General features: G+C 39.3%; 58 protein-coding genes and 2 pseudogenes (1 of these 60 running past the window's edge). 24 read left to right on the forward strand and 36 right to left on the reverse strand.

Features of this window, described 5'->3' with window-relative positions:
* Nucleotides 1-170: 170 nt before the first annotated feature.
* Entirely contained in the window at nucleotides 171-980 is an 810-nt protein-coding gene (locus I6F41_RS10280; protein ID WP_197108322.1) for a hypothetical protein, read from the reverse strand.
* Nucleotides 981-1,179: 199 nt separating this feature from the next.
* On the reverse strand, nucleotides 1,180-1,653 hold the full coding sequence (locus I6F41_RS10285; protein ID WP_197108324.1) for a hypothetical protein: 474 nt from the start codon (nucleotides 1,651-1,653) through the stop codon (nucleotides 1,180-1,182).
* Nucleotides 1,654-1,913: 260 nt separating this feature from the next.
* On the opposite strand from I6F41_RS10285, the gene nirK reads away from it, so the two are divergent.
* The 3 genes from nirK to I6F41_RS10300 are packed head-to-tail and all read left to right on the forward strand — an operon-like array spanning nucleotide 1,914 to nucleotide 4,668.
* The gene (gene nirK / locus I6F41_RS10290) at nucleotides 1,914-3,317 is read left to right on the forward strand and encodes a copper-containing nitrite reductase (RefSeq protein WP_197108326.1); all 1,404 of its coding nucleotides are present in this window, start codon (nucleotides 1,914-1,916) and stop codon (nucleotides 3,315-3,317) included.
* Nucleotide 3,318: 1 nt separating this feature from the next.
* Complete coding sequence (locus I6F41_RS10295) at nucleotides 3,319-4,077, forward strand: formylglycine-generating enzyme family protein (RefSeq protein ID WP_182683332.1); 759 nt, start codon at nucleotides 3,319-3,321, stop codon at nucleotides 4,075-4,077.
* A gap of 3 nt (nucleotides 4,078-4,080) precedes the next feature.
* The gene (locus I6F41_RS10300; RefSeq protein WP_011328155.1) at nucleotides 4,081-4,668 is read left to right on the forward strand and encodes an SCO family protein; all 588 of its coding nucleotides are present in this window, start codon (nucleotides 4,081-4,083) and stop codon (nucleotides 4,666-4,668) included.
* Nucleotides 4,669-5,082: 414 nt separating this feature from the next.
* On the opposite strand, the gene I6F41_RS10305 is transcribed toward I6F41_RS10300, so the two are convergent.
* From I6F41_RS10305 to I6F41_RS10315, 3 genes are all read right to left on the reverse strand, one after another.
* Nucleotides 5,083-6,081: a transposase gene (locus tag I6F41_RS10305; protein WP_197108328.1), complete on the reverse strand. Its 999-nt coding sequence runs from the start codon at nucleotides 6,079-6,081 to the stop codon at nucleotides 5,083-5,085.
* A gap of 145 nt (nucleotides 6,082-6,226) precedes the next feature.
* Entirely contained in the window at nucleotides 6,227-6,577 is a 351-nt protein-coding gene (locus I6F41_RS10310) for a hypothetical protein (RefSeq protein ID WP_011328153.1), read from the reverse strand.
* 337 nt (nucleotides 6,578-6,914) lie between these two features.
* Complete coding sequence (locus I6F41_RS10315; protein WP_182676717.1) at nucleotides 6,915-7,229, reverse strand: DUF6693 family protein; 315 nt, start codon at nucleotides 7,227-7,229, stop codon at nucleotides 6,915-6,917.
* A 520-nt stretch (nucleotides 7,230-7,749) separates the two neighbouring features.
* Here I6F41_RS10315 and I6F41_RS10320 point away from each other — a divergent pair.
* Complete coding sequence (locus tag I6F41_RS10320) at nucleotides 7,750-8,724, forward strand: DUF1852 domain-containing protein (protein WP_011328151.1); 975 nt, start codon at nucleotides 7,750-7,752, stop codon at nucleotides 8,722-8,724.
* Between the two features lie 70 nt (nucleotides 8,725-8,794).
* Nucleotides 8,795-9,844, forward strand: coding sequence for a methionine synthase (locus tag I6F41_RS10325; protein ID WP_011328150.1), 1,050 nt, complete (start codon nucleotides 8,795-8,797; stop codon nucleotides 9,842-9,844).
* 127 nt (nucleotides 9,845-9,971) lie between these two features.
* On the opposite strand, the gene I6F41_RS10330 is transcribed toward I6F41_RS10325, so the two are convergent.
* Nucleotides 9,972-10,802, reverse strand: coding sequence for a sulfite exporter TauE/SafE family protein (locus tag I6F41_RS10330; protein WP_197108330.1), 831 nt, complete (start codon nucleotides 10,800-10,802; stop codon nucleotides 9,972-9,974).
* A gap of 271 nt (nucleotides 10,803-11,073) precedes the next feature.
* Between I6F41_RS10330 and I6F41_RS10335 the strand changes: the two genes are divergently transcribed.
* Nucleotides 11,074-11,958: a LysR family transcriptional regulator gene (locus I6F41_RS10335; RefSeq protein ID WP_182676721.1), complete on the forward strand. Its 885-nt coding sequence runs from the start codon at nucleotides 11,074-11,076 to the stop codon at nucleotides 11,956-11,958.
* 271 nt (nucleotides 11,959-12,229) lie between these two features.
* Here I6F41_RS10335 and I6F41_RS10340 read toward each other — a convergent pair whose 3' ends face one another.
* The 3 genes from I6F41_RS10340 to I6F41_RS10350 all read right to left on the reverse strand — a co-directional run bounded on the left by I6F41_RS10340 (nucleotide 12,230) and on the right by I6F41_RS10350 (nucleotide 14,276).
* Nucleotides 12,230-13,363, reverse strand: a complete 1,134-nt coding sequence (locus I6F41_RS10340; protein ID WP_197108332.1) for a GGDEF domain-containing protein — start codon at nucleotides 13,361-13,363, stop codon at nucleotides 12,230-12,232.
* A gap of 150 nt (nucleotides 13,364-13,513) precedes the next feature.
* On the reverse strand, nucleotides 13,514-13,777 hold the full coding sequence (locus tag I6F41_RS10345; RefSeq protein WP_197108334.1) for a hypothetical protein: 264 nt from the start codon (nucleotides 13,775-13,777) through the stop codon (nucleotides 13,514-13,516).
* A 112-nt stretch (nucleotides 13,778-13,889) separates the two neighbouring features.
* On the reverse strand, nucleotides 13,890-14,276 hold the full coding sequence (locus I6F41_RS10350; RefSeq protein ID WP_197108336.1) for a hypothetical protein: 387 nt from the start codon (nucleotides 14,274-14,276) through the stop codon (nucleotides 13,890-13,892).
* A gap of 168 nt (nucleotides 14,277-14,444) precedes the next feature.
* Here I6F41_RS10350 and I6F41_RS18190 point away from each other — a divergent pair.
* Nucleotides 14,445-14,600, forward strand: a pseudogene (locus tag I6F41_RS18190) (IS110 family transposase); the annotation flags it as partial.
* Between the two features lie 32 nt (nucleotides 14,601-14,632).
* Here the strand turns inward: I6F41_RS18190 and I6F41_RS10355 are convergent.
* The 6 genes from I6F41_RS10355 to I6F41_RS10375 form a co-directional block, all read right to left on the reverse strand.
* The gene (locus I6F41_RS10355) at nucleotides 14,633-15,271 is read right to left on the reverse strand and encodes a DUF4145 domain-containing protein (RefSeq protein WP_231613499.1); all 639 of its coding nucleotides are present in this window, start codon (nucleotides 15,269-15,271) and stop codon (nucleotides 14,633-14,635) included.
* 94 nt (nucleotides 15,272-15,365) lie between these two features.
* The gene (locus I6F41_RS10360) at nucleotides 15,366-16,082 is read right to left on the reverse strand and encodes a hypothetical protein (protein WP_197108338.1); all 717 of its coding nucleotides are present in this window, start codon (nucleotides 16,080-16,082) and stop codon (nucleotides 15,366-15,368) included.
* 129 nt (nucleotides 16,083-16,211) lie between these two features.
* Nucleotides 16,212-16,634, reverse strand: coding sequence for a hypothetical protein (locus I6F41_RS18035; protein ID WP_231613501.1), 423 nt, complete (start codon nucleotides 16,632-16,634; stop codon nucleotides 16,212-16,214).
* Between the two features lie 115 nt (nucleotides 16,635-16,749).
* Nucleotides 16,750-16,971 (reverse strand): hypothetical protein, encoded by a 222-nt coding sequence (locus I6F41_RS10365; RefSeq protein ID WP_011328142.1) that lies wholly within the window; start codon nucleotides 16,969-16,971, stop codon nucleotides 16,750-16,752.
* A 139-nt stretch (nucleotides 16,972-17,110) separates the two neighbouring features.
* Entirely contained in the window at nucleotides 17,111-17,392 is a 282-nt protein-coding gene (locus I6F41_RS10370; protein ID WP_182683325.1) for a hypothetical protein, read from the reverse strand.
* Nucleotides 17,393-17,512: 120 nt separating this feature from the next.
* Nucleotides 17,513-18,313, reverse strand: coding sequence for a hypothetical protein (locus I6F41_RS10375; RefSeq protein ID WP_197108339.1), 801 nt, complete (start codon nucleotides 18,311-18,313; stop codon nucleotides 17,513-17,515).
* Between the two features lie 250 nt (nucleotides 18,314-18,563).
* Between I6F41_RS10375 and I6F41_RS10380 the strand changes: the two are divergent.
* A pseudogene (locus I6F41_RS10380) lies at nucleotides 18,564-19,527 on the forward strand (integron integrase).
* A gap of 74 nt (nucleotides 19,528-19,601) precedes the next feature.
* Here the strand turns inward: I6F41_RS10380 and I6F41_RS10385 are convergent.
* The 7 genes from I6F41_RS10385 to I6F41_RS10415 form a co-directional block, all read right to left on the reverse strand.
* Complete coding sequence (locus tag I6F41_RS10385; protein ID WP_086996146.1) at nucleotides 19,602-20,372, reverse strand: SDR family oxidoreductase; 771 nt, start codon at nucleotides 20,370-20,372, stop codon at nucleotides 19,602-19,604.
* A gap of 9 nt (nucleotides 20,373-20,381) precedes the next feature.
* A complete protein-coding gene (gene mmsB, locus I6F41_RS10390) occupies nucleotides 20,382-21,272 on the reverse strand; it encodes a 3-hydroxyisobutyrate dehydrogenase (protein ID WP_197108340.1) in 891 nt (296 codons plus the stop codon).
* A gap of 4 nt (nucleotides 21,273-21,276) precedes the next feature.
* The gene (locus I6F41_RS10395; protein ID WP_197108341.1) at nucleotides 21,277-22,419 is read right to left on the reverse strand and encodes an enoyl-CoA hydratase/isomerase family protein; all 1,143 of its coding nucleotides are present in this window, start codon (nucleotides 22,417-22,419) and stop codon (nucleotides 21,277-21,279) included.
* Complete coding sequence (locus tag I6F41_RS10400; protein WP_011328137.1) at nucleotides 22,419-23,216, reverse strand: enoyl-CoA hydratase; 798 nt, start codon at nucleotides 23,214-23,216, stop codon at nucleotides 22,419-22,421. The genes I6F41_RS10395 and I6F41_RS10400 overlap by 1 nt, the downstream gene beginning before the upstream one ends.
* Before the next feature lie 10 nt (nucleotides 23,217-23,226).
* On the reverse strand, nucleotides 23,227-24,384 hold the full coding sequence (locus I6F41_RS10405; RefSeq protein ID WP_011328136.1) for an acyl-CoA dehydrogenase family protein: 1,158 nt from the start codon (nucleotides 24,382-24,384) through the stop codon (nucleotides 23,227-23,229).
* Between the two features lie 127 nt (nucleotides 24,385-24,511).
* The gene (locus I6F41_RS10410; protein WP_197108342.1) at nucleotides 24,512-26,002 is read right to left on the reverse strand and encodes a CoA-acylating methylmalonate-semialdehyde dehydrogenase; all 1,491 of its coding nucleotides are present in this window, start codon (nucleotides 26,000-26,002) and stop codon (nucleotides 24,512-24,514) included.
* An 84-nt stretch (nucleotides 26,003-26,086) separates the two neighbouring features.
* Nucleotides 26,087-27,268 (reverse strand): thiolase family protein, encoded by a 1,182-nt coding sequence (locus tag I6F41_RS10415; RefSeq protein ID WP_182677689.1) that lies wholly within the window; start codon nucleotides 27,266-27,268, stop codon nucleotides 26,087-26,089.
* 330 nt (nucleotides 27,269-27,598) lie between these two features.
* Between I6F41_RS10415 and I6F41_RS10420 the strand changes: the two genes are divergently transcribed.
* From I6F41_RS10420 to I6F41_RS10465, 10 genes are all read left to right on the forward strand, one after another.
* Entirely contained in the window at nucleotides 27,599-28,033 is a 435-nt protein-coding gene (locus I6F41_RS10420) for a MerR family transcriptional regulator (protein ID WP_182677687.1), read from the forward strand.
* 39 nt (nucleotides 28,034-28,072) lie between these two features.
* Nucleotides 28,073-29,248 (forward strand): isovaleryl-CoA dehydrogenase, encoded by a 1,176-nt coding sequence (locus tag I6F41_RS10425; RefSeq protein WP_011328132.1) that lies wholly within the window; start codon nucleotides 28,073-28,075, stop codon nucleotides 29,246-29,248.
* 10 nt (nucleotides 29,249-29,258) lie between these two features.
* Nucleotides 29,259-30,866, forward strand: coding sequence for a carboxyl transferase domain-containing protein (locus tag I6F41_RS10430; RefSeq protein WP_182677685.1), 1,608 nt, complete (start codon nucleotides 29,259-29,261; stop codon nucleotides 30,864-30,866).
* 12 nt (nucleotides 30,867-30,878) lie between these two features.
* Complete coding sequence (locus I6F41_RS10435; RefSeq protein WP_011328130.1) at nucleotides 30,879-31,649, forward strand: enoyl-CoA hydratase/isomerase family protein; 771 nt, start codon at nucleotides 30,879-30,881, stop codon at nucleotides 31,647-31,649.
* An 8-nt stretch (nucleotides 31,650-31,657) separates the two neighbouring features.
* On the forward strand, nucleotides 31,658-33,661 hold the full coding sequence (locus I6F41_RS10440; RefSeq protein WP_197108343.1) for an acetyl/propionyl/methylcrotonyl-CoA carboxylase subunit alpha: 2,004 nt from the start codon (nucleotides 31,658-31,660) through the stop codon (nucleotides 33,659-33,661).
* On the forward strand, nucleotides 33,661-34,557 hold the full coding sequence (locus tag I6F41_RS10445) for a hydroxymethylglutaryl-CoA lyase (RefSeq protein ID WP_197108344.1): 897 nt from the start codon (nucleotides 33,661-33,663) through the stop codon (nucleotides 34,555-34,557). The genes I6F41_RS10440 and I6F41_RS10445 overlap by 1 nt, the downstream gene beginning before the upstream one ends.
* 88 nt (nucleotides 34,558-34,645) lie before the next feature.
* Complete coding sequence (locus tag I6F41_RS10450) at nucleotides 34,646-35,344, forward strand: CoA transferase subunit A (protein ID WP_011328127.1); 699 nt, start codon at nucleotides 34,646-34,648, stop codon at nucleotides 35,342-35,344.
* Nucleotides 35,345-35,361: 17 nt separating this feature from the next.
* On the forward strand, nucleotides 35,362-36,018 hold the full coding sequence (locus I6F41_RS10455; protein WP_197108346.1) for a 3-oxoacid CoA-transferase subunit B: 657 nt from the start codon (nucleotides 35,362-35,364) through the stop codon (nucleotides 36,016-36,018).
* Between the two features lie 325 nt (nucleotides 36,019-36,343).
* A complete protein-coding gene (locus tag I6F41_RS10460) occupies nucleotides 36,344-37,930 on the forward strand; it encodes a hypothetical protein (RefSeq protein WP_197108348.1) in 1,587 nt (528 codons plus the stop codon).
* Nucleotides 37,931-38,489: 559 nt separating this feature from the next.
* A complete protein-coding gene (locus I6F41_RS10465) occupies nucleotides 38,490-38,918 on the forward strand; it encodes a hypothetical protein (RefSeq protein WP_197108349.1) in 429 nt (142 codons plus the stop codon).
* A gap of 1,608 nt (nucleotides 38,919-40,526) precedes the next feature.
* Here the strand turns inward: I6F41_RS10465 and I6F41_RS10470 are convergent.
* The 13 genes from I6F41_RS10470 to I6F41_RS10530 form a co-directional block, all read right to left on the reverse strand.
* Nucleotides 40,527-41,102, reverse strand: a complete 576-nt coding sequence (locus I6F41_RS10470) for a recombinase family protein (RefSeq protein ID WP_197108350.1) — start codon at nucleotides 41,100-41,102, stop codon at nucleotides 40,527-40,529.
* Nucleotides 41,103-41,829: 727 nt separating this feature from the next.
* Nucleotides 41,830-43,941, reverse strand: coding sequence for a hypothetical protein (locus I6F41_RS10475; RefSeq protein WP_197108351.1), 2,112 nt, complete (start codon nucleotides 43,939-43,941; stop codon nucleotides 41,830-41,832).
* 160 nt (nucleotides 43,942-44,101) lie between these two features.
* On the reverse strand, nucleotides 44,102-44,554 hold the full coding sequence (locus tag I6F41_RS10480; RefSeq protein WP_197108352.1) for a hypothetical protein: 453 nt from the start codon (nucleotides 44,552-44,554) through the stop codon (nucleotides 44,102-44,104).
* 581 nt (nucleotides 44,555-45,135) lie between these two features.
* Complete coding sequence (locus I6F41_RS10485) at nucleotides 45,136-45,879, reverse strand: hypothetical protein (protein ID WP_197108353.1); 744 nt, start codon at nucleotides 45,877-45,879, stop codon at nucleotides 45,136-45,138.
* A 28-nt stretch (nucleotides 45,880-45,907) separates the two neighbouring features.
* Entirely contained in the window at nucleotides 45,908-46,531 is a 624-nt protein-coding gene (locus I6F41_RS10490; RefSeq protein WP_197108354.1) for a hypothetical protein, read from the reverse strand.
* The gene (locus I6F41_RS10495) at nucleotides 46,528-46,791 is read right to left on the reverse strand and encodes a hypothetical protein (protein WP_197108355.1); all 264 of its coding nucleotides are present in this window, start codon (nucleotides 46,789-46,791) and stop codon (nucleotides 46,528-46,530) included. The genes I6F41_RS10490 and I6F41_RS10495 overlap by 4 nt, the downstream gene beginning before the upstream one ends.
* Nucleotides 46,792-46,839: 48 nt before the next feature.
* The gene (locus I6F41_RS10500) at nucleotides 46,840-47,043 is read right to left on the reverse strand and encodes a hypothetical protein (RefSeq protein WP_197108356.1); all 204 of its coding nucleotides are present in this window, start codon (nucleotides 47,041-47,043) and stop codon (nucleotides 46,840-46,842) included.
* A 355-nt stretch (nucleotides 47,044-47,398) separates the two neighbouring features.
* Nucleotides 47,399-48,127 carry a Rha family transcriptional regulator gene (locus I6F41_RS10505; protein WP_197108358.1) on the reverse strand — a complete coding sequence of 243 codons (729 nt, stop codon included), beginning with the start codon at nucleotides 48,125-48,127 and terminating at the stop codon, nucleotides 47,399-47,401.
* A gap of 132 nt (nucleotides 48,128-48,259) precedes the next feature.
* On the reverse strand, nucleotides 48,260-49,753 hold the full coding sequence (locus I6F41_RS10510; RefSeq protein ID WP_197108359.1) for a hypothetical protein: 1,494 nt from the start codon (nucleotides 49,751-49,753) through the stop codon (nucleotides 48,260-48,262).
* Nucleotides 49,722-49,880 carry a hypothetical protein gene (locus tag I6F41_RS10515; RefSeq protein WP_197108360.1) on the reverse strand — a complete coding sequence of 53 codons (159 nt, stop codon included), beginning with the start codon at nucleotides 49,878-49,880 and terminating at the stop codon, nucleotides 49,722-49,724. Before I6F41_RS10515 ends, I6F41_RS10510 begins: the two co-directional genes overlap by 32 nt.
* A 64-nt stretch (nucleotides 49,881-49,944) precedes the next feature.
* The gene (locus I6F41_RS10520; RefSeq protein ID WP_197108361.1) at nucleotides 49,945-50,202 is read right to left on the reverse strand and encodes a hypothetical protein; all 258 of its coding nucleotides are present in this window, start codon (nucleotides 50,200-50,202) and stop codon (nucleotides 49,945-49,947) included.
* Nucleotides 50,203-50,218: 16 nt separating this feature from the next.
* Nucleotides 50,219-50,425, reverse strand: a complete 207-nt coding sequence (locus I6F41_RS10525; RefSeq protein ID WP_197108362.1) for a hypothetical protein — start codon at nucleotides 50,423-50,425, stop codon at nucleotides 50,219-50,221.
* Between the two features lie 878 nt (nucleotides 50,426-51,303).
* A complete protein-coding gene (locus I6F41_RS10530; protein WP_197108363.1) occupies nucleotides 51,304-51,831 on the reverse strand; it encodes a zinc-ribbon domain-containing protein in 528 nt (175 codons plus the stop codon).
* Between the two features lie 354 nt (nucleotides 51,832-52,185).
* Between I6F41_RS10530 and I6F41_RS10535 the strand changes: the two genes are divergently transcribed.
* Nucleotides 52,186-53,079 (forward strand): LysR substrate-binding domain-containing protein, encoded by an 894-nt coding sequence (locus I6F41_RS10535; RefSeq protein WP_011328125.1) that lies wholly within the window; start codon nucleotides 52,186-52,188, stop codon nucleotides 53,077-53,079.
* Nucleotides 53,080-53,406: 327 nt separating this feature from the next.
* Here I6F41_RS10535 and msrA read toward each other — a convergent pair whose 3' ends face one another.
* Nucleotides 53,407-54,690, reverse strand: a complete 1,284-nt coding sequence (msrA, locus tag I6F41_RS10540; RefSeq protein ID WP_197108364.1) for a peptide-methionine (S)-S-oxide reductase MsrA — start codon at nucleotides 54,688-54,690, stop codon at nucleotides 53,407-53,409.
* 251 nt (nucleotides 54,691-54,941) lie between these two features.
* On the opposite strand from msrA, the gene pxpB reads away from it, so the two are divergent.
* From pxpB to asnB, 5 genes are all read left to right on the forward strand, one after another.
* A complete protein-coding gene (gene pxpB, locus I6F41_RS10545) occupies nucleotides 54,942-55,604 on the forward strand; it encodes a 5-oxoprolinase subunit PxpB (protein WP_011328123.1) in 663 nt (220 codons plus the stop codon).
* A complete protein-coding gene (locus tag I6F41_RS10550; RefSeq protein ID WP_182683315.1) occupies nucleotides 55,601-56,539 on the forward strand; it encodes a biotin-dependent carboxyltransferase family protein in 939 nt (312 codons plus the stop codon). The genes pxpB and I6F41_RS10550 overlap by 4 nt, the downstream gene beginning before the upstream one ends.
* Before the next feature lie 42 nt (nucleotides 56,540-56,581).
* Nucleotides 56,582-56,662, forward strand: a complete 81-nt coding sequence (locus tag I6F41_RS18115; protein WP_303394021.1) for a hypothetical protein — start codon at nucleotides 56,582-56,584, stop codon at nucleotides 56,660-56,662.
* A complete protein-coding gene (pcp, locus tag I6F41_RS10555) occupies nucleotides 56,655-57,323 on the forward strand; it encodes a pyroglutamyl-peptidase I (protein ID WP_011328121.1) in 669 nt (222 codons plus the stop codon). The genes I6F41_RS18115 and pcp overlap by 8 nt, the downstream gene beginning before the upstream one ends.
* Nucleotides 57,324-57,480: 157 nt before the next feature.
* Nucleotides 57,481-57,671, forward strand: partial view of an asparagine synthase B gene (gene asnB / locus I6F41_RS10560; RefSeq protein ID WP_086996100.1) — the 5' portion only. The gene runs 1,483 nt beyond the window's last position; only the first 191 of its 1,674 coding nucleotides appear in the window; it begins with the start codon at nucleotides 57,481-57,483; its stop codon lies beyond the right edge, outside the window.

Here is a 57,671-nt window from a genome sequence, read left to right on the forward strand (position 1 = left end):
TATTGCAAGTAAATTCAACGCAGTTAGCGCTGAAAACAGCTGCTTGAGATAAGTTTATTATCCGGAGCTCAGGTTACTTAAGAAGTTTAGCGCGTTTAAAACTTTTACAGTGTTTAAAGTAAGCTTTTAATGATCTAGCACAATGACTATTTAACTTATATTTATCGGCGCTATCTGTATTGATAACTTAAACCAAGACCCGCCCAAAATACATCTTGTAATAATTCATCGTCGGCATAGCGGTTTGAATCTTTATTAATAGCAAAACTATAGTTGCTATATGCGTATAACTGCATGTTTTTTATTACTGAGTAAGATAAATTGGTACTAAATTGCACATGATTAGCACCATTATGCCCATCGGCCACATACCCTGTATTAAAGCCAACACTGGTTTTAAAATCAAGCTGTAATACGGGCGTTAATTGATAATGTTTATTTAGCGCAACATCTAAAAAAGCACCTTGTGCATCAAATGAATAATATAAACTACTTATAAGCTGAACCTGCTGTGCAAAAGAGTAAATAAGCTCAAGGCTAACCTCATTATCGTAAGCGTTACTGCTTTCTTCGCGCGAGGCAATTGCACTATACCCACTTAATAGCTCAAGGTTTTTTGATAATACCGTTGCGTATATTATATTTAAATTCACTTCTGAATAATCGGTATTAATGCCTTTAGCAAACCAAGGAATAATTATGAAATTTTCATAATTTAGCTCTGTAGATACTGAGGTAATCCCTTTATTTGCTAAGTTATCACGCCCTTCAGTAACATAGCGGTTTTCCCAGTAGGAATGAATGTGCCAGTCGTAGCTGTTATTAGGTTCAATGTTAGTTAACGTCTCAACTTTTATATGACCCGCCGCATCTGCTGAAACATTTTGCACAGCACTATACTCTTGCGTAGTTTGCGCTAAAGCAAGGGAACTAAAACAGGCACTAAACGCAAATAAAAAACCGACAATACATAACTTCATTAATAACCTAAATTTTCATAGTAGTATTTAGCTCAGTTACTGAGCTAAAAAGGTCGGCTATACTACTACTCGAATAGGTAAATGAGCAATAAATTTTGTTAACTTTATTAGTTAAATAAAATCACTGCAACTAAGGCTCGCTGCAGTGTTAAAAATACGGGATATAAGGTAGGTAATTTAAAGTTTTATGAAGGCGTTACTAAACCTCTTCGCATTCCCAGCTTGGCTTTTCAAATTTAAACACTGCTAATCCTAAAACCGCTATCATTATTGCAAAAGCTAACCAAGATGATAAAAACTGTGCTGCAAAAAACCAACCCACTGCAGCGGCAATAACACTAATAACAAGCTGAGCCATAAGCGGAACTTTACCTTTGGTACCGTAAGTAAGTTTATAAGCTTTAACTAATTCATCAGCCACAAAAAACTCACAAAGTGTCACGTTTTTAGTTAAACCGTGGGCTTTTAGCCTAATTTTGGCCGGGTTGCCATTTATTTCAAACTGATGAGTAGAGCTAAACTTAAAGTTTTGTGCTTCGCTAACTATCTCACCGTTAACTTTTACAACTTCTTTTCCCGATACGGGCGAGCAGTAATAAGTAACTTCTACGTCATCACTGTAAAACTTAAAATGCATTCCACTTTTGGCCGAAACCTCTACTTTATTTGTCATCATCATCATCCTTATTGATATAAATTTAATTATATAGTTTCCAAAAAAAGTTAACAGCATGCTTACAACAATAAATCGTAAACTCACTCATAAAAAGCTATACCTCAATAAAAACAAACAATAGATTTAAAATCAAACTCGTTAACATTGCTGATCAGTACTAAACTTTTGCTCATCGGCAGTTAATTGATCTGTATCAAGTCATTTTTGCACTTAAGCGCAATACTAAGTTAATCGTCATTTATAATGGAAAATATAAAATGAAAATACAACCTAATAAGCACACCCTATGGCTCCCTCTAATAGCTATTTTATTTAGTGGTAACCTACTTGCTGCCAGTAATTTAAAAACTGAACAAGCAATACTAACCCCCCCTCCTATGGTGCCGCCCGCCATTAATAGAGATCACAGTGCAAAAGTAGTTATCAACCTAGAAACAAGAGAACAAGTAGGGCGAATTGCCGATGGCGTTGAATATGTATTTTGGTCATTTGGTGAAACCGTACCAGGGAGTTTTATTCGAGTTAGAGAAGGTGATGAAATTGAGTTTAACCTCTCAAATCACCCTAGCTCAAAAATGCCGCACAATATTGACTTACATGCGGTAACAGGCCCAGGTGGTGGCGCGGAATCGTCATTTACGGCCCCAGGACACACTTCAACATTTAATTTTAAAGCACTTAATCCTGGGCTTTATATTTATCATTGCGCCACGGCTCCTGTTGGTATGCACATAGCCAATGGCATGTATGGCTTAATTTTAGTTGAACCAAAAGAAGGCCTTGCGCCCGTAGACCGAGAGTATTATTTAGTACAAGGGGATTTTTATACTAAAGGTGAATTTGGTGAAGCTGGCTTGCAACCTTTTGATATGGCAAAAGCAATAGATGAAGACGCCGACTACGTAGTATTTAATGGCTCAGTAGGCAGTACCACAGATGAAAACTCTTTAACCGCTAAAGTAGGTGAAACAGTTCGATTATATATTGGTAATGGTGGCCCTAACTTGGTTTCTTCTTTTCATGTAATAGGCGAAATTTTTGATACCGTTTATGTAGAAGGCGGCAGTTTAAAAAATCACAACGTACAAACCACATTGATCCCCGCTGGCGGCGCTGCCATTGTGGAATTTAAACTAGAAGTACCGGGCACCTTTATTTTGGTCGATCATTCTATTTTTAGAGCATTTAACAAAGGTGCACTCGCAATGCTAAAAGTAGAAGGTCCTGACGACCATTCTATTTTTACAGGCAAAACAGCTGAAAACGTATATTTACCAGAAGGTTCAGCAATACAGTCGTTAGACAATACTTTTACTAAAATAACAGCCAACAATAAAGATGAACAAATACGTTTCGGCCAACGTGTTTATGAAGCTAACTGTATGGCTTGCCATCAAGCTAATGGCGAAGGTATTCCCGGAGCATTCCCGCCTTTAGCAAAGTCTGATTATTTGAACAACAACCCACTTTTAGGTGTTAATGCGATTATTAAAGGCTTATCGGGTCCGATTAAAGTTAATAACGTTAACTACAACGGCGTAATGCCAGCAATGAACCTAAATGACGAAGATATTGCCAATGTTATTACCTTTGTACTAAATAACTGGGATAACGCCGGCGGAAAAGTCTCTGCTGAACAAGTTGCTAAGCAGCGCAAGTAACATGATTTTTTCTTTATTAACGATGACACTGACACTGGCAGAGCCTCCTAAAATGGTAGCGCTGCCCGCGGGTAACTACAGGCCGCTTTATATGAATAAAAACAGCCCACAAACATTTGTGGGCGCTTTTAGCATAGATGTTACGCCTGTGACTAACGCGCAATATTTAACGTTTGTAATAAATAACCCTCGTTGGCAGTCACAGCAAATACCTAGCATATTTGCGGAGGCTCAATATTTACAACATTGGCAACAAAATCTAACTCCAAAGCAGCCGTCTCAAGGGCAATTAAACAGCCCTGTAGTTAACGTCTCGTGGTTTGCAGCCCAAGCTTATTGCCATTCACTTAATAAAAGCTTACCCACCGTTGCTCAGTGGGAACGTGTTGCCAGTGCCAGTGCAACCCAGCCCAATGGCAGCCTAGAGAAAAGCTATAACCAACGTATTTTACAATGGTATAGCCGCCCTAGTAGCAAACAGCTCCCCGAGGTTGGTACTAACCCAGCAAACTATTGGGGAGCACAAGACTTACACGGCTTAATTTGGGAATGGACAGAGGATTTTAACTCCGCTTTGGTCAGCGGCGAGTCCCGTGGTGATAGTGATATAAATCAAAAATTATTTTGCGCCGCAGGAGCACAAGGCGCTGCTGATCCCAGTGATTATGCCGCATTTATGCGCTTTGGCTTTCGATCTAGTTTGCAGGCCAAATATACTTTACCCAATTTAGGGTTTCGCTGTGCGAAATCAAAGGAATAAAAAATGATAAAATATAACCCAGCTATTATTTCTAATAATATAACACTCAAAATATTAGGGCTGATATGCATGCTTGCCAGCTCATACGCTTACTCGCAAAATATACCACAAAACTCTGTTTATCAGCTTAACAGTACATGGTTAGATCAAGACGCTAATAAACGTACTTTAAGTAGCTTTAGCGGTAAAAAACAAGTCATAAGCCTTATTTATACACACTGCTTACATACCTGCCCTACTATTGTTTCTACCATGCAAGCCATTGAAAATAAGCTGAGTGAGACTGAAAAACAAGACGTAGGTTTTATTTTAGTCTCGTTAACGCCCGACACAGATACACCTGCAGTACTAAAAGAATTTGCACAAAGCCGAAAATTAAATTTACAAAACTGGAGTTTATTAACCGGCACACCACAAGACGTTCGTAGTTTAGCCATGGTATTAAATATAAAGTTTCAAAACATAGACAACAATGAAGTTAATCACTCCAACTTAATGACAGGTTTAGACGAGCAAGGACGTATTAAGTTTCAAGAACTTGGAGTAATAAATAACGCAGCAATAGCCGCTGAAAAGCTAGCAAATTTTTAAAGCACGCTACCCTTAACTAAGCTATACAATGAATAAACACTCGCACAAAAGCAGAGTGTTTATTTAATTTCAAAAATTTTATATGGGACAGGCATTTAATTTTTATTAAAAAGCAAATGCGCAGTTTATTTATTATTTACTCCAGTGTATGGCTTTCATTGAATTACAACAGTTAAAGTTTATTCGATTTTAGGGAGATTTTAACGAGAGTTAGAGGCTTACACTTCATATGATGGATATTTGCTAACTTAAGCTGACACAGAGCTATGAACGACCTCAAATCATTGTTGTTTTATTGTTTTAATTAATCACACCAACTGCTTACTTCCGCCAAAACAATAAGAGTAAATTTTACTGGTTAGAACAAAAAAACAGCGGATGCTCGTATTTATTTTGCATAAAATAACTTACAGATTAACCAACACCTTTGTACCACTTAGCTTGGTTCTGCGCAGCTAAATTCATTAACCTTACTTTACTCCCTGCAAAGTTTGCATATTGCCTACGAAAATGCTGAATTGCGTTTAGCCACTCACCCTCTTCTATATTTAATTTGGCTAATATATTGGGTACATTTTTACTTACTTCCCGTTGTTTATTGCAAGTAAAATAACGACTACTCCAACTTACTAACTCTAAATAGTCTATTAATCTAAATGGGATCGTGTCTGGTTCTGCATTACTACCCAATTTAAGTAATTGCATTGGCTGGCTTTTGTGCTCAAAAAGCTCTGATTTTTGTGCAGGTTGTTTACTATTTTTTGGCGTGTTTTTATATTTATGTTTACGCTCTTGAATTGATGTGAAATCACTGTTTTCAAGTTCTGTAGCTATTTTCGCTCTAATTGGATTCAAATCAACATACGCCATGCAACTTAAAATGGCCTTATCATCTAATAGTGCTTGGGATTTATAACGCCCTTCCCAGTATTTTCCTGTGCAGTTATCTTCTTTATTTGCTTGCCTGGCAATATATTCATTAAGATTTTTCATATACCAGCTAATATCATAAAGTCGTGCTCGCCATGTTGCTATAATTTCACTAAAAATATATAAGCTAGCCTCATTTAATTTCTCGCCATTTAAAAAGCGTTCAACCAAAGAGTCTCCTTGTTTATATAACTTATACCAACGCCTTATAACCTCTTCAACAGACCAATCAAGCGCTTTGTTTTTATTTACTTTAACCACAACATGATAATGATTACTCATAATAGCGTAAGCAGCTATATCAATGGCAAATACATCGCTCAGTAATTTCATCCGCTTAACAAGCCACTCCCTACGGTGGTCAAAGTTTTTGCCTGAGTATTTATCATCGCCACACAAAAAAGCACGGCGAACACAACGCGCAATTAGGTGGTAATAAGGTGTTGCTGATAAATCTATGAGTGATTTTCTGGCACGGGTCATGTTTAGCACTCTGTTTTTACATGTATATATAAACAGTAGTTCAAAGCGAGGGAATTACCATTTTTTATGCCTGTCCACTATTATATTTAAAGTTTAAATGATTTTTATGCCTGTCCCTTATTCGAAGAGGAGATAGTAATAAGCCTTATGTTTCTGCCAAAATATCGCCATCAACAAGGTGAACATTGGTGGTGTAATAAGCTTGGCTGTATTCTATATTTAACGAAAAATACACGCTTTGTTTAAGGTGTTTTTTTATAGATGCCTCTAGCTCAGTACTTAATGCTAATGTAAATTCTTTATTTCGGTGAGGCTTAGTTAATAACGATATTGTAATGAGAATATGCGAGTACTTATATTCTAAGCATGGGTAAGCTCTTGACTTACATACCCCAGCACTGGCGTCTTTGTTATTTATAATCTGCTCTATAACATCAAAAACTTCTTTTGTGTTTATTTTTAAGTTATCTGAATATTTTATTTCTACGTGTGGCATAAATATATGTTCCTGAGCGTATAACGCTTGGTTAATAATAAATCACTGCGTTTGAGTGCAACAATCAACAGTAACTTACCTAATGAGTTTATTCCGCTTGAGCCTGTAATACAGCGTGCTGTATATCTACATAGCATTATTTAAAATTAAACTTTGTTTATAAAACTTCTCTTTTTAAGCATTATGAGGTGCTTACTTATTATCGGGTTAGCTCCTTTATTCGTTTTATGGTATTTACCCTCAACTTTTTTACTTAAAACAAAAAAGCATAACCCTATTAAAGTTATGTTTTTTAATTTAGTTTGTTTAATAAACGAATGCGCCGTATAAAGGCTAATTACTCAATAGTTGTATTATTTAAAGAGTAGTTCCACACCTTATAAAAATAAAAGGCATAACCAAGGCCAAGGGTAAGTATTGAAATTATAATCCAAAGAATTACATGGCCAATGCTGCCAAAAATATCTGTATTACAAACCATTTTTCTTGCATTACCGTGTTCGTCAATTAACTCAGAGCGATTCAAAATAAACTTAGAAAACGAATAAGGAAAAAAGAACGCGCCTATACCAAACGTTATTAGTATTAAAATAAACCACAGTATTAAATGCCCTAAAATATCTATAGTTCCTACATTTGCTTGAATCTTCATATTTAATCCTTGATATGATTTTACTTAACGAGTGTTAAAACCTACTCGCTTTAATTTATTGTTATTACTAAATAAACCATAGCCGAGTTCCTATTTCAGTTCAATTATTTACATAAAACAAAAAGAAGTTTATTTACTTATAAGCAGCTACTACATACTTTTGCTTAGCTTTATTAGATTAAATAAACATTATTTCACTTAACTTATTCCTCCTCAAAAATGCACCTCACAAACCTACAGCCACGCTAATAAACGCAGCAAAACTAGCGATAAAAGAAATCAATGAGCATTACTCATGTATAAATGAAATTAAATCAATTTTATTCATAATAATAACAACGTATAAAATACATTCTTGCTTTTACCTTTAGCCGCACTGCACTTGGTTGCAATTAAGCCTTTAGGTAAAAATAAAAAATACTGTGGTGACTACTGACAGGGAAATCTGAAGATATTACCGAAAACCTCAGAAGTTAAACAAAAAATTCAGCTTTAATTATATAAATGGATACCAAAAATCATGAAAAAAGACTTTAAATTTACTATTAAGAGCACTTCTCTTGATGAAAGTTATCAGCCATCTAACGATACGCGCCTTACAACCAACTTTGCTAACTTGGCAAGAGGAAAATACCGCCAAGCTAATTTGCGCAACGCGTTAAAAATGATTGATAACCGCTTTAATGCTTTAGCGAATTGGGATAACGCTAAAGGAGATCGTTACTCTGTCGAACTCGAGATTATTTCTGTAGATTTAGATATTAAAGGCAGTGGTAATACTTTTCCATCAATAGAAATATTAAAAACAATTATTGTTGATCATAAAACTAATAAACGCATTGAAGGCATTGTAGGTAATAACTTTTCCTCTTATGTGCGCGATTATGACTTTAGCGTATTGCTGCAAAATCATAATAAAAATCAACCTAAATTTAGTATCCCAGATAACTTTGGTGAGCTGCACGGCAAGCTGTTTCAGCATTTTGTTAACTCAAGTACTTACAGACTAAATTTTAATAAACTACCTGTAATATGTATTAGTGTTTCTGATAACAAAACGTATCATCAAACTCAAAACCAGCACCCTATTTTAGGCGTTGAATACCTGCCAAATGAGTCATCTTTAACCGAGCAATATTTCAAAAAAATGGGCTTGCAGGTACGTTATTTTATGCCACCAAACAGTGTAGCGCCTTTAGCATTTTTCTTTTTTGGTGACTTACTTAATGATTACACTAACCTTGAACTTATAAGCACTATTTGTACCATGGAAACATTTCAGAAAATCTATCGACCTGAAATTTACAATGCAAATGCACCTGCAGGAAAGTCTTATCAACCAAATTTGAACAACCAAGATCATTCATTAACGCAAATTGTTTATGATCGAGAAGAGCGTAGCCAAATGGCCAGCCAGCAGGGAAAATTTACCGAAGAGCACCTAATTAAGCCATACCAAACTGTGCTTGAACAATTCTCTGCCAATTACGTTTAAAAGCGGCGCTTAACAGTTTCGCTCAATAGCTAGGTTCAATTATAACTTTAAATATACGGCACTATTTATCATGAAAACACTTATTAGCAATACACTATTACCTACGTCAACTGCGGGCAGTTTGCCTAAACCGGTTTGGCTTGCACAACCACAAACACTTTGGTCGCCTTGGAAGTTACAAGACGATGAACTAATTGAAGGTAAGCAAGACGCCCTTCGCTTGTCATTACACGATCAGCAACAAGCAGGCATTGATATTGTCAGTGATGGCGAGCAAACCAGGCAACACTTTGTTACCACCTTTATTGAGCACCTCAACGGTGTTGATTTTGAAAAGCGTAAAACCGTTAAAATTCGCGATAGGTACGATGCAAGTGTACCAACGGTTGTTGGCCCTGTTAGTCGACAAAAGCCGGTTTTTGTTGAAGATGCTAAATTTTTACGCCAGCAAACTAACCAGCCAATAAAATGGGCTTTGCCAGGCCCAATGACAATGATAGATACCCTTTATGACGATCATTATAAAAGTCGCGAAAAACTTGCGTGGGAATTTGCCATAATTCTTAATCAAGAGGCCAAAGAGTTAGAAGCTGCAGGGGTAAATATTATCCAATTTGATGAACCAGCATTTAATGTATTTTTTGATGAAGTTAATGACTGGGGTATTGCCTGTTTAGAGCGCGCAATTGAAGGACTAAAATGCGAAACCGCGGTGCATATTTGCTACGGCTACGGCATTAAAGCCAATACTGATTGGAAAAAAACATTAGGCTCAGAATGGCGCCAATACGAAGAAGCGTTTCCTAAGTTACAGCAATCGAATATAGATATTATTTCGCTAGAATGTCATAACTCTCATGTACCAATGGAGCTACTTGAACTTATTCGCGGCAAAAAAGTGATGGTAGGCGCTATTGATGTAGCAACCGACACCATAGAAACACCCGAAGAAGTTGCTAATACCCTGCGCGAAGCGCTTAAATATGTTGATGCCGACAAGCTCTACCCTTGTACCAACTGTGGTATGGCTCCTTTAGCGCGTAATGTAGCAAACGCTAAGTTAAATGCCTTAAGTGCAGGAGCAGAAATAATTCGCAAAGAACTAGCTAACAAAAGTTAGCCCAACAAATAAACCTATATAATCCAACTAATATAAGCACTTCAATATAGTTATGTAAAAGAATGCCCGCCATAGAGCTCCTATGCCGGGCATTCTTTTTTAAACAAACAATAACTAAATTAAAAACCTATAAAAACACTTGCCCTAACATGCGTAAACCAGTAATTAATAGTACACAAGCAAATATCTTTTTCAGTTTACTTGCATCTAGTTTTGCAGCTAACGACGCGCCTACAGGCGCAAACAGTACGGTTAGCGGTACAATACATGCAAAGCCAAATAAGTTAACCAAACCAAACGTACCCGCTGGCGCATCAATTGGCGTACTGCCCAATATCAACATAGTTAGCGCACCAGGCAATGAAATAATTAACCCAATTGCTGCAGCTGTACCAACGGCCTTATGAGCAGGATAGTTATATAAAGTAAGTAATGGCACCGAAATAGTGCCGCCACCAATTCCCACCATAGAGCTTAAAAAGCCAATAAATGCGCCCATAACACTTTGCCCTACTGTACCTGGCAGTTTTTGATACAACGCCGACTTGCCCGTTCTAAACAGCATATTAAGTGCAGATAACAGCGCTATTGCCCCAAACAATATCGTAAGCAACTTGCCATCAACCCGAGTAACTAACCAGCTACCCAGCAATACACCTATAAGAATAAATGCAGCCCAACGTTTTAAAAGGTTAAAGTCTACATTGCCTTTTTTATTGTGAGACCTAATTGAACTAATAGATGTAGGCACTATGGTTGCCAAAGACGTGGCTGTTGCAATTAACATTGCAGATTCGGGCGATACCCCAAAGCTCTGAAACAAAAAAAACAACACAGGCACAATTACAATTCCACCGCCCACACCGAGTAAGCCTGCTAAAATACCAGCAAATACGCCTGTGGCTACCAGTGCCAACAAAGTAGATATATTACTTGTTATAAATTCAATGATATTCATTAATTATTACTTCTATTTTTAATCACAACAAAGACCTTTCAGTCAATTTACGAGGTAATTACAGCCCCTGCTTTTAGGTTTTTAAATAAAACAATTACGTTAGCATGCTCTACAAACTCAGCTCTCGCTAAGTTTAATATAACGTATTGTTATAATTAGTTATTCCCACCTTAATAGTAAATAAACTTGTTTGCTTGATAAAATGATATAATTTCATCAACCAATGAATATCAGTCATCATTAAAGCTAAATTATAGATAGGAGTTAACTTGTGCTGGAAAGGATCCACTTAGAAATACTAACCGCCATAAAAGAACATGGAACCCTAACTAAGGCAGCAAATTCGTTGTACTTATCGCAATCGGCACTAAGTCACAGTATTAAAAAACTAGAAGGCCAAGTTGGTACGCCAATATGGAAAAAAGACGGTCGAAATTTGCGCCTTACAGCGGCTGGCGAGCATATTCAAACACTGGCAAACAGAGTATTACCGCAGTTTGTACACACTGAGTTATTACTAAATCAAATTGCTAAAGGTGAACTAGGCTCGCTACGTATTGGCATGGAGTGCCATCCTTGTTACCAATGGTTGCTTAGAGTAATTGAGCCCTATTTAGAGCACTGGCCAGACATAGACATTGACGTAAAGCAGGAGTTTCAGTTTGGCGCCTTAGGTGCATTACTAAGCTACGAAATTGACGTACTAATAACTCCCGATCCACTCTTTAAACCTAAAATAAGCTACATACCTGTGTTTAACTACGAACACAGACTCGTAGTTGCTAAATCCCATAAACTTGCAACACAAGAGTTTGTATTACCCGAGCAGCTAAGCGAAGAAGTATTGTTTAGTTACCCTGTAGAGCCGCTAAGGCTTGATATTTTTAGCCAGTTTCTTAATCCAGCAAAGTGCTCAGTAAAAAAACACAAAACCATTGAAACAACCGAAATCATGCTACAAATGGTCGCTGCGGGTCGCGGCATTTGTGCTTTACCAGGCTGGCTAATAGACGAGTATTCTAAAACTATGCCTATCAAAAGCCTAAGGTTTGGAGAGCAAGGTATTAACAAACAAATATTTGTAGGTATTCGTAACAACGAGCAGCATATAGACTACTTAAATGACTTTATTGCCCAAGCTAAAAAAACAACATAACCATAACCCATAACCAAATTAAATGCACAGTGTGGGCTCATTGGCGCGCTATCCTACCCGCATGTTTAGTACAAACCCAGCTGTGCAGGCTGGGGTTTTGTAAATAGCTGATTGAATTCAGCACAGTGCCTTTTGAGTAACAAAGGCAAAGGCAAAAGTAAACCACATAACAGCATTATTAGCTTACTTGCATTTAAATAGATAAGGAACGTATTTAGGTTTAGAAAAGGACAGGCAAATATTTTATGCCTGTCCTTTTATTTTTCATTTATTAAGAGTGAATACAGTAGCGATTTCGTCCTGCAGATTTTGCTTGATAGAGCGCGTGGTCAGCTTTATCAATAAGCTCTCTGAGTATTAAGTTATCCGCTGGGGCGACTATTGCCATACCCAAACTAATGGTCACAAAAGGACTCACTGTAGAATACTTGTGTTCAATTTCAAGAGCCTCGACAATGCTAACCAGCTTTTTCGCCATTTTTTCGGCCTCAGCTTCACTAGTATTTGTTAACATCACAATAAACTCTTCTCCACCATACCTAGCAATAAGATCTGAGTTCTTTAGTAGCGCGTTTTTCACCCCTTTTGCTACTTGTTCGATCACATTATCTCCCTGTAAATGGCCATAGTTATCGTTATATAACTTAAAGAAATCAATATCTATCATCACAATGGCTACTTTTTGCTTTAATTCCACAGCTTTTTCAAAAAAACGATTACTTTCTTCTTCAAAATGCCGACGATTCGATAGTTTTGTCAAACTATCTGTATTACTAAGTTCTTGAAGCCGACTCGCCAAACGTTTATTTTCAATAACACTTTTCAAGCTATCAATAATAGTTTTGTTAATGTTTTTGTACAGTGACAAGATATTAATCCCAAAAAATATGTACATTAATGCCATAAAAAATAATGTATCTCCCATATCATTAAACATAAATGTAAAAATTATTATTGGAACAATAAAGCAGGAGAAAAATGCATAAAAAGATTGTTTATGAACCGTAAGCGTAATAAAACCAGAGGCCATTAAAACAACAACGAAAGCTGCAAAAAGCAACATCCACTGCTCAGAAAGATGATAAAACGAATAGACGTAGAAAGTAGACCAAAGCAGTCCATTTAATGCAGCAGCGATCAGGGCATTACGATTAACCGCGTTGATTTGGCTTGCAATTTTATAATCATCCTGCACTTTAATCTTCAAGTAAACTGAGTACCGAAAAGTGAGAAAAGCCAGAAAAATGACCAGCCAAAATATCGGTATAATTGAAGAGTCGTGATACATCAACACGCCAAACCAGCCAGTGGCAACCACAGCCTGCAGCGGAGTCGTTGTGCGCATTTGTTGGTAAAACAGTCGATTTTGATCGACACTTAATTTAGTTTCTTCATTAATGCTCATATATATCTTAACCGCTATTAAATAAATCTACGGTAATAGGTCACAACTTAATAGTGACAGCTCTACCCCTAGGTCCATAAAACATCATAGGATACCGCAATAGCGTCTAGTTATATTTGCTAAACTGCGCATGCCCTTTTGATGACCTTGTTATTTTTTGGTGAAATTAGCTTTCAATTTTCGCAAAAAATCATTATTTATAACAAGCAGCCCTGCTGATTGTTTGAAGGCTTTTGCTAACATTTTGTGAGTGTCAAAAAGATCACTATCGTGGTGCCCTCGAACCTGCTTGATAAATTTAATGTGATCTTGTTTAGCCTGGGTGTGGGTCATATCTACGATAGAATCATAGTGCTGAGGTTGCACGGCACAACCTAATAAAATTAAGATAAGAGAAATAGACAGTTTTTTCATACTACAAAAAATCCTTTTACTGTAAAAAAACCAAACAACTTGTTAAGCAGATAAATATTGTTGCTTTAAATCGCTCAGCAATAACCAACTGTTTTTATTTCATTTAAACGACTTATATGCGCTCTTTAACTAGGGAAATATACTTACTTTCGCATTCAGAAAAAAGCGTGTACGAATTCATACTATTACCGTAATTTTGAATTGTTAACGTATCACCTTGCTGCAACGCACTTACTTCAATTTTTGAATTACCGGCCGATTCTGAAGCATACAAGCCAGAGAATACAATGTGTTGCCCTCTTTTCTTATAACTGCCTTTCGCAGAGCGAGCATTTGTTGTAACTTTGTACATAAGTTGATTATCTTCTTGTGATAACCCAACCACCAAGTTACATAATACTGGCTCCACACTTTTGTAGTAAACAAAACGTGATTTCGGTGATTCAGAACACCCTGAAATAACAGTGAAACAGATGAGTAAATAAAACAACTTTTTCAAATTACCTCCTAGCACATCCCATACACACTGCTGTGTACGCCCGACATGGGCATCAACTTATAACGTGAATGCCCTCTGAAGGAAGATCACCGTTTAAATAACATACTGTTATTTAACGATAACCACCAGCGAATGGCAAGAGCTAAATAGTGAGAAATAGACCGAAGGAAACCGCATAACAGCATTATTAGATCACAGGCATTTAAATGGATAAGGATCGTGTTTAAGTGTTGAAAAACGAATACACCCTACGATGAATCAACGTATTTAGCAGCATTAAAACGCAGAGGCTCACCACTTTTAAAATTTGCAATTAATAGCTAAATTTTACTAGTCGTCCACCTCAGAGCGTGTTGTTAAGTGTTTTCTTTAGCCTGATCCCTTTTCTCAACAGCCTTTAAAGCGCCCTCAGGCAATATATTGTATAAAGCGGCAACTTTTTTAGGTTGAGAAACTCTAACCTCCACTATGAAATTAATCATTTCAAAAAGGCTGTGAGCAATATTTGGATCATCGTTTAAATCTATTTCACCGGGGTGAACGGCATTATTTCCAACGACCCGGCAATAATCCAACGCTTGTTGAACCTCGACAGGTAAACCTTTTTTTACGAGAGAACCAATATCTTCATTAATGTTTTGTCCTTTCTCTCCCAATTCAGCTAACAACTTTTGAATTGTCAGTCTTAATAAGGCTGCTGCAGCTCTTGGCGAACGAGCTACAATATCTCTTGCTTCATTATAATCATCAAGACATATAGCTGGTAGATCGATATGTGGTGGGGCAACTGGAGCCTCAGATGGAATAATCATTCGACCTTCATACCAATAACAAAATTCGCCACAATGGTGACATTGGCTGTACCTAAAATTTGTTTCTTTATAGTGCTGGTGTGTTTCTAGTTTTAAATTATTCCAATACTGTTTAGCGTAAACGCCACAATGTATACAATGAAATTGTTGTTCTTCAAAAACTGGAGGGTAATACTTGCTCATTTGTGCTCCTTGCCTGCTAAACACTTAACGCCGCCAGCAGGGGCCGAAAAACCGAAGCGAAGCGGCGGTTTTTTGGTCCCTCTGGCTGGTCTTGTTATAGGGTTGCATCACAAGCATCCCATGTATCGCATTTTGTGAGCGCATTAAATTGATCACTAGGATACTCGACTATTTCAATAATATTCTGAGGGTCTATTCTTCTAGAGCTAAACCCCTCATGCTCAATTTCGTTTTCAAGCTGATGACCACGTTTCGATAAAAATGCTCTTATCATTGAGGAATCTGGGTAGTAGCTATCTCTCAGTGACGCAATGGGAACTTTAGCTTTAATGACGCAAGGAGTTCCTATATTAAAAAGAGCATTGCCGGTAACCGGATGGTCTTCATGAGAATTATAAAGCGCCTCACCACCCCAAGATCGAAAGAACCGTTCAATCCCGGAACGACCAGCTAGATAAGGCTCGAAGAAACAAAACCACAACATATTCGCACGATTACCATCATCTGCCTGATTTCTATTCATTAGTTCCTGTGCAATATCCGCACTTAGCAAGCCACTATCTTTAAGACAAGAAACTCTGTTTTTTAGCGAAGCGGCATTTTGCAAAAGCATTCCGTTGGTACGAATTTCCTTTATTTCGTCAACTGTTAGTTTCGTGCAGTGATAACCGATTAATGAGTACTTTCTCAAAACGTCCCGCATTTTATATATTGCAGGATCATACTCACGGGCAGAGGAAATTCTTGGACAGCTACACTCCCAACCCAAAAATATTTCATAATTTGATTCTAGGAATTCAATTACATCCACAGGCCATGTAGTCTGGTCACTAATAATTATAGAAATGATTTACGCCCTCTAAAAATTGCAATCACGCGGACTAAGACAAAGCCCTATAACGCCGCCATAAATTGCCGCTTGAAGCGCGGCGTAAAGCGATCAATTTGATGGCCTTGTTATGAGCCAGTTGCTAATTGATGGCACAGTGTACCGTTTACTTTTGGCCACGCCATCTTGCGAACACAAGTAATCTATAAATACGCCCATAGTGTGACTTTTATTAATGTAGTAACCCAATGCCTCCGGTTGCTCCTGTGAAAGTGGAAGCTCTGTGATATGAACCATAAGCTCCTCACCTTTAGCATCGAGCAAGAAGGTACCGCTTCTTGATGCTGGGCAAGAATCAATGCTCTTTATTGGGCCCTTTAGTCGTACTTGGGTGGAAGGACCTTCGAACTTGACCGAAACGGTAAACCCCAATTCTATCGCCGATGATTGAGTCAGCTCCACAACTTCAGGACCACTACTAGCCATCGCATGAGCAGAAAATAATAATAGAATTGATAGTGCCAAATTCTTCATGATTGGTAGCTCATAACGCCCAAATAATGGGCAAATATCAGTTGGTTAAAACCAGCGACGCAGGAGCAAAAACCAACTGTTATTTGTCCTGATTTATTTGCTTGTTATGTGTAAATTACACCTTAAGCAATTTTATTTCTTTAACCGTGTTCACGGACATTTTAGCCCATAAGAGAATACCGATAAAACCTAAACCGAGTAAGAAGTAATACTTAATATCGCTTAATCCATCAGCATACATAAAGATAACAAAGCTGTACCCGAATAAGAGTACTGTAAATAGTGGGATAGTAATTATTGCAGCAAATATTTTGAATTTACGTGATTGACGATCCATCGTAGATACTCTCCTTTACACATAACGCCTGCCTAAGCGGCGATTAACAATGGGTTAAAATTATTGAGCGCAGCGACAATAACCCATTGTTAATTGTCCGAGCGAACTTGTGAGCGAATTGAGGCTCTTGTTATATTTATTATTTAGCCACTTTATTAGCTTGAACTAAATAAGACAATGCTGCAGCGTAGGTGCAAAAAAACACTATAAAAGCTAAACCTACAATAACTTGACCCAGCAAATTGTTACCAAAGCCTGACAGAAAAATAATATAAATAGACGGTGGAAATGAAATAACTGAGAAATGAGTTTTTTTTTCTGAGTTAATGAATAGACCTGAAACTACAGGTACGAATTGAATAATTATTGGTATAAGCATTAAACCAACAATAAAAATATCTAACTTTAAATTACCACTCACGACAGCTTCCTAATTTGAAATAAATATAACGCCTAATTAACAGGCAAAAAATTGTTGGCTAAAATAGGTGAACGGAGTGAACAAAAAGCCAACTGTTTTTTGTCCTTGTTGAATTTATTGTTAGCCATTTACTGCACCGTTCTCTTCACCATAAATACTGTAAAGTACATCTTTGGCTATTGGATCTATTGTATACGCTGAACCTCTATGAGGTTGGGAGAACAAAATAGTATCTGAATACTTTTTGAACACGTAATAGCGATCATAATATGTTGTATGACCACGATTATTATAAGTAGTTTTTATATTGTCATTTTTGAGGAATTCAATAAAACACTTTACTTCTTCAGGCTGGAGTCCAATAAAAAAACGTTCTATTGCACGATATTTTAGATCATCAAATTCGGCCCAAATTTTTGCATTTAATAATTCACCTGCTTTGATAGTTAATGAAGCAGATTCTGCTTTCTCGCCAACTGCGGGGGTGTAAATAATGTCCATGCTCTTTAAAGTAAATAAAGGTGCACCCTTGGTAATGGTTATATGATTTTGTCTTTTAAGCTCTTGGATTATATAAAGTTGAAATACATCTAATCGCTTAAAATTAGATAACATTTTATCTTTGGTTTGTGTTGCAGCTACTTTTTCTTGCTCTAATTTTAACGCAGCTTCAGCACCTTTATTTTTTAAAGTTTTTTTATTATTGAAAAAATCCAAAATTGCTCCAATAACAGCATAAACCAACCGAATACTGGTAACAAAAACCAAACCTTGAAGTACTGTTTTAGATACAGTATTTAATGTAATTAATTCATTTTTTATTAGAACAAGCACTAGATTAGATACTAGGAAGATAGCTAAGTTTAAGCGTGTATCTTTTAATTTAGTAAGTAAATCTAATACTTCTTTAGAGCCTTGCATGAATGCATAATCCTTTAAATGGCTAACAGCTTATTGAACACCACTTTGGGGGTTTATAACACCCCAAAACGGCGTATATTACATGGCTCAATAATTCCACTAAATAACTACAATGTAAACAAGTAATTACGTATGTTATAAAGTCACCGTTATTAAAATACCCCAAAACGACTTTTAATAATGTTATTGGACAAAACACAAACAACTGTCTATATATACAGTATCATATTTAAATAATTGAATATCATTTATGAAATCTCTCTTTCTAACCATGATTAAAGATCATATGTATAGCAAGCGTTATGCAAAAAGCACTATTGAAGCTTATTTGTTTTGGATAGCTGCCTATATCCGCTTTAATAATATGCAACACCCAAACTCTATGGGGGATACTCAAGTAGAATTATATCTAAATCATTTAGTAAACTCGCAAAATGTAGCGCAAGGCACACAAGCCCAGGCATTGAATGCGCTAAGTTTTCTATATAAAGAAATAATTAAAAGTCCTCTCTCATTATCATTAGATTTTGTAAAAAGTGAACGCCCTAGAAAATTACCCGTTGTGCTTACACAAACAGAAGTTTCAGCGTTATTTAAACACTGTATTACAAAGCATTATTTAGCGTGTGCACTACTTTATGGTAGCGGTATGCGGTTAATGGAGGTACTACGTTTGCGGATACAAGATATTGACTTTGATTATAACTGTGTTCGAATTTGGGATGGTAAAGGGGGCAAAAATCGTGTTGTAACGCTTGCAGAGGAGCTGATACCACAAATACGAACACAAATTCAATTAGTCGATAATTATTTACAATTGGATCTAAATAACCCGCTGTTTTGCGCGCGTGTATATGCCTCATTTATTGCGTAAAAAACATCCAAATCATAACAAACAGCTGGGTTGGCAATATGTATTTCCATCTTATAAACTCAGTATTGATCCTGAGAGTAAACAGCTAAGGCGCCATCATATTGATGAAAAGCAATTACAGCGCGCTGTTAAAAAAGCGGCTTTTGATGCACACATTAATAAACACGTTACGCCACATACTTTGCGCCACTCATTCGCTACGCACTTACTGCAAAGCGGCGCTGATATACGCACAGTACAAACACAACTTGGGCACAGCGATATTCGTACAACACAAATTTATACCCATGTTTTACAGCAAGGTGCTAATGGGGTTATTAGCCCTTTTTCAAGATTATAAACTTCTCTATTTAAAACAAAAAAGCACAACCCACAAGAGTTATGCTTTTTTAATTAATCTTAAACCAATTCATTTTACAAACGAATGCCGCCGTCTATTTCTACTACGCGACCGGTAAAAAAGTCGTTTTCGATAATATATTGTGCGGTATGGGCTATTTCTGCAGTTTCACCTAAACGCCCTACTGGAGTTACGCTAAGCATGCGCTCTTTAGCTTCTGGTTTCATTACGTCGGTCATTGCGGTGCTTATAACACCTGGTGCAATTGCGCCTACGCGAATACCAAAACGGCCAAGCTCTTTAGCCCATGTAGTAGTAAGCGCTACAACGCCTGCTTTAGAGGCTGCGTAGTTTGTTTGCCCTATGTTTCCGGCGCGCGCTACGCTCGACATATTTACAATAACGCCACCTTTGCCCGACTCAATCATATGGCTGGCAGCTTCTCGGCCTGCCAAAAACACGCCAGTAAGGTTTACGTCTATTACTGATTGAAATTGCTCAAGCGACATTTTTTTAACTACTTTGCCGTCTTTAGCTTTAATAAACATGCCATCGCGTAAAATACCGGCGTTGTTGATCAATACACCAATATGGCCAAAGTCGCTATTAATGGTGTTAAATACCGCTTCCATTTCGCTCTCGTTGGTAACGTTGGCAGCGTAGCCTTGAATACGCGTAGTTACGCCGTCAAGTTGACTTAATTGCTCAGTTGCTGTGTTAAGTGCATCTTGCGCCATATCGATTAGGGCAATGTTTGCGCCCATTTTTGCAAACTTTTGCGCCATAGCAAAACCTAAGCCTTGTGCGCCACCGGTTATTACTACCGTGTTATTTTTAATTTCCACGCGTTACCCCTACTTCGAAAATAATTTAAATATGGCACTAAAATCTTCAGTACCCGCACCTTGGTGCTGCAATGTAGCGTATAAGTCGTTGGCCATTGAACCCATTGGCGTGGCTGATTTACTTTGTTTTGCTGCTTCCATTGCCAAGCCTAGATCTTTCGCCATTAGATCGACCATAAAGCCTGGTTTGTATTCGTTACTTGCAGGAGCCGACTCCATTACACCCGGACACGGGTTATATAATTCTAACGTCCAGTTACGCCCTGAGCTTGCGGTCATTATGTCGCTAAGCACTTTAGGATCTAGGCCATTATTTATACCCATTTGTAGTGCTTCGCTGGTGCCTGCCATTAAAATGCTCAACAGCATGTTATTACATATTTTTGCAACTTGCCCTGCGCCAATGTCGCCTGCATGAAAAATATTTTTGCCCATATCAACCAGCACAGCATTGGCTTTGTCGAACGCGGCTTTATCGCCGCCTACAATAAAGGTAAGTGTGCCGGCGGTTGCGCCTGCAACGCCACCCGATACCGGTGCATCTACAAAGCTAATACCTTGCTGTGCTAACTCTTTACCAACCACGCGCGCCGATTCGGCATCTATGGTTGAGCAATCAATAACTAAGGTGGTTTTGCTTAAGCTGTTAATTAGCCCGTTTTCACCCAAATAAAGCGCTTTAACATGCTTGCCAGCAGGCAACATGCTAATAAGTATGTCTACGTTGTTGGCACATTGCGTTGCATCTGCGGCTGCATTTGCACCTTTGATTTTTAGCTCGTTAACTGTATTTTGGTTTAAGTCGAACACACTTACTGTGTGGCCTGCTTTTATAAGGTTTGCCGCCATTGGCCCACCCATATTGCCTAAACCAATAAATCCTATATTGAGTTTGCTCATAGCTTTAGCCTTGTTGTAATTGTTTAAGTGGGTGGTTATTGCCATAGCGATCTTCAAAAAAGCTATCTAACACTGAGCTTGGCACGTCGCTGAGTGTTTTGTATTGCCAGTTTGGCGCACCGTCTTTGTCGATTAACAATGCACGTATACCTTCTTGAAACTCACCCACTTCGCCGGCACGTACCGACATACCTAGCTCCATTCTAAAACACTCAGCAAGGCTTTTGCCTTTACTGGTTTTTAATTGGCGGCTTACTAACGCACAACTTAGCGGACAACCATGCTTAAGCGATTTTTGCGCCTTTAGTAGCCATTTGTCGTCTGTGTTTAAGTTTAAAATATAGTCAACCTGTTGTTGTAGCGTAGTAAACTCAGCGAGTTCTTGAATGGTTGCCAAATTTGCTTTGATATTACCTTTAGGTAAACGCCCTGATTGCTGATCTAAATCAGTTAACAGCGTAGTAAGTTTTTCGTGATTTAAGCTGGCCGTTTTACCCCACTTAATGCTGAGTAAACCCGCTAAAAGTGCATCGTATTTGTCTGCTTTTACATAATGATCGGCAAGGGCAACAAAACGGGCATCGTCGCAATTTATAGACGCTGACGTAAGCCCTAAAAATAATCCAACACTGTGAGGCATTTTATGTAAAAAATAACTGCCGCCAACATCTGGGTATAAGCCAATAGTTTGCTCAGGCATTGCTATACGCGATGTTTCGGTTACTACGCGGTGGCTTGCACCGGCCATTAAGCCTAAACCGCCGCCCATTACAATACCGTTACCCCACACTAATAATGGCTTTTCGTAACAGTGAATTAAATAGTCAAGGCGATACTCTTGCGTAAAAAAATCCTCTACTAAGTCGCTTGCGCTGCCTTGAGCCATAGCGTGGTGCAAACTTACAACATCGCCGCCAGCACAAAAGGCTTTGTCGCCTGCGCCTTTTAATACCACCATGGCAATACTGCTGTCTTGCGCCCAAGCTTTTAGTTGCGGCTCTAATAGTTTGATCATTTCAAAATTAAGGGCGTTTAACGACTTTGGTGCATTTAGCGTAGCAAACGCTATTAAAGCACCGTTTGACGCGGTTGCCGTTTCGAATACGACTGCGTCATCTGCATGATTTAATAATGTTAAGCCGCTCATTAGCCATTCACCCAATTTGCACGACGCTTTTCTAAAAAGGCACTTACACCTTCTTGCTGATCTTCGGTGTCAAATAAGGCCACAAACAACTCACGTTCTAGCGGTAAAATGCTCGCCATAGGCTGATGACGCCCTTTTTGAATTAATGTTTTACATGCTGCAACCGAAGACGGACTTTGATCAGCCACTTGGTTAGCTAGTTTAAGTGCTGCAGCAAAGCTTTCGCCTTGTGGAACAACTTCTTCAATTAAGCCAATTTGCAGTGCTTTGTCGGCTTTTAAGCGCTCGCCACATAAAATCATGCGTTTTGCCCAGCCTTCGCCTACTAACCATGCTAGGTTTTGTGTACCACCAGCACACGGTAGTAAACCTACTTTAGCTTCAGGAAGGGCCATTTGTGCTTGCTCTTCAGCAATACGAATATCACACGCGAGTGCTACTTCTAAACCACCGCCCATGGCATAGCCATTAATAGCCGCAACCGACACGCCTCTAAAGTTACTAAGTGCTTCAAATGCTTCGCCAAATACGCGCGACATTTCGGCGGCTACGCCTTTATCGCCACCGGCAAACAAGTTTAAGTCGGCACCGGCACTAAAAAACTTTTCGCCTTCGCCGGTAAGCACTAGTGCATAAATATTTTTATTTTTGTTTAGCTTATTAACGGTGTTTTTTAAGGCAATTAATGTGTCTTTGGTCCAGGTATTTGCTGGCGGGTTTGACATAGTTAATATGGCTACATGACCTTCGGTCGTTAATTCAATGCTAGGATTAGACTTAGTATTTGACTCTGACATAAATAACTCCTTATAAAACTTCGCTGGCTGACTCTGCTAAAATACGACGCGCTATAATAACGCGCATAATTTCGTTAGTGCCTTCTAAAATTTGGTGTACACGTACATCACGTACATGGCGCTCTAATGGGTATTCTTTAATATAACCATAACCACCATGAATTTGCAGGGCGTCGTTACATACGGTAAAGCCCACATCGGTTGCAAAACGTTTTGCCATAGCACAATACGTGGTTTTTTCGCTGTCGTTATTATCAAGCTTAAACGCAGCCAGCCTTACCATTTGGCGCGCTGCTACAAGCTCGGTGTTCATATCGGCAATTTTAAACTGCAGCGCTTGAAACGCGGCCAGTGGTTTACCAAACTGAGTGCGTTCTTTTAAATATTCGCGGGCCGTATTAAGCGCCGCTTGCGCTGTGCCAATTGAACAGGTTGCAATATTAATGCGCCCGCCATCAAGGCCTTGCATAGCAAATTTAAAACCTTCGCCTTCTGCACCTAATAAGTTATGCGCCGGAATACGTACATCTTCAAAACTAATTAAGCGTGTAGGTTGTGCGTTCCAGCCCATTTTTTCTTCGGCTTTACCGTATTCAACACCTTTAGCGTCGGCAGGTACTATAAAGGCCGAAATACCTTTAGGGCCATCGCATCCGGTGCGCGCCATAACGACTAATACTTCGGTTTCGCCCGCGCCCGAAATAAACATTTTTGAGCCGTTAATTACGTATTCGTCGCCATCGCGTACTGCTTTGGTTTTTAGCGATGCGGCGTCTGAACCAGAGCCCGGCTCGGTTAAACAATACGATGCCAGTAAGTCGCCAGTAACTAGTTGTTCGCAGTATTTGTCTTTAGCGGCGTCAGTACCAAAGCTTGCTACCATCCAAGTGGCCATATTATGTATGGTTAACATGGCGGTAGTTGCGGTACAGCCCATAGCAAGTTGTTCAAAAATAATGCTTGAATCTAAGCGCGATAAGCCAAGGCCACCGGCTTCTTCTGGCGTGTAAAGGCCACAAAAACCTAGTTCGCCTGCAGCTTTAATCGTGTCTTTAGGAAAAATATGTTCGCGGTCCCACTTAGCAGCGTAAGGTGCGAGTTCTGAGTCAGCAAACTGACGTGCTGTTTGAGCAAATGCTTGCTGATCATCTGATAAATTAAAGTCCATATAGACCTCTTCAATTAGTTATGTGTTGTCTAGGTGATTAGTGAAGAGCAACGAAGGTAATAGGAGTTACCTTCGTGCCCTTCTTTATTATTAATTATGCTTTTTATAAACTATTTATTATGAGTAATTACTTTAAGTTAATGCTCATATTTGGACCCGACGCTATGTCGTCTTCAAACCAACGTGAAGTAATGGTTTTAGTTTCGGTATAAAAACGAATACCTTGCTTACCGTAAGTGTGAGTGTCGCCATAAAACGAGCCTTTCCAACCAGTAAACGAAAAGAACGGCAGTGGCACCGGAATTGGCACGTTAATACCTACTTGGCCTACTTCAATTTCGTGTTGGAACTTACGTGCAACTGCGCCGCTTGAGGTAAACAGCGATGTGCCGTTACCGTATGGGCTGTCGTTTATTAGCGCAATGGCTTCATCTAATGTATCTACAAACATACACGCCAGTACGGGACCAAAAATTTCTTCTTTATATAAGTCCATGTCTTTAGTTACATCGGTAAACAAGGTTGGGCCTACCCAGTTACCTTGCTCGTAGCCTTCAACCGTAAAGTTTGAGCCGTCAATTAAACACTTAGCGCCTTGCTCTTTACCACCGGCAATAAGCGATAAAATACGTGCTTTTGCAGCCGGTGATGTTTGCGGACCATACGCTGCGCCTGCATCATCCCATATGCCTGGGCGTACACCTTCAAAACCCGCTTTAATTTCATCAACCCAGTCTTTTGCTTGGCCAACAAATACCGCAACCGAAATACCCATACAACGCTGACCAGCGGCACCAACCGACGCGCCAACTAAGTTATTTACCACATGCGATTTGCTGGCATCAGGCATAATAACCATGTGGTTTTTAGCACCCACACACGCTTGTACGCGTTTAAGATTTGCTGTGCCTTTTGAATAAATATAAGCGCCAACGCCACACGAGCCAACAAACGAAATAGCGCGTACTGCTTTGTCCTCTAGTATGCGATCTACTTGTGGTTTTGTACCATGTACTACTTGTAACACGCCTTTTGGCGCGCCAGCTTCCATAAATAACTCAGCTAAGCGCATTGGCGTAAGTGGATCTTGCTCAGACGGTTTTAAAATAAAGGTGTTACCACACACAATTGCCAGCGGAAACATCCATAATGGGATCATTGCCGGAAAGTTAAACGGCGTAATACCCGCACACACACCTAAGGGTTGCATGTAAGAATACGTATCGATTTTACGCGCTACGTTTTCCATGGTTTCGCCCATCATTAATGACGGTGCGTTAGCCGCTTGCTCAACTACTTCAATACCACGCCATACATCGCCTTTAGCGTCTTCAAAGGTTTTACCAAGCTCATGACAAATAATAGTGGCAAGCTCGTCGTGGTGCTCTTTTAATAGCGCAGCGTATTTCATCATAATGCGCGCGCGCTCAGTAATTGGCACATCTTTCCACGTTTTAAACGTTTCTGAAGCCGAGGCAATAGCTGCATCCATTTCTGCGTCTGTGGTGCAAGGTACTTGGGCTAGCACTTCTTGGTTGGCTGGGTTTATTACGTCAATAAGTTCTTTTGAGCTTGATTGAATAAATTCGCCATTAATCAGTAGTGGTACTTGGTGCATAATTAAATCCTGTTTTATAAGAGTGTTAGTGCAGCTTTATTATTATAATTAGCGCTGCATTGATTATTATTTTGTGATAAAAAATTAAAGTGCTTCTACTGCCATGGCAACGGCTTCACCGCCACCAATACATAAAGACGCTACGCCTTTTTTAAGGCCGCGATTTTTAAGTGCATGAATAAGCGTTACTAATATACGTGCGCCGCTTGCACCAATTGGATGGCCCAATGCACAAGCACCGCCATTTACGTTTACTTTGCTTTCATCTAGTTTAAGCTCGTTAATAGCAAGCATAGTAACCATGGCAAACGCTTCGTTAATTTCCCACAGGTCAACATCGGCTGTAGTCCAACCGGCTTTTTCTAGTACTTTGTTCATTGCGCCCACTGGCGCTACTGTAAATTCGCTTGGTTTTTGAGAATGCGTGCTGTGCGCTACAATTTTACAAAGCGGGGTTAAGCCCTGCTCTTTGGCTTTTGACTCGCTCATTAAAATAAGTGCTGCGCCACCGTCTGAAATTGACGATGAGTTAGCGGCTGTAATAGTGCCGTCTTTTTTAAATGCAGCACGTAGGCTCGGAATTTTTTCTGGGCGGGCATTACCTGGTTGCTCGTCAATGGCAACGGTAACGTCGCCTTTGCGTGTTTGCATAGTGTGCGGTGCAACTTCGTTATTAAAGCTGCCGTTTTCAATTGCGGCTTTTGCTTTGGTAAGCGAGCTTAGTGCAAAGTTATCCATTTGTTCACGGCCTATACCGTATTCATCGGCGGTGTCTTGTGCAAAACAACCCATAGCTTTGTTGTCGTAAGCATCTTCAAGACCATCGCTCATCATGTGATCTTTAATTTCGCCATGCCCCATGCGCATACCACCGCGAGCTTTGGGAATAAAGTACGGTGCATTACTCATACTTTCCATGCCACCAGCCACTGCTGAGTTTATAGAGCCCGCTTTAATTAGATCATGTGCCAACATTGCCGCTTTTAAGCCAGAGCCACACACTTTATTTATAGTGGTAGCGCCCGTGCTAAGTGCTAGGCCTGCTTTTAACATTGCTTGACGAGCAGGCGCTTGGCCTACACCAGCAGGTAATACACAGCCCATAATTACTTCATCAATAGCATCTGTGCTTAGGCCTGTTTCTGCCAATGCACTAGCAATAGCGGTTGCCCCCAGCTCAGTTGATTGCGCATCATTAAGTGCGCCCATAAATCCACCCATTGGGGTGCGTTTTGCTGCTACAATAACAACGGCTTCAGTAGTCATAAAAAGGCTCCATTTAGTAATTGGCCCCGTGCAATTTAATGCGCTGAACCAAACAATTTATTTATAATCTGTTTACGAGCATACATAATATTTACGTTTACGCCAACGTAAATCTAAAATCAACTTTTAGTTGACTGTAAAAACTGTAAACTTATTTGTATTATGTTTCATTACACTTCAGTAAAAACGCCTGCGCAGGCTTTAAAGCCTAACTTTAATGAAAGTTTACTCGCCATTTTCATTAGTCTAAAGTATTACACAAACATCTTGCTTTACCTTTACGTAAACTTCACTTATATTGGAGTTATTCGAATGAGGTAAAACACTATTATGAAACCAGATAATCAATCAAGCTTTGCAACGTCGGCCACTGTGCCTGCCAATAATGAACAAACTTTTAGTATTAGCGAACTCGCAAAGGAGTTTGACATTACCACCCGCTCTATCCGCTTTTATGAAGACCAAGGGCTTGTTACGCCAAGTAGAAATGGCCAAACCCGTATTTACTCTAAACGCGATAAAGTACGCTTAAAATTAATTTTACGTGGTAAACGCTTAGGTTTTACGCTGGCAGAAACAGGACGTTTGTTTGAACTTTACGACGCCGACAAATCAAGTGCTAAGCAGCTGGTAACTATGCTTGACCTTATTAGCGAGAAAAAAGCCGACCTATCACAACAAATGGACGACATTAAAGTTGTTCTTATGGAATTGGTAACAGCCGAGCGCCGTTGCCGCGACACACTTAATAAAATAGATGAGTAATACGCGGTATTAACTTAATCAATCACACAGGAATGAATCATGAGCACTATTTCACTATATAAAGAAATGAACTTTGGCCTTGGCGAAACCGCCGATATGATCCGCGGACATGTAAACAGCTTTGCCAGCCAAGAAATTGCCCCACTAGCCGAAAAAACTGACCTTGATAACGCTTTCCCAAATCAACTTTGGCCACAAATGGGCGAAATGGGTTTATTGGGAATGACAGTAGCTGAAGAATTTGGCGGTGCTGGTTTAGGTTATTTAGAGCATGTTATTGCCATGGAAGAAATTAGCCGTGCAAGTGCTTCTATTGGCCTAAGCTATGGTGCGCATTCAAACCTGTGTGTAAACCAAATTAATCGTAACGGCACGCAAGCCCAAAAAGAAAAATACTTGCCTAAGCTTATTAGCGGTGAGCACATTGGTGCCCTTGCTATGAGCGAGCCAAATGCGGGTTCAGACGTAGTTTCAATGAAACTTAAAGCCGAGAAAAAAGGTGATAAGTACATTTTAAACGGTAATAAAATGTGGATCACCAATGGCCCAGATGCGCATACTTTAGTTATTTACGCTAAAACCGATTTAACTGCCGGCGCAAAAGGTATTACTGCATTTATTGTAGAGAGCGACTTTCCTGGTTTTTCAACCGCGCAAAAGCTCGACAAACTTGGTATGCGTGGCTCAAATACCTGTGAACTGGTATTTGAAAACTGCGAAGTACCCGAAGAAAACATTTTAGGTAACTTAAACGAAGGCGTTAAGGTATTAATGAGCGGCCTAGACTACGAGCGCGTAGTACTTGCAGCAGGCCCACTGGGTATTATGCAAGCGTGTATGGATATTGTTGTACCTTATATTCATGAGCGCAAACAGTTTGATACGCCTATTGGTCAGTTTCAGTTAATTCAAGGTAAAGTAGCCGACATGTATACGCAAATGAACGCCGCACGCTCGTATGTATATACAGTGGCTCGCTCGTGTGATCGCGGTGAAACCACCCGTAAAGATGCTGCCGGTGCTATTTTATATGCAGCCGAGCTGGCAACTAAAATGGCGCTAGATGCCATTCAAATTTTAGGTGGCAATGGTTATATAAATGAATACGCAACGGGCCGCCTATTACGTGACGCCAAATTATATGAAATTGGTGCAGGTACCTCAGAAATACGCCGTATGCTAATTGGCCGCGAACTTTTCACTGAAAGCCGTTAAGGATTAAATAATGACGATTTTAACATCGAGCGTTAATCCTCACGATCCAACGTTTGTACAAAACCATAAAAATATGTCGGCGTTGGTAGATGATTTACGTAATAAAGTGGCAACCATTAGCCAAGGTGGCGGCGCTGCATTAAAAGAGCGCCACGAAGGCCGCGGTAAATTATTTGTACGCGACCGTATTAGCACTTTAATTGACGAAGGTTCGCCATTTTTAGAAATTTCGCAATTTGCCGCCTTTGGTGTTTACGAGCAAGAAATTGCGTGTGCCGGTGTAGTAGCAGGTATTGGCCGTGTTAAAGGTGTTGAATGCATGATTATTGCAAACGATGCCACGGTTAAAGGCGGTACTTACTTTCCGCTAACGGTTAAAAAGCATTTACGCGCGCAAGATATTGCTGAACGTTGCCATTTACCTTGCATTTATTTAGTTGATTCGGGCGGTGCAAACTTGCCAGAGCAAGATGATGTATTTCCAGATAAGCTGCATTTTGGCCGTATATTTTACAACCAAGCCCGTATGTCGGGTAAAGGTATTCCACAAATTGCTGTGGTTATGGGTTTATGTACCGCAGGCGGTGCCTATGTACCGGCCATGGCCGATGAAAGCATAATTGTAAAAGATCAAGGCACTATATTTTTAGCGGGTCCGCCTCTTGTTAAAGCTGCAACCGGTGAAGTAGTAACCGCCGAAGAGCTTGGTGGTGCCGACGTGCACTGTAAAACATCGGGGGTTGCCGATCATTACGCGCAAAATGACGAACATGCGTTGTCGATTGCGCGCCAATGTATAGCGCGTATTAATTACACCCGCCCTACTGCGCCGTTGCTAGAGGAAGTTAAAGCACCTCGTTATGATATTAACGAGCTTTACGGCATTGTTGGCACCGATCTTAAAAAGCCATTTGATGTACGCGAAGTAATAGCGCGCACAGTTGATGACTCATCGTTTGACGAATTTAAACGCTACTTTGGCGAAACCCTAGTAACGGGGTTTGCGAGTATTTATGGCCACCCAGTGGGCATAGTCGCTAACAACGGTATTTTGTTTAGTGAGTCGGCGCAAAAAGGCGCGCACTTTATTCAGCTATGTACGCAGCGCAACATTCCTTTAGTATTTTTACAAAACGTAACCGGCTTTATGGTAGGTAAAAAATACGAAGCCGAAGGTATAGCTAAACACGGCGCTAAAATGGTTATGGCGGTATCGTGCGCCGATGTGCCTAAATTTACCGTACTGATTGGTGGCTCATATGGCGCAGGTAATTACGGCATGTGTGGCCGTGCATTTGAACCTACCATGATGTGGATGTGGCCCAATGCGCGTATTTCTGTAATGGGCGGCGAGCAAGCAGCCGGTGTAATGACGCAAGTTAAGCAAGACGGTTTAGCCCGTAAAGGCCAAAGCATGAACGAGCAAGAAGTAAGTGACTTTAAACAGCCAATTATTGATCAGTACGAAGAGCAAGGACATCCGTATTATGCCAGCGCCCGCTTATGGGATGACGGCATTATTGATCCTGCCGACACACGTAGCGTTTTAGGACTTGCCTTAAGTGCCGCTAGTAATGCACCAGTGCAAGAGTCGAAATTTGGCGTATTTAGAATGTAATCGGAGCGTAAAATGTCAGTTACTCTACAAATAACAAAATCAAATGTGGCGGTACTCGTTTTAAGCCGCCCCGAAAAACGCAATGCATTTAACAGCGAAGTCATTCAAGAGCTTATAAAATGTATTGAACATGCTAATACGCTCGATATTCGCGCCTTGGTGTTAAAAACTGAGGGCAAACATTTTTCAGCCGGTGCCGATTTAGCCTGGATGAAATCGATGGCAGATAACAATGTTAACGATAATTTAGCCGATTCAATGCAGTTAGCTAAATTAATGCAAGTGTTAGCAACAAGCCCGCACCCTACTATTTGTGCCGTGCAAGGCGCTGCGTTTGGCGGCGCTTTAGGTTTAATTGCCTGTTGCGACATTGCAATATGCCAAGACAATGCACAATTTTGCCTAAGCGAAGTAAAGCTGGGGCTTATTCCTGCGGTTATTAGCCCTTATGTAATTAAAGCCATTGGTGAACGTGCAGCGCGTAGATACTTTTTAACTGCTGAGGTGTTTGATGCGCATACCGCTAAGCAACTTGGGTTAATTCATCAAGTAACCGGTAATTTAGAATGTGCGCTCGACGCTATGCTGCAAACATTGATTGATAATGGCCCGGTTGCAGTAAAAGCGGCAAAAGCACTTATTAACGATGTAGCAAATAAAGAAATAACCGATGAGCTAATTGAGCTTACCGCTCATCGTATTGCCAAAATTCGTGTATCGGATGAAGGCCAAGAAGGCTTAAGCGCTTTTTTTGACAAACGTCCACCACAATGGCAACTGTAGGATTAATTATGAACGTAAATAAATTACAAAAAATACTCATTGCTAACCGTGGTGAAATAGCATGCAGAATAATGCGCAGTGCTAAATTAATGGGCTTAACCACAGTTGCTGTGTATTCAGACGCTGATAAACACGCGCAGCATGTAAAAATGGCTGACGAAGCCTACCACATTGGCCCAGCGCCAAGTAAAGACTCGTATTTAGTTGCCGATAAAATACTGCAAGTAGCAAAAGACAGCGGCGCAGATTGTATTCACCCTGGTTATGGGTTTTTGTCTGAAAACAGCACGTTTGCCAACGCATGTGAAGCAAATAATATTGTATTTGTTGGACCACCAGCAAGCAGCATTGAAGCTATGGGCTCTAAAACGCGTGCTAAAGAAATTATGGCCGCGGCTAATGTGCCATTAGTACCTGGTTATTATGGCGACAAGCAAGATCCTGCCTTTTTACAAGCAGAGGCCGAAAAAATTGGCTACCCGGTACTGATCAAAGCAGCATTTGGTGGCGGTGGTAAAGGCATGCGCGTGGTAAATAATGCTAATGAATTTATTAGCGCACTTGAAGGCGCACAGCGTGAAGCCGTTGCTGGTTTTGGTAATGACCTTGTATTGCTAGAGCGTTACGTTAACCAACCACGCCACGTAGAAGTACAAGTGTTTGCCGATAACCACGGTAACTGTGTTTATTTAGGCGATCGTGACTGCTCGTTGCAACGTCGTCATCAAAAAGTAATTGAAGAAGCCCCTGCCCCGGGTTTATCAGACGAGTTGCGCAAAGAAATGGGTGAAGCCGCGGTGCGTTGCGCTCTTGCAATAAACTATCGCGGTGCAGGTACAGTTGAGTTTTTACTGTGTGGCGATGAGTTCTTCTTTATGGAAATGAACACGCGTCTGCAAGTAGAGCACCCGGTTACCGAAATGGTTACTGGTGTTGACTTAGTTACGTGGCAAATTAATATTGCGGGCGGGCAAACACTGCCATTCAAACAAGCTGATATTAAATTGCAAGGCCACAGCTTTGAAGCGCGTATTTACGCTGAAGACCCTGCTAATGAGTTTATTCCGTGCTCAGGCACAATTGAAGCACTTTATACTCCGCTAAACAGTGAGTTTGTGCGCATTGATACTGGCATTGCAGCCGGCGACGAAATTAGCCCATATTACGACCCCATGATAGCCAAGTTAATTGTGCATGATGATAATCGCGAACAAGCGCTGAGCCGTTTACAACACGCGCTTGAGCAATTTCACTTAGCGGGCTTTAGTACTAACATTGGCTTTTTACATAACTTAGCTGTGCACCCTAGCTTTAAACAAGGCGCGCCTAGCACTCACTTTATTGCCGAGCAAGGCGATTCGTTAGTGGCGGTTGATCAATCTCTGCGCCAAGCAAGCCAGCTTATTGCAGCCTTTACTTATTTAGAGCAGCTAGTTAGCACTCAAGAAGCGCCAAATACAAGCCCTTGGCAACAACTCAGTGGCTTTGCTCTAAATGCACCGCAAAGCGTTAAAATTGCGTTTGTTGATTTAACCCTTAATGCGGTTAAAACGAATAATGGCTACAGTATTACCCATAATGAGCACGTATTTAATGTTCAAGGCAGTTTAAATAATGGCCTTTGTAGTGTATTTATAAACGGTGAAAAACACACAGCCCACGTAAGTCGCGTTAATAACGTGATCACCGTAATGCACAAAGCACTACAAACTCGCCTAGAGCTAGTAAATAAGCACTATATTAGCGATCACCAAAGTGATGCCCTGCCTTTAGCTGCGCCACTTAATGGTACGGTAGTAAAACACTTAGTTGAGCTTGGCAGTAGTATTACCAAAGGTGACCCTGTGGTTATTATTGAAGCGATGAAAATGGAATATACGCTCAACGCCCCGCACGATGGTATTTTACAAAGCTATTGTTTTGCCGAAGGTGAACTAGTAAGCCATGGCGCGTTACTGGCTATAGTTGAAGATACGACAGTTGCAAGTGACCCTGCTGAGGGAGGCGCATAATGAGCGTTTTTCCGCAAAAAGTACGTATTGTTGAAGTAGGCGCGCGCGATGGCCTACAAAACGAAAAAGCAGTAACCACTGCCGACAAAGTAGCGCTTATTAACGCGCTTGCTGCTGCGGGTTTAAAAGACATTGAAGCCGGTGCGTTTGTATCCCCTAAATGGGTGCCGCAAATGGCAGACTCAGCTGATGTGATATCAGCTCTTGATTTGCCCGATGTAAACTTAAGTGCGTTAACCCCTAACTTAAAAGGCGCACAAGCTGCGCATGCCGCTGGAATTAAAGAATTTGCCATATTTACAGCGGCTAGCGAATCGTTTTGTCAAAAAAACATTAACTGCAGTATTGAGCAAAGTATTGAGCGTTTTAGCGACGTTATGGAGTTTGCCAAAGCGCATAACATTAAAGTACGCGGCTATGTAAGTTGTGTTTTAGGTTGCCCGTATGAAGGCGAAATAGACCCTCAAGCTGTACTTTATGTTAGCCAAAAGCTACTCGCACTAGGCTGTTATGAAATAAGCCTTGGCGATACCATAGGTGTAGGCACAGCTAAAAAGGTAACTGAGTTACTTACTTTGCTATTACAGCACATTGATAAGTCGCAGCTTGCAGTGCATTTTCATGACACTTACGGCCAAGCGCTCACAAATATTTACGCGGCACTAAACTTAGGTATAGCAACGGTTGACGCGGCAGTAGCAGGCCTTGGTGGTTGCCCTTACGCTAAAGGGGCGTCAGGAAATGTTGCCACCGAAGATGTAGTTTACTTACTGCAAGGGCTTGGCATTAAGCACGCAATTGATTTACAAAGGCTTAGTGATGCAGGATGGCAAATAACAAAAGCGCTTGGCAAACAACCCGTAAGTAAAGTGTCGATTGCATTGCATGCTAAATAACATCCCAAATAATTTTTATACAAAGTATTTATAAACTAACTATCATATAGTTAGTTAAACAATTTAAGCACACAATGAGGAGTGACTCATGGCCGGATTTGATAAGGTAGTTTCTAGTTACGAAGCTGCAATGGCAGGATTAAAAGACGGCGATACCGTAATTGCCGGTGGTTTTGGTTTATGTGGTATTCCTGAGGGCTTAATTAAACAAATTAAGCAAATGAAAACCAAAGAGCTAACTGTGGTGTCTAATAACTGCGGTGTTGATGACTTTGGTTTGGGCATTTTATTACAAGACAAACAAATTAAAAAAGTAATTGCCTCATACGTTGGCGAAAATGCCCTATTTGAGCAACAGTTACTCAGTGGCGAAATTGACGTAGAGCTTACACCACAAGGCACTTTGGCAGAAAAAATGCGTGCTGGTGGTGCAGGTATTCCGGCGTTTTACACCGCAACAGGTTACGGTACGCCCGTTGCCGAAGGTAAAGATGTAAAAGAATTTAATGGTCGCCCTTATATTTTAGAAGAGTCGATAACCGGTGAATTTGCTATTGTTAAAGCATGGAAAGCCGACCGTTACGGAAATTTAGTGTTTCGCCACACTGCAATGAACTTTAACCCACTTGCCGCAACTGCTGGTAAAATTACGGTAGCCGAAGTAGAAGAAATTGTAGAGCCGGGTGAACTTGAGCCAAGCCAAATTCATACCCCTGGCATTTATGTAAACCGCGTTATTAAAGGCAACTTTGAAAAACGCATTGAGCGTGTTACTACACGAGATTAAGCAGGAGCATTAATATTATGGCATTATCACGTGAACAAGTTGCAATGCGCGTTGCACAAGAGCTAAAAGATGGCTATTACGTTAATTTAGGCATAGGAATTCCGACACTCGTCGCAAACTATGTTCCAGACGATGTTGAAGTTATGTTACAGTCCGAAAATGGCTTGTTAGGCATGGGACCATACCCAACTAAAGCAGAGCTAGACGCCGATATGATTAACGCGGGTAAAGAAACCGTGACAGCTGCAAAAGGTGCAGCCATATTTAATAGTGCAGATAGTTTTGCCATGATACGCGGTGGTCATGTAGACTTAACAGTTCTGGGCGCTTTTGAGGTAGATCAAAACGGTAGCATAGCGTCGTGGATGATCCCTAAAAAGTTAATTAAAGGCATGGGCGGCGCAATGGACTTGGTTGCAGGCGCGCAAAATATTATTGTTACCATGACCCACGCCAGTAAGCATGGCGACTCAAAGCTATTAGAGGCCTGCACATTACCGCTTACCGGCGTTAATTGCGTTAAAAAAATAGTTACAGATTTAGCCGTACTAGAAGTTAAAGACGGCGCATTTCATCTGTTAGAGCGCGCTCCGGGCGTATCTGTAGATGAAATTATTAGTAAAACAGCAGGTAAATTACTTGTTGACGGTGAAGTACCAGAAATGGTGTTTTAAGCCCTAGGTTTAAACTTTACCTTGTACCGACCTCATTCCCAGTGCCAATGGCGCTGAGTTACCCAAAATCCCTCTAACGAGGGATTTTTTTTGCCTTTAATATCAATGACTTACATGATTGCAGCTTAAAGTGTCACACATTTGGATACAAATTTTGGACACAATACGACACACAATTAGAAGAAATGAGACTTTTCATTTCAACTACCGCTTATCTGAAAAGGTTTATCGCAAATCATTAAAAACAGATTCACCTAGTACCTGTAGGGTGATGGTATCTGATATATTAAGTGTCATGGACACAGCAAAACAAAAGGGAGTAATAATGAGTAAATCAGATATAGACGAGTTTATAGAGGTGCTTATCTCAAACAAGGTTAGTGAGGTTGCACGTCTTGGTAAGGCAATAACTGAACCACTATCGAATACAGCCAGCAACTATTTTACACAGTGGTATAACATCGAGCAGAAACGGATCAGAAATGCATACTATGATGATGGTTCTAATAAAACTCGCACTGATTACTCAACATTTGCACAGTGGTTATCAGCTAAACTTGAGAATACAGCAAAAACTGATCCTATGGCGCAGGAGTTCACTAGCTTTAACTCTGAAACCGAGGAACGAGAGAACATCAATGATCATACATATTTTGACGAATTCAAATACCCCACTATTTATTTAGAAAAATACTCTTATCTAAATAATATGGTCAGTAATCAAGCTGTGAAAATAGCACAGGCTAATAATGAAAACGCATCAATTAAAGCTCGTGCCGAACTTAGTGAGTTACATAGCCAATTTAAGGAACTACTACCAAAACAAGCAGCCCCTTCTATAAATAAAGAGCTTGGTCATCAGATAAAAGTTACACCTTCGATAGTTTTTGACGAGATAGAGAAAGACCTCATAACCTACTTACGAGAAGGTAAACAGTTATCTACAAAGTACATCAAAAATAGAAACGCCCCTTTACAGGATCTACTAGTAGCTTTCAAGGGTATGCCTTTAAACTTAATAACCTCAGACGTCATTGAAGAACGATGGGCAAGAATCTGTAGGTTGCCGAAACTAGAACTTAAATATGCTGGAAAGTACCATTTTGATGTAACTATATTAGATAAGCCCAAAGAAGAGGTTTGGCTAGAGAGGCGAGAAAAGCGATGGGCGTTTATTTATGATACTGACGAAGATAGATTACCAACAATTGAAAATGAAGAGCTTTACAGTGAAGGCCAGTTAAAAATACATAAGACTCTGCTCGAAGATATCTTTATTGTGGCGAAACGTAAAAAGTACATTGAGACAAACCCATTCGTCGAGGACGATATTAACCTTATTATTCCAAAAAACCGAAGTAATGAAAGGACAAAACTACCTCAAGACAAAGCTAAAAACATTGTAGATTACTGTTTCAATAATCTAGATCACCCCTACTCATGGGCAATACTCATGATGGCATATCATGGCATGCGTAATGATGAAGTAACAACATTAGACAGCTCACAAATTATTAATGACCTCGATACAAACATAGTTTATATCCAAGTTTTAAGCGGCAAAACTAAAAACGCACGGAGAAAAATACCAGTGCATAAAAAGCTGCTGGAATATGGGTTTCTAGATTTTGTTGATAGTAGAGCTAGTAACAAACTATTTGATTTTGGAAGCCCGCACCTAACAAAACACTTCAATTTTTTTAGGGAACAATTTGATATACCAACAAAAGATCGTGATGGGAACTTATTAGTGCTCTATAGCTTCCGCCATAACGTTGTATCAGCCCTAGGCGCAGCTAGTGACGAACATAAATACAAACTTATAGGTCATGGTCACCATACTGTTACAGCAAATTACACAGCTATAGACATGATAGAAAGTCAGCGCTTGATTAACCTTGTGGAATATTAACTACGTAGCACTTACAACAACCGCCAAGGGTATATAAGGGCTTACCTGACAAACTATACACCTGTAACAAACACCCCCTGTAACATCCATACAGGGGGTTATACACACTTATTATAGGCATATTCACAAAACCCCTTCCCCATAAACCCTTTTGAAATAAACCCTTTTTGCAGCTTCAAACAATGTCGTTCTCAAGATTTGATCAGGGCACCTAAGCGCCATGTTTGCTAAAACTTGATAATCAGTTGAATAACTATGTTGAATGGTTTTAGTGGTCATAAATAATCCCGTTGTTGATTTAGTAAAGCCATAATTCAGGGTGTAGTATTGATCACTTTAGGGTATAGATCAACTCATTCATATAATTCATTTAGGTGGGGAGAGTTATCCACAGATTTTGTTAAGGGGTGAGCTTTTGTTTACTTTCCTTGTTTTCCTTTATAGAGAAGGGAGAGTGGATTTACACCCTTGAGGGTATAAACTTACACATAAATTATTGACCACACAAAGCTTAATGTGTAATATTACACCCTACAAAGAGTTGATTAACAGGTATACAATGAAAGGATATATAAACAGCTATGAGCTTACTAAGATGCTTATACACCGCTCACCACAGCAATTAGGTTTGACACAATCGGAATATTGGACGCTGGTTAAGCTGGCTTACTTCTACCCCACTATTCACCCTTCAATGTTGACTCTTGAAGAAATGATCGGGAGTGACAGACGTAATGTGAAAAAGTATATCAATGGGCTTGTTGAAAAAGGCTACATTAAGGAAGTGATACCTAGGAGGGATATAGGGACGCACATAAACCAATTTGTACTTGATGCTGAGAAAATCGCAGGTAGGAAACTAACCGCCAAAATAGAGAAACAGCTCGACAAAGAAGTTTTGTTAACTGGATATGTTAGCGATGATGGGACTGTATACAAGAACAAAACCGACTGGTACAGAGAGCAAGCGGCATTAAGTAAAGCTTAAATATACCCCCCTTTCCTGCAGGGGTATAGGATCAGATAAAAAGGGCTGAATAAATCAGCCCTTTGCAATTACATCGACAACATAGTAATTATTGAAATAATTAATTGTAAAAAATTTACTATTTCAACGGTTGAAATTTCTAAGGAAAAGTTGATTTTCAACTTTGAACCCTCCAAAAAGTTTTGAACATACCTTGCTGAGGGATTTAGAATCAGTTACGCTCGACTTGTAAACCTAAGCGCTTACTGAACTCAGCAAGTGACTATCTAGCACTATATTCATCTACGGTTATAGTGCTAGGTTTCCACCAGACAACACAACATGTAGTGTGTCATCCAAGCTTCTAACCACAAGATATAGTGGTACATGTTTTTTTGCAAGGGACAGAATTGCACCTATGTGTGGATAACGTCGGGATAATACATTTGTGTTAGTAAGCATTAACCCTCGAACATTCGGTTAATATAAAATTTACAAAAATCAACTAATGATCGACTAAATTCATGTATTTTAAAAATAAATTCTGAATGCTTTTTATATAAGCACGCCTTGCCTAAAAACTCATGTAATCACAATATATAGTGCCTAATAATTGGCATGACACTACATGTGGTTAAATTGTATTGTTATCATTATGCCTAGTTACAGGCAGGTAAGATTGAGGTAAAACTCTTTTTACGAGTGTACCCTTTTGCATGAAGTGTATAAGTGGGGGGAGGTTGTATTGCGGGGTAATGTTGCTTAACAAAACACAATCCCCATCTCCCACATTACCAGCACAAAAACCCCATCAAATGAAAACAATTCTCATTTACACGCAATAGTTGCACAATTCCAATTCTACGCCCCTGTAACGCTGTCACACTGCACCAATTGAACACACCCACAGCTTACACTCACATTATGAGCAATGCTTACAAGGGGCGTTACAGAGGGCTAGTTTTAAGCAATATACTTATGGGGCAATATTCCTATGGGGCACTATGCCAAGCATCAAAACTTATCGCCCCAATAAATATACCCGTACATAAATAACACCCCCATTCAATATAACCTTTATAACAATAACCAAGCTTGTATATACCATTTAGTTATAAGCATATATGATATTACCACCATCCAATTAGGCACACTGTAACGCTGCCTGAGAAGTTTACTTATGGGTAATATGATTGTGTGGATAATGGGAGTGTACGCCCCACGTTGGGGGCACAAGGGGTATTTGAGGGGGTTATAGTTGTAACAAAGAGGTGGTAACAAGTGGGTGGGCACAAATAGCTTGTAACAAATAATATAATAGCCATATTAATATTGTGGGTATTAGTACATTAGCACATTCTAATATTGTAATAACCATACAATTAGCAAGGGTATTATTCCACCAGCATATACAGCCCGTGTAAGCACATCTGAGGCTTTATAAATTAACCTTATGCAATGGCATTGAGTGTATATGATTTACCGCTGTACATAGGTTATACGGGGCGTATGAGAGGGTTTTGTAATAGAGGACGTAATATACTATCAGGTGATAACAATAGGAGTGTGTAATAAGGGGTTGTGTCCAAAGCCCTTTATAATAGGGCTATGTGGGGATTATACAGTGTGTTATATGGTTATATTCTCGGCACTCAGATAGCGGTATAAGGTGGCAATAGATATCCCTGAGGCCTTAGCAGCTTTCATTTTAGAGTAACCCATTTTAGTAATGAGGTTGATAGCTTCATCACAGGCTTTTATAGTCTTGATGGATTGCTGTTTACCTTTATACTTTCCTGCTTGCTTTGCTTCTTCAATACCAGCTCTTTGGCGCTCTAACAGTAACTCTCTTTCCATTTGAGATACACTAGCCATTACAGTTAATACCATCTTACCTGTGGCGGTCGTAGAGTCTAGATCCATCTCTTTTATATGTACTGCTACTTTTTTAGCTTCTAATTCTTCAAACAGCTCTAATACCTGCTTTGTATTGCGCCCTATACGTGATAGCTCACGAACAATGATTCTATCATCAGCTTTAACAGTGGCAAGCAGTTCCTGAAACACAGGACGGTCTACCATAGCCTTAGCGCTTTTCTTTTCTTCAAATACAATTGCGTTGGGGTACAACTCTAATAGCTCATTAGCCTGTGATTGGGTGTTTTGTTCCTTAGTAGAAACACGAGAGTAAATATAATCTGTCATTGTAATAATCCTTAAACCGCCTCTTTAGTATACCCTAATGATAATCGACTCTTTTAAGTTGGTCAACACCTAAAAGAAGTGGTTTTAAATATGGTGCTATGGACTATAGTCAAATGAGGGGATATTAAAACAGAAATACAGAGGGGAAATTGTGGGCAGGAATTTATAAAGAGGTGATGGTGTAAATAAAAAAACTTATTTGATAGATAGTGCTTGATATTTTAAAAACAGCGAAAATCCGTATCTAATCGGGGTACAGGGTGTTGAACGCCAATCACGGCAAACCCCTTGTTTTATATAGATATTTCAAATGTCACACCAGGCGAATACGCCCCCATAATGCAACTTATACCCTAAAATTTTTATATACTCAATAATTCGGATAATACGGCATTATGTGGGTTAAAATATGGTTAATATATAGGCATGTAAAACCGTCTTTTTGGTCATCGTAGAGGCATACACTGTCATTGTGCCCACTTAATTAGTGTATGAGTTGATAACACGTAGATTTTCAACACAGCTTTAACTGGTTAATAAATGGTCAATGTATGGTAGGTTATACACTGCCTCTCAAGTCATACACTCCCCGATATATTTTGTAGATATTTCCACAGTAAACCGCCCCCCGTTTTGCTTGATGCTGTATATGATTTTAGTAAAATTGTAGGTTTATTACAGGCACAAAAAAGCCCCAATTAAGGGGCTTAATTAATATGCTACATGATTAACGGTTTCTTGTTTGGTTACTAAATTTATACAACTCATTGCGCACACTGTCAGCAATATTTAATGCAGAAACACCACCATCGCTTTGAGGCGTTGCGTTTACTGTAACGTTATATGTGTTAGTGTTGTTAGTATCACCACCTTTTAAATGCTGCATTGGTTGTACATCGCTACGCATATTATTCAATATTTGAATATCAGGTTTAAATACAGGCTGTGTATTACCATCCAGTTTACTATTTTTAAAATTCTCTAACCATTTGGGCATTACATCATTATGATTTTTGGCGTCTGTCAACAACCCTTTTGAGTTATTGGCAAATTTCGTGAGTGAGGATACTAGAGGCACTAGGCTAGAAATACCATTAGCCATTACGCCGCCCGTGTGCTTGCCCTGCGCCTCTGCAAATGATTTAACCTCATATGCTGTTAGTGCAACCCCCGCTGCAGGTACAGCCACCCTAGCCGCCACTTTGGCAGCTAATTTACTGAATGCCAGACTACCAGCAAGTAACCCGCCGCCACCCTTGGCAACCGCTTTAATTGCACTTGGTTTGGTTGTGTTTTTAGTACCACCACCTCCACCTAAACCAGCGCCACCCTTACCAACAATATTAACAACTGCAGCAGCGACATTCATATTAGCAGTTTTTAAGTTCTTAAATAGTTTAGTAAACCATACACCAGCATCAACGATTTTTTTACCTGCATACATACCTGCCAGCGCCACCACAACCTTACTCGCTGTAGTCTCTAATTTACTAAAAGAGTCTATTAGATTATCACCCTCAGAGGCTAGAGAACCTGCAAATCTAACTAGGTTAGATGTAGAGTCATAAACCCCCGACAGCATGCTAGCTAATGCACGAAACGCTTGTTTACCTTCTGGGCTGTTTACTGCGTCTGTTAGTGAATCCATAGCTTTTTTAAGCTCATCACCGTTCTCGTTGTAAACCTCAAGAAACCTTTTATAAATGGCGTTTTGAATATCGACTTGTTTTTTCGCCATACCTGTTTGGGATTTTGTGATTAAACCAACCACCTTTGCCGATTTAGAATATGCCTTAATTTGAGCATTAAGCATTTCTGTAGTCAGCTGCCCCTTCGAGGTGAGTTCTTTGACAGTTTTTCCGTATTGCTTCGATATCTGTTCAGAGAAAAACGAGCGAAATAAGGGGAGGCGCTCCGAAAGCTGGTCAAAATCCTCCCAGTTAACTATGCCCGTCTGTGCTTGATTTAGCTGCTTTAGAGCTGCAGAATATTCACTCGATTCAACGTTATTAGCTACAAACGTACGCATGATGTCTTTATAGAATGATACCGAGTCAGCACCCATTTTAGCGGATAACAAAGGCATTGCTGTAGTCATACCATCTATAGAGTTTTCAATGCTACCACCTAGTTTAGATATCTCATCTTGAATATCCTTGAGGTACAGCATGCCTTTTTCTTTACCAAATGTTTCGGTCATAGAAGTGATAAGTTTATCGTTACCTTTACCGATTTCGATAAGCTTTTTGGTACTAATAGCCGCCCCAACTCCGCTAGCTGTACCAGCAACCAATGCAGCTCTGCCGACAGTTCTCCCAGCATCCCTAAGATCGTTACGAGCTTGTAAACGTTGGTCTGCAGCCTTTTGCATGTTCTTAGCAATGGTGCTGGATTGGCGTTGCATCACTGTCATATCTCTACGAATTTCTTTAAACAAGTCAGTATTTCCCGTCTCGTTTAATATAGCACTAGCTTGTTTTAATTTACGGTTTATAACATCCTGTTGAGAAATTGAGAGTTTATTATATTTGGCGTTTGTTTTTAAATTCTCAGTAGTGTTGTGTGCGAGTGATGCGCGTTTTTCTAATTGTTTATAATATTTGCTCATATCCGAAAGTTGTTTATTGCGATGTGTCTGCTCGCTTGTATACCCCTTTTCACGCGCCTTTGATGTGCGTTTAGCTGCTGCAGTTGTTGCTTGTTCTAGTCCCCTCATACGCTGATTAGCGGTTTTTACCATTTGTTCGTATTTGTCTAGTGTGCGCTTTAAATCGGGGATCGCCTTTTCACTGTCCATAGAGACTTTTACAAAATATTCTTCGATGTAATCTTTTGCCATGTTATTTACCTTTTTTGTTATTATTATTAAGTTTGTTTATGTACGCCCTCAGCACTCGTTTTAACTCTGCAATTAAGTACAGGGCTAGGAGTAAAATAAGTACGATTAACGAGGGCGGTATTAGAATTAGGTGGGTTAAATCATCCATGAATACACCGTTTTACGAATCAATGAGAGCTTCAATAAATGCTTGGTCGCTCGCACTTAAATCGGTTACATACATCTCTAAATCAGCTTTATCTCTGTCTGAAAACCAATCTATAAGGTTTGGGTATATAACAATTGTTTGTACTGCATCGTCGTACTCCATAGACCAAAATCCATCTGCTGTGCGTAGCACATAAATAGAACCATCCTCCAGTGTATCTACCACCCGTAAACCTGAGTTTTCAAAACTATTGAATGCATGTTTAAATTCTAAATAGCTGTAGCTAATTTCAGCTTTTAATTCGTGAGTTTTACGGTCATACACATCGAATTTATGATCATGTAATTTGTATAATAAATCCCCGTTTTGCTTGATGCTGTCATCCCCCATTTTTTTATATGTTTTTAGGTTCATCAAATCGTTTACGCATGAGATAGTTTTTGTTTTATTGAATATATTCATCATTTTTTAGTTGTCCTGTTGGTTATAGTTATAGTTATTAAGTTTGTTTATACGATGGTGCATAGCGTGTGAATGTAGCTGCGTAAGTCAAAGCAAGGCTTTTTACCGCTGAATTTCACCTTCTGATTGGGGTAATGTTTCTTAATAATTGTTGTAATAAACGTATGCATATCGAATCGTTTTACAATTTGAAATGTTAGGGGGTCAATTTTGATGAACTCTAAAGTTTTTTGTTTATATAGAATCATGATTCGGTGTATTCCTCGTCGAATTTTAGGCAATAAAAAAGGGCGTACACAATTAAGTGACGCCCCTTTTGAACAACTATAACAAAACCAGATACATGGCAAAATGACAATCGGAAAACACTAATAATAGGAGCTGCCAGCGTATCGGGTGAGCGTGTACGCTAGCAGCAATCACTATGGTGAAGAGTTTTTGATCTAGAAAAGGAGTATTTTCTGATTGTCATCCTGTATGTCTATTATACCATGTTTCGTTAAAGTTACAAAGTGGCGCGCATCTTGCTGCGGGTTGTGTATAGGGGGCTTGGGGCGTATGAACACCCCTTTTATTTGTATATGTTATTGAGCGGATTTATTCCAAACGTTGCCCGTACTGGTGCGTTTTTTGGTAAAGCCACTTAGCTTTAAAACATCACTAATAGCTTTATCAGAGATATCTTCACTAGTTAGATTTAACTTTTCACGAATATGGGCAGTAGTAACTGTTTCTAAATCAGCAATCATTGCATCAATGGCATGTTCGACACTCGACGACTCCGACAATGTGAGTTTATTTACAGTATCAATTAATGCCGTTTGTTTGGCCTTGATTTCAAGCGCCTTTGCTTCAGCTTCGCGCATACTCACGTATTTTTCAATTTTAGCCATCTCTAAATATGAGTTACGTTGGTGAGTGTATTCAGCATCAGCATAAACTTTATACTTAGCCTTAATCTCTTCTTCTAAGCCCTTAAATAAGGCTTCTGGGCGCTTTAATTGTAGGTAACGACTAGTTGCCTCGTCGATTTCATACCCCTGTTCAAACATGGTTTTGAGGTCAACAAACAAAAAGTTATTCAATGCATGCTTTAGTGTAATCATAATCTTGTGAGTTAATACCTCGCCATAGTTAGGGTTGGTACACTCAATGCGTTGCTCTGCGGCCTTCTCTACAAAATTTTCTGGTGTCACTCGTGAATATGTAACTTCTGTAACGCGGTTTTCGATATTCGAAATATAACCATTTTTAAATTGCTCGTAGCTCTCAACGCTGGATTCGAAATTGTTAATATAATCTGCTACGAATTTGTCTAAATTGCTCATTTTATTTTTCCTGTTTTATTTGTTGTTTTTATTTGTTTAAGTATGCGATGAAGGTTTTTAATAGTTGTTTCTGTTGTAAATGTTTGCCTGTGGCAGCCACAAAATCTAACAACGTACTCGCCAATTTCTGAGACTGCGCGACTGTAAACGTTTTAGCATCAATGCCAGCCCGTTTTAGCTCACTCATAAATGATGGGATCATAATCTCACTTGATTTAGTGATAATTGATTGACCATTCGAATCTGTGAGGCTTTTAAAACTACCATCTCGATTTAGCTCTACAGTGGCTAGTAAGTTGTTAGCCTTTAAAAATTCCTTTTGAATCGCTTGCTCTTTGGTAAAACTATTTGCAAATGTGTTGAGGGTTGCAAGGCCATCATTAGGCGTGAACGTTACGTTATTGGCTGTAATACTCATAACGTTGTACTGCATCATTCTGTTACGAAACGCCTGTACATCTGAACGCTCGTACAACGTGATAGTGGCTCTGCCGTTCATTGTTGTGATATGTAAAAACTCATCCTCACCACCTAATTTCAAAGCAACTTCTTTAATCATATTGAGTTGTTTATGCCGTGTGATGTTAATATCTGTCGTAGTTAACGTTTTCTCTGTGCCATCCGATAGCGTGGCTGTGATCGTCGTATTCATTTTATATCCTGTAAATTATGCAATGTTATATCGTCACTCTGAGTGAGCATGAAATAAGCAATTTTTGGTCTTAATTGTACTACCAGTTTTAATGCCGCTGATTTAGTTAGCTCGTAATATCTGCGCCCATTTGACTCAATGTATTTAAACTCGTCTGCTGTAATCCAGCTTGATTTAATCTGTATTTTCAATGCTGTTTTGATATTGCTGTGATTGACATCAATCATGCATGCTAGTTGCGTTGTTGTATATGTTGTCATTTTATTTCTGTCCTGTTGTTGTTGTTTTAGTTGTTGTTGTTTTAGTTGTTAACTGATTGCACGTTGATAGCGTTGGAATATTGCAATTGTTAAATCTAGTGTATTTTTATTCTCAGTTGATTCTGCACGTTGGCGCGCCTTCATAAGCGATGTGATTTTTACTGCATTAGTGTCTAAACGTTGTAAGTTGTATAGCACTAGCGGGTTCATCACGCGCACGCCAACGCTTTCGAGGTAATCGAATATGTTCATAATTGTCCTATTGATTGTATGGTGTTTGGTGGTGTATTTATAAGAAATTTGAGGGGTATTTGTTGTAAATGCGTTTCTCTCTCTCTATAGTATATTATACCAAAAAACGAGACAATGGTCAACCCCCACCATACACCAGTACAGAATGCAAGTATTTTATTGGTTTATTTTAAGGTTTATTACACTATTTTATTGTTTTAGTTGTCACAACCCGTAAAAAGCCCCTGTAACAGCCGCCACAGCATTATTGTAATTATCTATACAATTGCATTAAGAGGGTTTGTAAAGTGTCTCAGACGGGCTTATCATGGGTCGTTTTTATTGTGCATGGTGTTAAATGTGGGGATTTACGTTGTTATGCTACTAGTTTGAATTTCTTCTCGATAGTCGGATGATTATATTTCGTTTTGGCCTTGGCATCCTTTGTACACTCGGCAACAAACTGTTTAAAGGTGTTAGTAATGTCTTTTTTGTAATATACAAAATACTTCATACCACCCGCGCTATCATGTGCATTGACCACCATGCCAGCGGGTAAAACTTTATCACTCAACACCTGTTCAATCACCCAAGTTGGTAATCCGTAACGTTTATTAACTGCTGCTACTAAGGTACTTTTACTGACGCAATTCGTCGGCATACTAGCCCACACAGTACCCGTTTTAGTCTCCAAACTTTCCATCTTTTCATTGATGCTGATAACGTTGTCAGTGATCTGGTTAAGCTGTTCCTGTTGTTGCTTCATCACTTGCGCTTGCATAATAATCATATCAAGTGGGTTTGTCGGTAATAACTGCTGTTCTAACTGTAACCAACGCTCAACAACTTTAGAACGTAATGTGATTGAGTAACCAGCAAGTAAAGTCATGGTTAACTGTTTATCTAGTGAATAGCATTTCTGTTGGCGATTCCATGAATCTGTATAGGTTGAACCAAAGTTGGCTAGAGCTATATTTAATTCATTAAGTATCTTTTCAATGTCACGTAAAACATGTGCATGAGTTTTACCTGTAAGCTCGGCGATTTCCAAACTAGTCATAGTTAATGCTGTAGTATTGTTATTATTATATGTTTGTAATTTCATTTTGTTATTCCTGTTTTTATTATTGTTGTTATGTTGATTAAAGAACCAGCCAAATATGATAATTTTGGGCATCTACTATCGAAATTATCAGTAGCTCATTCACAATTACGAATGCTGTCCAAAACAGTTTGCTCATGATGCTGACACCCTCTGATTTTGCTGTGAAATTGCTTGACATGCCCCGATTTGCTTGACACAATGCGCTATAGTCACGGGATCGTTAGCCACCAGTTTATTGCGTGTAGAAAAGGAAGGTTTGAAAACCCTTTTGATTTGCACAACATCAGCTGTATTGCAAAACTCTTCTTTAATTACTAAATTAGCTGTATTACCAAGCACAGCATCCCAATGTTTGAATATTAGTTCACTCACTTTCTGCTTTAATCTCGTAGGAAATACCACCCCATCATGCCAACTCAGCACAGGTTCACGCTCCTCTACTAAATCCGCTATAACATTGTCGAAGATCTCAGCGTCTTTACTTTGCAGCTCTAGCCACAACTTTTTAGAGTAGAAGAATTGCTGAATTGGTTTGTTATGATTAGCTAATGAATCATGCAAATGTTTAGCTGTTGTAGATACCTCGTTTTCATCATTTAGTAACCAACTATATTTACGTTTTTCAGACCTGAGATCAGATTGTAATTTGTTCTTGATTGCATTAGTTGCCCCGCTTTTACTACCACTAAACAAAATACACATAAAAACCACCTTCATAAGATCTCGCATCTCTGTTTTATACTGCAGGTGGTCGTGATTAACTGTGTAAGCGTCAAAATCCTCAGCAACTGTTATACCCACTTTCGTATACAATAAATTAGGATGTATAGATTTAACGTCTAAACCCGTGCAACACTCAGCATTCAATGTAATAGTAGAACGTTCATTGTTCTTGTTACTCTGTGTCTGAATGCCGCCACCAAATACATAGTTACGTACTGTGAAAACCTCTTTAGTATTTGCACATTTAACTAAGTGTTTCTGGTACATCGGTGATTGAGTTACTACACCATTTATAGTGACTGTAGTGTCTTTTAAAACCTCATTCCATGCATTGATACGTGTTTGCTGTAAGCTATCCACACCATAGCCCTTAGGAAGTTTAATCTCTTGTTTACTATCGAGATCTTTGCATATTACAGGCTTAAACTCTTTTGGGATATCAGGGAAATAATTCTTCACTTTATCAACTTCAATCATGTTCATAAGTTCATTAGTAAACACAATTCGTGAGAGTCTACGCTCACCATCTAGGTTTGCTTGAGTACCTATGTATAAATCTAATAGTTGCAGTTTCTCAGCTGCTAAACATACGCATTTAAAACGGTCATTATTTAGTTTCTGCCCTCTAGATGCATCACTGTTATAAAAAAGATCATTCCCCAATGGTAACTTAACGCCAATGTTACCTTCTTTTTTAGCTTGGGCGGCTGCGGTTAGGAGTACGCGAACTTCGTTAGTGTGGTCGTGTGTTGGATGTTTGTAGTGAGGTTTTAATAATTCGTTTAATGTTTTAACTGGTTTATCTAATGCTTTTACCTTCAGTGCTTTGATATAGAAACGGCTTAAATGGGCATCAAATTGATCTGCAAAATCATTGTGGTAGTTCTCTAAATAATGTGGCACGTTCGCTGTCCTCCAATGACGCAAATTTTAAAATAATAAACTCAATAAGTTTTTGTGGGGTTGTACTATGTTCACGACATAGCGGCATAATTACATCAAGCATTTGACTGTTTGGTGTGTACTTCATTTTAATTTTCCTCATGTGTAACTTGTGGGGGTAAAAGTCCTGTAGGGCTTGTACACCAACGTTTTCATAGACGCGATAGAATGTTGCGCCTTACCTGTCCGAGCCGTAAAGCTGTCTCATCTAGTATGGTTTCATAGTAAAATTCGGGGTTGTAATATTGGTCAACACATATCGCTTTAAAACGTTGCTGATCCTTTTTCGTGTACCTCTTTTGCTTGAATCTGAAATATAAATCAATCACCTCTAAATCAAGTTCAAGCTGTATTTGTTTGCTGTAACTGTCGTAATTTTCAAAGTTAATGCGTGGTTTACGTTTATTCATTATTTATCCTCAATTATTACGCGACCGTCTCACCCGTTTTTTCCTGATATTTTTCTAAACTAGTAATGTATGTCAGTGCTAAACCAAGATTAAGGTAATCATCCCACTGTTTACGCTGTACATATTCCACACGTTTTCGATAGAGGCGGTTTAGTGAAATTGCGCCCTTTTGAAATTGCTCGATAAAGTACAAAGTTTGAATTGGTAGTCGTAAATCGTTCATATTGTTATTCCTCGTGGTTTTTAATTAGAAACGCACAAATCACCGACCTGCGGATTAATGCGGGTAGTGAATAATGGCGTGTATTATTGATTGAATCGTTATAGAGGTGTGTCGAAGGGGTAAGGCTGGTTGGCTGCTCTCTCTCCTCTCTATATATCTATTATACCAGCATCCTGCATATTATGCAAATTACTAGCTGTTTATGCATAAATGATGGGTAACTATGCTAGCTTACTTGTTATTCTCTAGTGTCTATTAATGTGTTTTATGGTTTGGTAGTAGAGTGGTAATTGTCGTTACTGTAATTGGGGTACACGGTGCTATAGCTATTTATGTATGAACTATGTGGTTATAGTCTAATGTGGGCTTGTACGTCATTATAGGAGGGTAACAATACATGTATAGTTATAGGTACAAGGCTATAGAGTGTTATTAAGCTTGTGAGCAATTACCGTGTACCATTATAGGTACAAGACTATATAACATTGTATAATTACAGCCGTCCATACACTTGACCAATGTAACATTTGAGTAGAAAGTTTAGAAGAAGGAAGAAGGATAAAGGGTAGTGGTAATCATCTAGATAATATACTCCATACAACCCAGTAACCACGGGCTTTACAGAGCATCTACCCCCCTGAGTTGTAGTGAAATAACCCTTCAGCTAATACGCTCATAATCGAGCAAAACTATATAGATGATACCCTCCATTTTTGGATGTGGAAAAGCTACTTCTGGCAGAGGCTATTAGTAAAGGGCTAGGTGATCGGGTGGGTCGGCCTAGTAAGGAAATTGTGGACAATTGTCCACAATTATTAGCTGATTATAAAGAACATAAACCCATTTACGAGTGCATGTAATAGATCAACTACATTAACTTAATAAGTTACTTTTCCATTTATTATTTTACGTTCATCTTCAAACCGCCAGCGGCCTACAATACCATCTCCTCCAATTGAAGCCCAAAGAATAGTGTCGCCATCAATGTGGCAAACATTATTCCAAGTCGTATTGTCGCTACTCCTAACATAAGAAATTTTACTAAAAAAGCCTGAATCTTCTTTTATAAATGATGCTTTCATTATGCTTGCAGGTCTACCGAAAAGTTGAGAAATGTATGATTTACAAATCTCCTGCTTATCAGTTCTTGAAAGGCTAGGATTTGAGTTTGTAGCCGATGGTGAATCCGATTTGTCAGAACATGAACCTATTACAAATAAAACAAAAACAGATATGAATATCCACTGTACTGTGGTGATTTTATGCTGACTAGCTGAGGTTACAATATTGGTTTCAACATTATCTTCCCTACTGGTTGTTTGGATATTTTTATTTAGGGGGTTACCACATTCAATACAAAATTTATTTTCTTCTGAGTTATCAGAATTACACTTGCTACAAAACATAAATAAATCCTTTTAAAATTTTAGCTAGGTAAGCACTTTAGCTTCCAATTTGTACACAATGAAGTAAGCTTATGGCACACAATTAACGTAAAAACAACACTTCAAGCTTGAATTAATCAAAATACGCCTCTAACGAGGGATTTTTTTTGCCTATTTTTCTAAGTTTTATTATTATTTTAAGAAGCTGAAATTTTACGCTAACTTGTAACTGCCCTGCACCACCTTGTTACCTTGTTGCACCATTATTGTGAACTTAATGCAGTAAAAGTTTCAACCTTCTGATATTATTGATTTTAATAATTGGTTCAGTTATTGCCTTATATAGGCGACTCAAACAACTTTATATTGGAAAACATGCAAACTCCTATACGTGGTCTTCGTTCATTTTGCTTCGCGGCACGAAGTTTAAGCTTTAAGCATGCAGCAAATGAGCTGTATTTAACGCCTTCGGCTGTAAGCCATCAAATTAAACAACTAGAAGAACAACTTGGCATTGAGCTTTTTGTGCGTAAAACCCGCTCGATTAGTTTAACTACAGCTGGAAAGGACTTTTTTGAAGCTATATCGCCAATAGTTAGTACGCTTGAGAGCACAATTAATGAATTTAGCCAAATGCAGCAAAATACAAATTTAACGATTACCTTGCCTGAGTTTTTTGCAAGCGAGTTGCTAATGCCTAGATTGCGCGAATGGACGTCGGCGCACCCTAATATTAATTTACAAATGGATACGCTTAAAACCCGTAAAGAGCTAACCCGACATAGTGACTTATCAATAGTGCTGTCCTCGAATAAGCCAACCGAAGGTGTTGTAACAGAGCTGTTTAACTTAGAGTATATACCTGCTTGCAATAAAAATTTGTTAGCACAATGGAAGGATGATCATTGTAAAGCCCTTAATCAAGTGCCGCTTATATTACACAAAGCACGCCCTTGGGCATGGCATCAGTGGGCCGAGAAAGCTGGAATAGTTGACTTTTCACCAACCCAAATTATACAAATTGACAGCATGTTTGGTGTAGCACGAGCAGCGCAGCAAGGTATGGGTATTGCGCTTATTCCTCTGCCTATAAGCCAAAGCTGGCTAGACGAACTCTGGTTATATAAGCTATTCGAGCGCCCGCTAACCACTAAAGACAAGTACTATTTAGTGCAACACGAGCCAAGTAATGTAAATCATCCGCTTGATTTATTTGCTAAGTGGGTTATAGCTACTTTTAAAAATACACAAACCAAACCTATAGATTAATTTATTTCACTCATTGGGTGTATTTTTATCGTTTGTGATTAATGCTCAATAAATCTAAAGTTCACCTATCGAAAGTATCGCAGCTTAATTTAAGGTTTGATAATTAAGCTGGTAAAAGAATCTTATATTGTGTGTGTAAGATGTTGTCAGTGTAAAAAACGGTTCAAGTTAGGTGGTGACTTGGCTTGAACTGTTTTTATTTTTAGGCAATCCACATAATATTTACTAAAAATAAATTAGGCTTTAATACTGCTTTTTAGCTAAAGCCTTAATTAAAAAGCCCAGTAAAAGTTAAGTTTACTGGGCTTTTGTATATCTCACCTATTTTTAATCCCTTGGTATAAATTCAAGAACCGTAGCATTGATACAATAACGGTCTGTACCGCGTGGGCCTTCCCCGGGGAATAAATGCCCTAAGTGTATGCCAGTACTTTTAGAGCGCAGCTCAATGCGAGTCATTCCCCAGCTACTGTCGTCATGTTCAGTAACGCTACTTTTTATTGGATGCGTAAACGATAACCACCCAGTTCCAGAGTTAAACCTATCGCGGGTATCAAATAGCGGCTCGCCACTGAGCTTATCGACAAAGGTGCCATCGGGTGTATTTTTAAAAATTTTGTATTCTTTGCAATAAGCGCGATCGGTTTTTGAATTAAATGCAACTTTATAGGCTTCACTATCGCCTAGTTTAAATGCGCCAAGGGCTTTGTAAAACGCCTCTGGGCTTGCATAGCCTTGACGTCCGTATACTTCAGTGCCATTTTCTAAAAATAAAATAGTGGGGGTTGCCCAGGTTGCCGACTTAATGGTTAAACCTTGGAGTTGATCGGCGTGGCGAAAGCTCATAGCAATACTGCCTTTGTAGTCGTTAGCTACAGCGCTTTTAAATTTTTCACAGTATGGACAGTATTCGCGTGAGTCTAATACCACGATTTGTTTACCCATTAATAAAGCGGAGTTATCTACTTGTTCGGGCGGTTTTTTGTTAAACACCACGCCAGTTGAGTGATCGGGACAATAGCCATTTGGATTTTTTTCTAAATAATTTTGATGATATTCTTCAGCTGCATAAAAAGTGTCAAGTGGCTTAATAATAGTGGCTATAGTGCCGTACTCTGCTTGCGTAAGCAGTTGTTGATATTGCGATTTAACTTGCTTTGCTACTTTCGCTTGCTCAGTGGTGGTAGTTAAAATAATTGAGCGATACTGAGTGCCTACATCGTTACCTTGGCGATTTTTTTGTGTTGAGTCGTGGCTTTCAAAGTAGTTTTCGAGTAGCTCCTTTGCGCTAATAATATTGCTGTTATAGGTAACTTGCACAACTTCGGCGTAATTGTCCTCGTCAAAGCGACGTGATTGACTGGTTATATTGCTGTAAGTGGATTTAAAGCCGTTTCCATCGGCATAACCTGACTCAGCATCAATAACACCATTAAGTGCTTCGTAGCGTTTTTCAGCGCCCCAAAAGCAACCTGAGCCAAGTACTAGTGTTTCTACGTGCATAGTCGCTTGAACATTACTTTGCACTACTTTTTCCATTGATAAAGCAACACTGCTTGCGCTAAATAAAATAGCAACGCTAGATAAATAAATTAAACCCTGATACGACATAAACTACCTCTTAAATAAATGCTAAGGCCGGTTACTGTTGCGAATGTATTTTGAACAAAAAATAGTAACAGGCTTTAATAAAGACCTTACCTGTTGAATTATTATTTCAACTTGGTAAGTAATTAAATACGAGTGAGCAGCCTATAAGGTTTATATTTTATCTCTTAATCCATTTTGCTGGTCGCAATGGTGTAAATAAATCAATAGAACTATGTTAGCTTTGAAACATGTTGTATTAACAGGTTTGTTTTATGAGTTCGGCTCCTATAATTTATGCACTTAGTAACAATAGTTTATTAATAGATGCAGCACATTTAGACGCAAACAATGTATTAACTATACAAAAAAAAATTTGGGCTTTAGCTGCGCACTGTAAAAACACCGCAGAGTTTACCGACTTAGTTGCGGGGATGAACTCCCTCACCTTGTATTTAAAGTCATCTGCGGGGTTAACTAAATGGCTAGAGGCATTACCATTATTATGGGATGAGCTTAAAAGCAGTACTTTTACTGGTAAACACCATTTAATAGAGACCCTATACGAGGGTGAAGATCTTGCTTATGTAGCCCGCTTTCATAATTTAAGTATTGATGAGGTAATTAGTATACATAGCAAAGCTCAGTATCACGTTTTGTTTTTAGGCTTTCAGCCCGGATTTGCCTATTTACATGGTTTAGATACACGCCTACATACCCCAAGGCGCGCTGAGCCTCGCATTAAAGTACCTAAAGGTGCGGTGGCTATTGGCGCTGCCCAAACCGGTATTTACCCTAGCGACACTCCCGGTGGCTGGCATATTATTGGCCATACCAATACCACATTATTTAATAGCTCTCATTCGCAACCTTGCTTAATGCAACCAGGCGATACCCTTGAGTTTGTAGCGCTAAAAAACCAAGGAGCAGGCGCATGATAAAAGTACTAAAACCAGGCGTACAACTCACTATTCAAGATTTTGGCCGAATTGGCTATCGTCATTTAGGAGTAAGTAAAGCTGGCAGCTTAGACCCCTGTGCACAATTAATAGCTAATCGACTCCTTGGTAATAACGACAACGATGCGGTGCTTGAAGTAACTGTGGGCTTATGTGAGCTTGAATTTAACTGCGATACTGTCATTGCCATCCAAGGCGCTGATTTACAGGCAAAGCTTGATGAACAACCTATTTACCCAGGTTGGACATACGCTATTAAAAATAAACAAGTATTAAGCTTTGCCACAGGACGAGCGGGGTTAAGAGCATATATTGCAGTAAAAGACGGCGTGCAGTGCCCACTAATAATGGGCTCTCGAGCAACTGATTTAAATGCATGCTTTGGTGGGCTCAATGGCAAAGCACTCAGCAGTGGTGACTGCATTCCAATTAAGCCTTTTAATGGCCCTTTTATAAAAATGGGGGCTATTGCTCCACCGCAACGTAAAATTATCCGCTTGCACCCTAGCCCACACGCAAAGTTATTAGGTAAAACACTTTTGCATAGCTTTACTTCGGGTAAATTTAAAGCCAGCCCTAACAGTAATAGAATGGGCGTAAGGTTAGTAAATAATACAGATAATCTGATGCACACACATTCATTACCTTCTGTGGCTGTAAACCCAGGGAGCATACAATTGCCCCCCAACGGAGAGCCCATAGTATTACTTAATGATGGCCAAACTACCGGCGGCTATCCGCTACTAGGTACAGTGATCAGTGCTGACTTACATCAATTTGCACAGTTTAGAGCAGCCGATAATATAGAATTTGAATATGTAACCCTAGAGCAAGCACACAGAGCCCAACATAAACAAAATGCTCATTTACATCAGCTCAGTTTGGCACTCAATAATAGCAATAATAAAAAATAGGACGGTTATGCTCGATTTAAATATAAATAGAAGCATAGTGTAATAAAAGTACAAACTCCTACGGCAGTAACCTTACTCGCCGTTAATATTGTTTTAATGTATAGCGTGGTGTTCAATGACTAAATCAACTTACCCTATGGCGTGCGTATTAATTACCGGTTTTACTCCTTTTGATGGCGAAACCATTAACCCCTCTTGGCAAGCAGTGCAAAAGCTCGACGACCATATAATAATGAAACATAGAGTATGTGCTATTGAGTTATCGTGTGAGTTTAATACCTCTATTGCGCAATTACACCAAGCGATAGAGGCCCATAACCCGGCGATAGTTTTATGTGTTGGCCAAGCTGGTGGACGTAGCGAAATATCTATAGAGCGTATTGCGATTAATATAGATGACGCTCGCATTAAAGATAATGCCGGTAAGCAACCTATTGATACCCCAATTGCAAAAAATGGCCCCGATGCTTATTTTAGCAATTTACCAATAAAACGTATGCTAAGCGCCTTACATGAAAGTGATATTCCTGCGGCCATTTCTAATACTGCCGGTACTTATGTGTGTAACCATGTGATGTATGGTTTGCTGCATTATATAAACGAAAACTATACAAAAATGAAAGGCGGCTTTATTCATATTCCTTATTTACCAAGCCAAGCAGTGCACCATAATGGCGCACCAAGCATGAGTGAAGAAGTGGTAATAAATGCGCTAAAAGTAATGATAGCTGAAGCTTTGAGCAATGAGCGCGATGTAAAAATAGCAGCCGGCACCACACATTAATCATTTTGGTGCAATACGAGCTATGTTGGTGCATAAATTATTCTTATTATTTTGTAAATGCGGTGTGACTTACGTTATTAATTCTGCTAAAACAAAGGTGAGTCGCAGAGTTTTTTTGCTCTGCAATACACATAAAAACAAGAATGAGGGGTAGTCTATGTGTTCAATTTTTGGGGTGTTAGATATAAAATCTGATCCCGTACAGTTGCGTACGCAAGCCATCGAAATGTCGAAGTTATTAAGGCACCGCGGCCCTGATTGGTCGGGTGTTTATGCATCGAAAAAAGCAATTTTAGTACATGAACGCCTAGCTATTGTAGGGGTTTCTAGCGGTGCACAGCCTTTATA

The organism is Pseudoalteromonas sp. SCQQ13, from assembly GCF_015864415.1.
GTDB lineage: Bacteria > Pseudomonadota > Gammaproteobacteria > Enterobacterales > Alteromonadaceae > Pseudoalteromonas > Pseudoalteromonas nigrifaciens.

What these genes read in the sequence shown, in the direction of transcription:
- I6F41_RS10280 (WP_197108322.1), bottom strand. Translation starts at nt 980, where the DNA reads ATGAAGTTATGTATTGTCGGTTTTTTATTTGCGTTTAGTGCCTGTTTT.
- I6F41_RS10285 (WP_197108324.1), bottom strand. Translation starts at nt 1,653, where the DNA reads ATGACAAATAAAGTAGAGGTTTCGGCCAAAAGTGGAATGCATTTTAAG.
- nirK (WP_197108326.1), top strand. Translation starts at nt 1,914, where the DNA reads ATGAAAATACAACCTAATAAGCACACCCTATGGCTCCCTCTAATAGCT.
- I6F41_RS10295 (WP_182683332.1), top strand. Translation starts at nt 3,319, where the DNA reads ATGATTTTTTCTTTATTAACGATGACACTGACACTGGCAGAGCCTCCT.
- I6F41_RS10300 (WP_011328155.1), top strand. Translation starts at nt 4,081, where the DNA reads ATGATAAAATATAACCCAGCTATTATTTCTAATAATATAACACTCAAA.
- I6F41_RS10305 (WP_197108328.1), bottom strand. Translation starts at nt 6,081, where the DNA reads ATGACCCGTGCCAGAAAATCACTCATAGATTTATCAGCAACACCTTAT.
- I6F41_RS10310 (WP_011328153.1), bottom strand. Translation starts at nt 6,577, where the DNA reads ATGCCACACGTAGAAATAAAATATTCAGATAACTTAAAAATAAACACA.
- I6F41_RS10315 (WP_182676717.1), bottom strand. Translation starts at nt 7,229, where the DNA reads ATGAAGATTCAAGCAAATGTAGGAACTATAGATATTTTAGGGCATTTA.
- I6F41_RS10320 (WP_011328151.1), top strand. Translation starts at nt 7,750, where the DNA reads ATGAAAAAAGACTTTAAATTTACTATTAAGAGCACTTCTCTTGATGAA.
- I6F41_RS10325 (WP_011328150.1), top strand. Translation starts at nt 8,795, where the DNA reads ATGAAAACACTTATTAGCAATACACTATTACCTACGTCAACTGCGGGC.
- I6F41_RS10330 (WP_197108330.1), bottom strand. Translation starts at nt 10,802, where the DNA reads ATGAATATCATTGAATTTATAACAAGTAATATATCTACTTTGTTGGCA.
- I6F41_RS10340 (WP_197108332.1), bottom strand. Translation starts at nt 13,363, where the DNA reads ATGAGCATTAATGAAGAAACTAAATTAAGTGTCGATCAAAATCGACTG.
- I6F41_RS10345 (WP_197108334.1), bottom strand. Translation starts at nt 13,777, where the DNA reads ATGAAAAAACTGTCTATTTCTCTTATCTTAATTTTATTAGGTTGTGCC.
- I6F41_RS10355 (WP_231613499.1), bottom strand. Translation starts at nt 15,271, where the DNA reads ATGAGCAAGTATTACCCTCCAGTTTTTGAAGAACAACAATTTCATTGT.
- I6F41_RS18035 (WP_231613501.1), bottom strand. Translation starts at nt 16,634, where the DNA reads ATGAAGAATTTGGCACTATCAATTCTATTATTATTTTCTGCTCATGCG.
- I6F41_RS10365 (WP_011328142.1), bottom strand. Translation starts at nt 16,971, where the DNA reads ATGGATCGTCAATCACGTAAATTCAAAATATTTGCTGCAATAATTACT.
- I6F41_RS10375 (WP_197108339.1), bottom strand. Translation starts at nt 18,313, where the DNA reads ATGCAAGGCTCTAAAGAAGTATTAGATTTACTTACTAAATTAAAAGAT.
- mmsB (WP_197108340.1), bottom strand. Translation starts at nt 21,272, where the DNA reads ATGAGCAAACTCAATATAGGATTTATTGGTTTAGGCAATATGGGTGGG.
- I6F41_RS10395 (WP_197108341.1), bottom strand. Translation starts at nt 22,419, where the DNA reads ATGAGCGGCTTAACATTATTAAATCATGCAGATGACGCAGTCGTATTC.
- I6F41_RS10400 (WP_011328137.1), bottom strand. Translation starts at nt 23,216, where the DNA reads ATGTCAGAGTCAAATACTAAGTCTAATCCTAGCATTGAATTAACGACC.
- I6F41_RS10405 (WP_011328136.1), bottom strand. Translation starts at nt 24,384, where the DNA reads ATGGACTTTAATTTATCAGATGATCAGCAAGCATTTGCTCAAACAGCA.
- I6F41_RS10410 (WP_197108342.1), bottom strand. Translation starts at nt 26,002, where the DNA reads ATGCACCAAGTACCACTACTGATTAATGGCGAATTTATTCAATCAAGC.
- I6F41_RS10415 (WP_182677689.1), bottom strand. Translation starts at nt 27,268, where the DNA reads ATGACTACTGAAGCCGTTGTTATTGTAGCAGCAAAACGCACCCCAATG.
- I6F41_RS10420 (WP_182677687.1), top strand. Translation starts at nt 27,599, where the DNA reads ATGAAACCAGATAATCAATCAAGCTTTGCAACGTCGGCCACTGTGCCT.
- I6F41_RS10425 (WP_011328132.1), top strand. Translation starts at nt 28,073, where the DNA reads ATGAGCACTATTTCACTATATAAAGAAATGAACTTTGGCCTTGGCGAA.
- I6F41_RS10430 (WP_182677685.1), top strand. Translation starts at nt 29,259, where the DNA reads ATGACGATTTTAACATCGAGCGTTAATCCTCACGATCCAACGTTTGTA.
- I6F41_RS10435 (WP_011328130.1), top strand. Translation starts at nt 30,879, where the DNA reads ATGTCAGTTACTCTACAAATAACAAAATCAAATGTGGCGGTACTCGTT.
- I6F41_RS10440 (WP_197108343.1), top strand. Translation starts at nt 31,658, where the DNA reads ATGAACGTAAATAAATTACAAAAAATACTCATTGCTAACCGTGGTGAA.
- I6F41_RS10445 (WP_197108344.1), top strand. Translation starts at nt 33,661, where the DNA reads ATGAGCGTTTTTCCGCAAAAAGTACGTATTGTTGAAGTAGGCGCGCGC.
- I6F41_RS10450 (WP_011328127.1), top strand. Translation starts at nt 34,646, where the DNA reads ATGGCCGGATTTGATAAGGTAGTTTCTAGTTACGAAGCTGCAATGGCA.
- I6F41_RS10455 (WP_197108346.1), top strand. Translation starts at nt 35,362, where the DNA reads ATGGCATTATCACGTGAACAAGTTGCAATGCGCGTTGCACAAGAGCTA.
- I6F41_RS10460 (WP_197108348.1), top strand. Translation starts at nt 36,344, where the DNA reads ATGAGTAAATCAGATATAGACGAGTTTATAGAGGTGCTTATCTCAAAC.
- I6F41_RS10465 (WP_197108349.1), top strand. Translation starts at nt 38,490, where the DNA reads ATGAAAGGATATATAAACAGCTATGAGCTTACTAAGATGCTTATACAC.
- I6F41_RS10470 (WP_197108350.1), bottom strand. Translation starts at nt 41,102, where the DNA reads ATGACAGATTATATTTACTCTCGTGTTTCTACTAAGGAACAAAACACC.
- I6F41_RS10475 (WP_197108351.1), bottom strand. Translation starts at nt 43,941, where the DNA reads ATGGCAAAAGATTACATCGAAGAATATTTTGTAAAAGTCTCTATGGAC.
- I6F41_RS10480 (WP_197108352.1), bottom strand. Translation starts at nt 44,554, where the DNA reads ATGATGAATATATTCAATAAAACAAAAACTATCTCATGCGTAAACGAT.
- I6F41_RS10485 (WP_197108353.1), bottom strand. Translation starts at nt 45,879, where the DNA reads ATGAGCAATTTAGACAAATTCGTAGCAGATTATATTAACAATTTCGAA.
- I6F41_RS10490 (WP_197108354.1), bottom strand. Translation starts at nt 46,531, where the DNA reads ATGAATACGACGATCACAGCCACGCTATCGGATGGCACAGAGAAAACG.
- I6F41_RS10495 (WP_197108355.1), bottom strand. Translation starts at nt 46,791, where the DNA reads ATGACAACATATACAACAACGCAACTAGCATGCATGATTGATGTCAAT.
- I6F41_RS10500 (WP_197108356.1), bottom strand. Translation starts at nt 47,043, where the DNA reads ATGAACATATTCGATTACCTCGAAAGCGTTGGCGTGCGCGTGATGAAC.
- I6F41_RS10505 (WP_197108358.1), bottom strand. Translation starts at nt 48,127, where the DNA reads ATGAAATTACAAACATATAATAATAACAATACTACAGCATTAACTATG.
- I6F41_RS10515 (WP_197108360.1), bottom strand. Translation starts at nt 49,880, where the DNA reads ATGAAGTACACACCAAACAGTCAAATGCTTGATGTAATTATGCCGCTA.
- I6F41_RS10520 (WP_197108361.1), bottom strand. Translation starts at nt 50,202, where the DNA reads ATGAATAAACGTAAACCACGCATTAACTTTGAAAATTACGACAGTTAC.
- I6F41_RS10525 (WP_197108362.1), bottom strand. Translation starts at nt 50,425, where the DNA reads ATGAACGATTTACGACTACCAATTCAAACTTTGTACTTTATCGAGCAA.
- I6F41_RS10530 (WP_197108363.1), bottom strand. Translation starts at nt 51,831, where the DNA reads ATGTTTTGTAGCAAGTGTAATTCTGATAACTCAGAAGAAAATAAATTT.
- I6F41_RS10535 (WP_011328125.1), top strand. Translation starts at nt 52,186, where the DNA reads ATGCAAACTCCTATACGTGGTCTTCGTTCATTTTGCTTCGCGGCACGA.
- msrA (WP_197108364.1), bottom strand. Translation starts at nt 54,690, where the DNA reads ATGTCGTATCAGGGTTTAATTTATTTATCTAGCGTTGCTATTTTATTT.
- pxpB (WP_011328123.1), top strand. Translation starts at nt 54,942, where the DNA reads ATGAGTTCGGCTCCTATAATTTATGCACTTAGTAACAATAGTTTATTA.
- I6F41_RS10550 (WP_182683315.1), top strand. Translation starts at nt 55,601, where the DNA reads ATGATAAAAGTACTAAAACCAGGCGTACAACTCACTATTCAAGATTTT.
- pcp (WP_011328121.1), top strand. Translation starts at nt 56,655, where the DNA reads ATGACTAAATCAACTTACCCTATGGCGTGCGTATTAATTACCGGTTTT.